The 57671-nt window shown below is 42.1% G+C and carries 49 protein-coding genes and 3 pseudogenes (1 of these 52 running past the window's edge); 30 read left to right on the top strand and 22 right to left on the bottom strand.

Annotated features, from left to right (window positions below; translation table 11 throughout):
* Positions 1 to 172 carry the start of a cytochrome-c peroxidase gene (locus V7K48_RS33325; protein WP_335079589.1) on the bottom strand. The gene continues 2093 nt to the left of window position 1, outside the view, so the window shows 172 of its 2265 coding nt (coding positions 1-172); the start codon lies at positions 170 to 172; its stop codon lies off the left edge, out of view.
* Positions 173 to 454: 282 nt separating this feature from the next.
* On the opposite strand from V7K48_RS33325, the gene V7K48_RS33320 reads away from it, so the two are divergent.
* The 7 genes from V7K48_RS33320 to V7K48_RS33290 all read left to right on the top strand — a co-directional run bounded on the left by V7K48_RS33320 (position 455) and on the right by V7K48_RS33290 (position 10835).
* Positions 455 to 1378, top strand: a complete 924-nt coding sequence (locus tag V7K48_RS33320) for a DMT family transporter (RefSeq protein ID WP_335079397.1) — start codon at positions 455 to 457, stop codon at positions 1376 to 1378.
* Positions 1379 to 1897: 519 nt separating this feature from the next.
* The gene (locus tag V7K48_RS33315) at positions 1898 to 3685 is read left to right on the top strand and encodes an alpha/beta hydrolase (protein WP_335079395.1); all 1788 of its coding nucleotides are present in this window, start codon (positions 1898 to 1900) and stop codon (positions 3683 to 3685) included.
* Positions 3686 to 4537: 852 nt separating this feature from the next.
* Positions 4538 to 6331 (top strand): DUF4214 domain-containing protein, encoded by a 1794-nt coding sequence (locus tag V7K48_RS33310; RefSeq protein WP_335079393.1) that lies wholly within the window; start codon positions 4538 to 4540, stop codon positions 6329 to 6331.
* Positions 6332 to 6695: 364 nt separating this feature from the next.
* Positions 6696 to 7511 carry an alpha/beta fold hydrolase gene (locus tag V7K48_RS33305; RefSeq protein ID WP_335079391.1) on the top strand — a complete coding sequence of 272 codons (816 nt, stop codon included), beginning with the start codon at positions 6696 to 6698 and terminating at the stop codon, positions 7509 to 7511.
* 1016 nt (positions 7512 to 8527) lie between these two features.
* A complete protein-coding gene (gene truB / locus V7K48_RS33300; protein WP_335079389.1) occupies positions 8528 to 9454 on the top strand; it encodes a tRNA pseudouridine(55) synthase TruB in 927 nt (308 codons plus the stop codon).
* A gap of 203 nt (positions 9455 to 9657) precedes the next feature.
* Positions 9658 to 9972 (top strand): hypothetical protein, encoded by a 315-nt coding sequence (locus tag V7K48_RS33295; protein WP_335079387.1) that lies wholly within the window; start codon positions 9658 to 9660, stop codon positions 9970 to 9972.
* Positions 9972 to 10835, top strand: coding sequence for an alpha/beta fold hydrolase (locus tag V7K48_RS33290; RefSeq protein ID WP_335079385.1), 864 nt, complete (start codon positions 9972 to 9974; stop codon positions 10833 to 10835). The genes V7K48_RS33295 and V7K48_RS33290 overlap by 1 nt, the downstream gene beginning before the upstream one ends.
* 182 nt (positions 10836 to 11017) lie before the next feature.
* Here V7K48_RS33290 and V7K48_RS33285 read toward each other — a convergent pair whose 3' ends face one another.
* From V7K48_RS33285 to carA, 5 genes are all read right to left on the bottom strand, one after another.
* Complete coding sequence (locus V7K48_RS33285; RefSeq protein ID WP_335079383.1) at positions 11018 to 11326, bottom strand: DUF1816 domain-containing protein; 309 nt, start codon at positions 11324 to 11326, stop codon at positions 11018 to 11020.
* 87 nt (positions 11327 to 11413) lie between these two features.
* On the bottom strand, positions 11414 to 12487 hold the full coding sequence (gene rlmB, locus V7K48_RS33280; protein ID WP_335079381.1) for a 23S rRNA (guanosine(2251)-2'-O)-methyltransferase RlmB: 1074 nt from the start codon (positions 12485 to 12487) through the stop codon (positions 11414 to 11416).
* Between the two features lie 92 nt (positions 12488 to 12579).
* Positions 12580 to 13059 carry a Mini-ribonuclease 3 gene (locus V7K48_RS33275; RefSeq protein ID WP_335079379.1) on the bottom strand — a complete coding sequence of 160 codons (480 nt, stop codon included), beginning with the start codon at positions 13057 to 13059 and terminating at the stop codon, positions 12580 to 12582.
* A gap of 575 nt (positions 13060 to 13634) precedes the next feature.
* The gene (locus V7K48_RS33270) at positions 13635 to 14000 is read right to left on the bottom strand and encodes an STAS domain-containing protein (protein WP_190727785.1); all 366 of its coding nucleotides are present in this window, start codon (positions 13998 to 14000) and stop codon (positions 13635 to 13637) included.
* Between the two features lie 130 nt (positions 14001 to 14130).
* Entirely contained in the window at positions 14131 to 15297 is a 1167-nt protein-coding gene (carA, locus tag V7K48_RS33265; RefSeq protein ID WP_335079377.1) for a glutamine-hydrolyzing carbamoyl-phosphate synthase small subunit, read from the bottom strand.
* Positions 15298 to 15508: 211 nt separating this feature from the next.
* Between carA and V7K48_RS33260 the strand changes: the two genes are divergently transcribed.
* Positions 15509 to 16558, top strand: a complete 1050-nt coding sequence (locus V7K48_RS33260; RefSeq protein WP_335079375.1) for a retropepsin-like aspartic protease family protein — start codon at positions 15509 to 15511, stop codon at positions 16556 to 16558.
* On the opposite strand, the gene trpD is transcribed toward V7K48_RS33260, so the two are convergent.
* Entirely contained in the window at positions 16488 to 17567 is a 1080-nt protein-coding gene (gene trpD / locus V7K48_RS33255) for an anthranilate phosphoribosyltransferase (RefSeq protein WP_335079373.1), read from the bottom strand. The genes V7K48_RS33260 and trpD overlap by 71 nt on opposite strands.
* Positions 17568 to 17794: 227 nt before the next feature.
* Between trpD and V7K48_RS33250 the strand changes: the two genes are divergently transcribed.
* From V7K48_RS33250 to V7K48_RS33225, 6 genes and pseudogenes are all read left to right on the top strand, one after another.
* Entirely contained in the window at positions 17795 to 18115 is a 321-nt protein-coding gene (locus tag V7K48_RS33250; protein ID WP_335079371.1) for an ArsR/SmtB family transcription factor, read from the top strand.
* Positions 18115 to 18687 (top strand): SRPBCC family protein, encoded by a 573-nt coding sequence (locus V7K48_RS33245; RefSeq protein WP_335079369.1) that lies wholly within the window; start codon positions 18115 to 18117, stop codon positions 18685 to 18687. The genes V7K48_RS33250 and V7K48_RS33245 overlap by 1 nt, the downstream gene beginning before the upstream one ends.
* A gap of 121 nt (positions 18688 to 18808) precedes the next feature.
* A complete protein-coding gene (locus V7K48_RS33240; protein WP_335079367.1) occupies positions 18809 to 19147 on the top strand; it encodes a cupin domain-containing protein in 339 nt (112 codons plus the stop codon).
* Between the two features lie 227 nt (positions 19148 to 19374).
* Positions 19375 to 19983, top strand: a pseudogene (gene clpP, locus V7K48_RS33235) (ATP-dependent Clp endopeptidase proteolytic subunit ClpP).
* Positions 19984 to 20032: 49 nt separating this feature from the next.
* Positions 20033 to 20515, top strand: coding sequence for a hypothetical protein (locus tag V7K48_RS33230; protein ID WP_335079365.1), 483 nt, complete (start codon positions 20033 to 20035; stop codon positions 20513 to 20515).
* Positions 20455 to 21099 (top strand): hypothetical protein, encoded by a 645-nt coding sequence (locus V7K48_RS33225; RefSeq protein WP_335079363.1) that lies wholly within the window; start codon positions 20455 to 20457, stop codon positions 21097 to 21099. The genes V7K48_RS33230 and V7K48_RS33225 overlap by 61 nt, the downstream gene beginning before the upstream one ends.
* Here the strand turns inward: V7K48_RS33225 and V7K48_RS33220 are convergent.
* Both V7K48_RS33220 and V7K48_RS33215 read right to left on the bottom strand, forming a co-directional pair.
* Entirely contained in the window at positions 21060 to 21905 is an 846-nt protein-coding gene (locus V7K48_RS33220; protein WP_335079361.1) for a DNA adenine methylase, read from the bottom strand. The two genes, V7K48_RS33225 and V7K48_RS33220, sit on opposite strands and share 40 nt — an antisense overlap.
* Before the next feature lie 359 nt (positions 21906 to 22264).
* Positions 22265 to 22780 (bottom strand): hypothetical protein, encoded by a 516-nt coding sequence (locus tag V7K48_RS33215; RefSeq protein WP_335079359.1) that lies wholly within the window; start codon positions 22778 to 22780, stop codon positions 22265 to 22267.
* 238 nt (positions 22781 to 23018) lie between these two features.
* On the opposite strand from V7K48_RS33215, the gene V7K48_RS33210 reads away from it, so the two are divergent.
* Positions 23019 to 23198, top strand: a complete 180-nt coding sequence (locus tag V7K48_RS33210) for a high light inducible protein (RefSeq protein WP_335079357.1) — start codon at positions 23019 to 23021, stop codon at positions 23196 to 23198.
* A gap of 102 nt (positions 23199 to 23300) precedes the next feature.
* On the opposite strand, the gene V7K48_RS33205 is transcribed toward V7K48_RS33210, so the two are convergent.
* From V7K48_RS33205 to V7K48_RS33190, 4 genes are all read right to left on the bottom strand, one after another.
* The gene (locus tag V7K48_RS33205) at positions 23301 to 24413 is read right to left on the bottom strand and encodes a hypothetical protein (protein WP_335079355.1); all 1113 of its coding nucleotides are present in this window, start codon (positions 24411 to 24413) and stop codon (positions 23301 to 23303) included.
* A gap of 140 nt (positions 24414 to 24553) precedes the next feature.
* A complete protein-coding gene (locus V7K48_RS33200) occupies positions 24554 to 27529 on the bottom strand; it encodes a molecular chaperone (protein ID WP_335079353.1) in 2976 nt (991 codons plus the stop codon).
* A complete protein-coding gene (locus V7K48_RS35350; protein WP_442949513.1) occupies positions 27498 to 27707 on the bottom strand; it encodes a DUF2887 domain-containing protein in 210 nt (69 codons plus the stop codon). Before V7K48_RS35350 ends, V7K48_RS33200 begins: the two co-directional genes overlap by 32 nt.
* Positions 27708 to 27754: 47 nt before the next feature.
* On the bottom strand, positions 27755 to 30295 hold the full coding sequence (locus V7K48_RS33190; protein ID WP_335079351.1) for a proteasome protein: 2541 nt from the start codon (positions 30293 to 30295) through the stop codon (positions 27755 to 27757).
* 411 nt (positions 30296 to 30706) lie between these two features.
* Between V7K48_RS33190 and V7K48_RS33185 the strand changes: the two genes are divergently transcribed.
* Positions 30707 to 30886 (top strand): hypothetical protein, encoded by a 180-nt coding sequence (locus V7K48_RS33185; protein WP_335079349.1) that lies wholly within the window; start codon positions 30707 to 30709, stop codon positions 30884 to 30886.
* On the opposite strand, the gene V7K48_RS33180 is transcribed toward V7K48_RS33185, so the two are convergent.
* Positions 30848 to 31834 (bottom strand): aldo/keto reductase, encoded by a 987-nt coding sequence (locus tag V7K48_RS33180; protein ID WP_335079347.1) that lies wholly within the window; start codon positions 31832 to 31834, stop codon positions 30848 to 30850. The genes V7K48_RS33185 and V7K48_RS33180 overlap by 39 nt on opposite strands.
* Positions 31835 to 32029: 195 nt before the next feature.
* Between V7K48_RS33180 and V7K48_RS33175 the strand changes: the two genes are divergently transcribed.
* Entirely contained in the window at positions 32030 to 32770 is a 741-nt protein-coding gene (locus V7K48_RS33175) for an SDR family oxidoreductase (protein WP_335079345.1), read from the top strand.
* 121 nt (positions 32771 to 32891) lie between these two features.
* On the opposite strand, the gene V7K48_RS33170 is transcribed toward V7K48_RS33175, so the two are convergent.
* From V7K48_RS33170 to V7K48_RS33155, 4 genes are all read right to left on the bottom strand, one after another.
* Complete coding sequence (locus V7K48_RS33170) at positions 32892 to 33935, bottom strand: cyanophycinase (RefSeq protein ID WP_335079343.1); 1044 nt, start codon at positions 33933 to 33935, stop codon at positions 32892 to 32894.
* Between the two features lie 510 nt (positions 33936 to 34445).
* Positions 34446 to 36341, bottom strand: a complete 1896-nt coding sequence (locus V7K48_RS33165) for a pentapeptide repeat-containing protein (RefSeq protein WP_335079341.1) — start codon at positions 36339 to 36341, stop codon at positions 34446 to 34448.
* Positions 36342 to 36737: 396 nt separating this feature from the next.
* Entirely contained in the window at positions 36738 to 36965 is a 228-nt protein-coding gene (locus V7K48_RS33160) for a hypothetical protein (RefSeq protein ID WP_335079339.1), read from the bottom strand.
* Positions 36966 to 37016: 51 nt separating this feature from the next.
* Positions 37017 to 37163 carry a hypothetical protein gene (locus V7K48_RS33155; RefSeq protein WP_335079337.1) on the bottom strand — a complete coding sequence of 49 codons (147 nt, stop codon included), beginning with the start codon at positions 37161 to 37163 and terminating at the stop codon, positions 37017 to 37019.
* A gap of 139 nt (positions 37164 to 37302) precedes the next feature.
* Here V7K48_RS33155 and V7K48_RS33150 point away from each other — a divergent pair, with 139 nt between their 5' ends.
* Entirely contained in the window at positions 37303 to 37488 is a 186-nt protein-coding gene (locus V7K48_RS33150) for a hypothetical protein (RefSeq protein WP_335079335.1), read from the top strand.
* 177 nt (positions 37489 to 37665) lie between these two features.
* Here V7K48_RS33150 and V7K48_RS33145 read toward each other — a convergent pair whose 3' ends face one another.
* Positions 37666 to 37797: a hypothetical protein gene (locus V7K48_RS33145; RefSeq protein ID WP_335079333.1), complete on the bottom strand. Its 132-nt coding sequence runs from the start codon at positions 37795 to 37797 to the stop codon at positions 37666 to 37668.
* A 37-nt stretch (positions 37798 to 37834) separates the two neighbouring features.
* Here V7K48_RS33145 and V7K48_RS33140 point away from each other — a divergent pair, with 37 nt between their 5' ends.
* The 5 genes from V7K48_RS33140 to V7K48_RS33120 all read left to right on the top strand — a co-directional run bounded on the left by V7K48_RS33140 (position 37835) and on the right by V7K48_RS33120 (position 44286).
* A complete protein-coding gene (locus tag V7K48_RS33140; protein WP_335079331.1) occupies positions 37835 to 39712 on the top strand; it encodes an NAD(P)H-quinone oxidoreductase subunit F in 1878 nt (625 codons plus the stop codon).
* Between the two features lie 51 nt (positions 39713 to 39763).
* A complete protein-coding gene (locus V7K48_RS33135) occupies positions 39764 to 40477 on the top strand; it encodes a carbonic anhydrase (RefSeq protein ID WP_335079329.1) in 714 nt (237 codons plus the stop codon).
* Positions 40478 to 40636: 159 nt separating this feature from the next.
* Positions 40637 to 42133: an NADH-quinone oxidoreductase subunit M gene (locus tag V7K48_RS33130; RefSeq protein WP_335079327.1), complete on the top strand. Its 1497-nt coding sequence runs from the start codon at positions 40637 to 40639 to the stop codon at positions 42131 to 42133.
* Between the two features lie 283 nt (positions 42134 to 42416).
* Positions 42417 to 43724, top strand: coding sequence for a CO2 hydration protein (locus V7K48_RS33125; protein ID WP_335079325.1), 1308 nt, complete (start codon positions 42417 to 42419; stop codon positions 43722 to 43724).
* Positions 43725 to 43893: 169 nt separating this feature from the next.
* Entirely contained in the window at positions 43894 to 44286 is a 393-nt protein-coding gene (locus V7K48_RS33120) for an endonuclease domain-containing protein (RefSeq protein ID WP_335079323.1), read from the top strand.
* A gap of 180 nt (positions 44287 to 44466) precedes the next feature.
* On the opposite strand, the gene V7K48_RS33115 is transcribed toward V7K48_RS33120, so the two are convergent.
* On the bottom strand, positions 44467 to 50100 hold the full coding sequence (locus tag V7K48_RS33115; protein WP_335079321.1) for a PAS domain S-box protein: 5634 nt from the start codon (positions 50098 to 50100) through the stop codon (positions 44467 to 44469).
* A gap of 629 nt (positions 50101 to 50729) precedes the next feature.
* On the opposite strand from V7K48_RS33115, the gene V7K48_RS33110 reads away from it, so the two are divergent.
* From V7K48_RS33110 to V7K48_RS33100, 3 genes and pseudogenes are all read left to right on the top strand, one after another.
* Positions 50730 to 52577: a vWA domain-containing protein gene (locus tag V7K48_RS33110; RefSeq protein ID WP_335079319.1), complete on the top strand. Its 1848-nt coding sequence runs from the start codon at positions 50730 to 50732 to the stop codon at positions 52575 to 52577.
* A 366-nt stretch (positions 52578 to 52943) separates the two neighbouring features.
* A complete protein-coding gene (locus V7K48_RS33105) occupies positions 52944 to 54011 on the top strand; it encodes a tyrosine-type recombinase/integrase (protein ID WP_335079317.1) in 1068 nt (355 codons plus the stop codon).
* A gap of 62 nt (positions 54012 to 54073) precedes the next feature.
* Positions 54074 to 54306 (top strand): annotated as a pseudogene (locus V7K48_RS33100) (energy-coupling factor ABC transporter permease); the annotation flags it as partial.
* 219 nt (positions 54307 to 54525) lie between these two features.
* On the opposite strand, the gene V7K48_RS33095 reads toward V7K48_RS33100, so the two are convergent.
* Together V7K48_RS33095 and V7K48_RS35345 are read right to left on the bottom strand one after the other, a co-directional pair.
* A complete protein-coding gene (locus tag V7K48_RS33095; protein ID WP_335079315.1) occupies positions 54526 to 54903 on the bottom strand; it encodes a DUF1304 domain-containing protein in 378 nt (125 codons plus the stop codon).
* A 28-nt stretch (positions 54904 to 54931) separates the two neighbouring features.
* Positions 54932 to 55108 (bottom strand): annotated as a pseudogene (locus V7K48_RS35345) (GH25 family lysozyme); the annotation flags it as partial.
* A 7-nt stretch (positions 55109 to 55115) separates the two neighbouring features.
* Here V7K48_RS35345 and V7K48_RS33090 point away from each other — a divergent pair.
* Genes V7K48_RS33090 through V7K48_RS33075 form a run of 4 tightly spaced genes read left to right on the top strand, consistent with a single transcriptional unit; the run spans position 55116 to position 57446 of the window.
* Positions 55116 to 55448 carry a hypothetical protein gene (locus V7K48_RS33090; RefSeq protein WP_335079313.1) on the top strand — a complete coding sequence of 111 codons (333 nt, stop codon included), beginning with the start codon at positions 55116 to 55118 and terminating at the stop codon, positions 55446 to 55448.
* Positions 55393 to 56283 carry a WD40 repeat domain-containing protein gene (locus V7K48_RS33085; protein WP_335079311.1) on the top strand — a complete coding sequence of 297 codons (891 nt, stop codon included), beginning with the start codon at positions 55393 to 55395 and terminating at the stop codon, positions 56281 to 56283. Before V7K48_RS33090 ends, V7K48_RS33085 begins: the two co-directional genes overlap by 56 nt.
* On the top strand, positions 56271 to 56771 hold the full coding sequence (locus V7K48_RS33080; RefSeq protein WP_335079309.1) for a WD40 repeat domain-containing protein: 501 nt from the start codon (positions 56271 to 56273) through the stop codon (positions 56769 to 56771). Before V7K48_RS33085 ends, V7K48_RS33080 begins: the two co-directional genes overlap by 13 nt.
* A 3-nt stretch (positions 56772 to 56774) precedes the next feature.
* Positions 56775 to 57446: a WD40 repeat domain-containing protein gene (locus V7K48_RS33075; protein WP_335079307.1), complete on the top strand. Its 672-nt coding sequence runs from the start codon at positions 56775 to 56777 to the stop codon at positions 57444 to 57446.
* The last annotated feature ends 225 nt before the right edge of the window (positions 57447 to 57671 follow it).

Raw genomic sequence — 57671 nt, 5'->3', positions numbered from 1 at the left:
TTAAAAATCTTGATCTCAGGTAGTTAAGCTTACTATCTCTGAATCTCCACTCTTGGCGCTTTATTTTTGTCACTAAAGATTTGAACAAAAATTGACCTCTTGAAATCAGTAGTAAGTAAAATAATAAGCCAGTAGTAAAGACTACTAAACTTATTATGGGCATAATCCCCATAGTTTTTTGCAATAGAATAACACCGAAATAAATTATACATTTCCGAGCAACTTTTAAATTTAATATTCATGTAAAGTAATTACACAATTTACGAGTTTTATGTGAACAAAAAACGCCATAGAATTACAAATAAATTCAGTAAGGTAGGTAAGCTATTCTACATTTAAGTTGTATTAACTAGGCTGTTAATATACTTTTTCCACAAGAGTTTGATAAAATTTGGATATGCAAATTAGATATGTTTTAGCTTATTATCAGCCCTACGTTGAGTAGGAGATTTGAATGTCACTACATCAAAGTTCTGGTCGGTGGCGCTTAGGGCTAGCGTTATCGCTATTGACTGTCTTATTGTGGGGAATTTTACCTATTGCTCTGACAGTAACTCTGCAAGCACTTGATGTCTATACCGTAATTTGGTTTCGCTTTTTGGTATCTTTTTTCCTTATTACTATGTATTTAGGAATAAGTAGTAAATTACCTAAGCTAGAACAACTATGCTCTGCTTCTTGGAAATTATTAGCGATCGCTACACTCTTCTTAGGGATTAATTATTTTCTATTTATGCAAGGTTTAGCACTAACATCGCCTGCTAACGCTCAAGTTCTTATTCAATTATCTACCCTTTTATTAGGTTTAGGAGGGTTAGTAATTTTTAAAGAACGTTATCATCTGTATCAATGGATTGGTATAAGTGTACTGACTTGCGGTTACCTTTTATTTTTTCACGAACAATTAACGAATTTAATTACAGTACATAGTACATATATACTAGGTAGTGTTTGGATTGTGCTAGCAGCAGCAGCATGGGCTATTTCTGCTTTGGCACAAAAGCAGTTATTACAATCTTTATCTTCCCCTAGCATCATGCTGATTATTTATGGGGGCTGTGCTTTATTATTCACTCCTTTCACCAGAGTAAAATCACTTTTTATACTTGATACTTTCCATTTAGGAATGTTGCTTTTTTGTGCTTTGAATACTTTAATTGCTTACGGTGCTTTTGGCGAATCATTAGAACATTGGGAAGTATCACGAGTGAGTGCAGTATTAGCTTTAGCTCCCATTGTAACATTAATATTAATCGTAATTGTATCAGTTATTGCACCTTATTGGATACCACCAGAACACTTGACTTTCATAGCAATATTAGGAGCAGGTTTAGTAGTCATAGGCTCAGTAGCGATCGCCTTGGCAAAAGCTGATTAATATAAATAAGTTTCAGAAGTTTTACTGGGTTTTTCATTTAGTGAATTCGTGCCATCTTCAAAGCTACAACATAAATACTGAGGCAGAGGATTTTTTATTTGTTATGATTTACTAGTGAAGGCAAACTACTGGAGTCAGCCTCTTGCAAGATGGATAGTTTACCCATCTATATAACTCCGTAGTATTTAATTGTTGACCTTATAGCCAAAAAAATCCTTGAAGAAAAATTCAAAAATCAGAATTCAGGAGTCAGAATCAATTACTGGGGGATTGGGAATCACTACTTTTTGTTGACTACAAAATCCTAAGTTTTGTGGGTATTTAAACCCATTTATATACCTTGAATTAAACAAGTTATATCCGCAAGTTATACATAATTTATCCTAAATTATAACTCCTGACTCCTAAATTCTGTTTTGATAAAATTGAGGCTAATAACTTTAAGTAAACCAAGCAGGGCGCCCGAATAACTACCAAAGCCAACACCTGATAAAACCAGACTACCGAAACAGTTGAGCGATGAATAGTTTGTTTGGTAATTGGGCCAGCACCCTGAAAAGAAATTTCCTGTTGCTGGTTCTTTCAACACTGCTGCCAACATTTGGAATTAGTAATTCTGTCTTGGCAGCAGAGCGGATTTATGCATCTTATTCAGCTTTAGAGCTTTCCATTTCAGTCACGACTTTAGAAAACTACGCCAAAACAGGTGTAATTGACGAAGATTTAGCAACGTATCAGCAATATCTGCCTCTTCAACAGCTTCAAAAATTACGGCAAATTTTACTCAATCGTGTGAAAGTTAGTCCGGTAGTACTTTCGCAATTTCTCTACACACCGCAAGGAGAACTTTTGCTGCATCGGTTGGCGCAAGTGATTAAAACTCAATCTCGTCAGGCAGAACCAGAATTTCATGCTTTGCGTTCGGCGGTAATTTTAGCCTCTGCTGAATCAGGAGGCTTGACACTTTTGAATGTGTTGCGTAAATATCCCACCCACAGCATTAACCTTGATGTAGTGCAGACTTTGGAAATAGCAACAGAATTGGAGAAACTTGTTAATAAAACCCATCAGGCAATCACAGCAGTTTCCCAAAAATCTCACATAGAAGCTACTACCATCAAACAACCAAATTTATCACAATTGCCCGATTTACAGTTTCCGGGAAAGTTGAAGTTGCAAAAATACACCTTAAAATTTTTTGACTCAACGCGCAATCGGCTTTTATTAACTGATGTTTATATTCCCAATGTCCAGAATGCTGCACCTGTAATTGTGATTTCTCATGGCCTGGGTTTAGACAGCAGCAACTTTCAATATTTAGCCACTCACCTAGCTTCCTACGGATTTGCTGTCGTCGTTCCCAATCATCCTGGTAGTGATACCAAACAATTGCGTTCACTGTTGAATGGACGCGCCAGTAAAGTAGCAGAACCAAACGAATTTAAAGATCGTCCTTTGGATGTAACATATATACTGAATCAATTGGAAAAAGGTAACCAATCTGATTCACGATTTAAAGGTCGGTTAAATCTGCAAGAAGTTGGAGTATTTGGTCAATCTTTGGGAGGCTACACAGCCTTAGCTCTGGCAGGTGCTAAAATCAACTTTCAGCAGCTAAAACAAGATTGTCAACCAGCAGCACTGCAAAATACCTGGAATATGTCTTTACTGCTCCAGTGTCGGGCTTTGGAATTGAGCAACAGCAAGTCTGACAAGGATTATAACCTACAGGATCTGAGAGTGAAAGCTGTGATCGCAGTTAATCCCATTACTAGTTCTATTTTCGGCAAAGCTGGCTTAAGTCAAATTAAAACTCCAGTGATGATTGTCAGCAGTAGTGATGATACAGTTGCACCAGCTTTATCCGAGCAAATTCTACCTTTCTCCTGGTTTGCAAATTCACAAAAGTATCTTGTCATGCTTGTAGGTGGCACCCACTTTTCCACCATTGGCAACGGTAACCCTGCAAATCAGCAAGTAGCATTACCTGCGGATATGATTGGTGATGCTTCCCAAGCGCGTCGTTACATGAATGTTTTGAGTTTGCCTTTCTTCCAAACTTACGTTGCAGGAAAACCAAAATACGCCTCTTATCTCAACGCCGCCTACACCCAAAGCATTTCTAGTAAGTCTCTTGGATTGAGTCTCGTCCAGTCGCTGAGTAAAACCGAATTAGCACAAGCACTTGGTAGCGATCATTATCAAGCTCAATACTTTCAAAAAAAAGCCCCTAACTCCATACTCAACTTTGGATTTTGGATGTTGGATGTTGGCGTTGCAATGTTGCATGTGACGATTTTTATTTAATTAGGACTTACGCAAAAAACCTCTCAAACTCTTATTCCTCCGTGTCCTCTGCGGACTCTGTGGTTCGATTTTCCGTTACCTGTGCGTAAGTCCTGTTAATAATTACATCTAAAAATTCAAGTCTGTCCCTCTCTGGCTTGGAGAGGGGCAGGTTTTGCGTAGTCAAACCAGAGAGAGGTCTTTTTATTACCCTAATTAGGGGGCTGCCAGAGGCAGAGAATGCAGAATATCTACTTGATTGGTTTCATTTCATAATGCAGATAAGTAAGTAGGCGTGAATAATTAAAGTTTTATAGTAAGGGCTGAAGCCCTTACTACGAGCTAATTTAATTGGTTTTAGATTATGTAATATAATTTGATTTATTCTTGCTTATGCACTTAATTATATAAAATCAACCATGAAACTACTTAATTATATAAGAGCGCTCTCAAAACAGTTCAGTATAAGCACTGAATGATTTTATGTCTTAGTTTGAGAAACTATCGACTAGAACACCAATTCAGTAATCCTCGAAGAACCTCTTCTCTCACCCTACCCCTCTCCTACGAAGAGAGAGGAGTTTAACTCCTCCTTCCCTACAAGGGAAGGAGGCTGAGGGGTTAGGTTTTTGATTACTGAATCGATGCTCTAGTGATTAGACCTCTTGCAAAAGTCTAAAAACCTGGAATGTCATTCTGTTCGCGCAGCGTTCCTGCAGGGTACGGAACGCAGTCAAGAGAAGAATCTTACCAGATGTTTTGCTTTGCTTAATATGACAATTTAAGCATTTATGCAAGAGGTCTATTCAAAAAGCGAATCAGCTAAAACTGAAAACAGTTTTGACGTTAATTAATTAAGAGTGAAATACAACTATGACTACAGCAGACATTAATTCAATTACTCAGCTTTATGTAACCTACTTCAATCGTGCCCCTGATCTCTCTGGTCTGAATTATTGGCTAGGCCAAGCCAATCAAGGCATATCTCTTGAAACCATCGCCACTAATTTTGGTGAAACACAAGAGGCCAAAAATAAATATTCTTATTTGGCTTTTCCTAATATCTCCGATCCGACTGTATTCGTCAACTCAATCTACTTAAATGCTTTCGGTCGGAACGCAGAGCAGGCAGGATTGGACTTTTGGGTTAATCAGTTGAAGACTCAAGGATCGGGTGCAGCTTCGACCTTTATCCTCACATTAACCCAAAATGCTTTGAATGGTGACAAGACAGCTTTGCAAAATAAGGTATCGATTGCCACACACTTTACCAATGGACTGCTGAATAATAATATTATCTCACCACCTCCCCAGGCATTTACAGATTCAACAACTATCCTCAATACGATTACCTCTGACCCTGCATCAGTTACAGCAGGTAATACGGCGGTTGATACAAAGATCACTGGTTACATATCAGCAGCGACAGTCGGTACATACACTGCTCTGACAACCTCTCCTGCGGACAACCTTGTAGGTACAACGGTTAATGACACTTTTGTAGGAGGTGTTGATGCTACTACTCCTGCAAATACTATACTCCAAGTTACTGACAAGATAGATGGTGGTGCAGGCAACGATACCTTGATATACACTGGTTATGTTGCTGGTGGTGCATTTCCATCTCTCTCAAACGTTGAAAATATACAACTACTCAATGCTTCTACTCCTGTCACCGGTTCTATTGCTATTGACTTGACCGCCATTGCTGGCAAAGGTGTTCAACAAGTCACCTTGGTTACCCCTACAGGTACACCTACAAGTGTAGGCGTCACTGGACTTAGTGGTATTACCTTTGGTGTTCAAGGTGCTACTGCTGCGGCTAATACTACCCCTACTCTCACTGTTGGAACGCTCACACCTAATTTTGGTACTACTGCGACCAGTGCAACCGTGTCCATCAAGGATGCCGTATTCACTACTCTTGACATAAGTGCAAGCACCGCAGTCAATACGCTTAACATTGCCGCTGACGGTTTAGGAAAAAATAGTATTGGTACATTAACAGCAGCAGCTGCTGTGACAACCCTGAATATTAGCGGTGCTGGCACATTAACGATAGGCAACGGCACAAGCACCGGCGCGCCTGCCACTGTAACAACGATTAATGCCAGCGCAAACACAGGCGGTGTTAACATCCTTAGTCAGGCTGCTGCTGGTACTAAAACAACAATAACTGGTGGTGCTGGTAATGACACATTAACTGGTGGTGCTGATGCTGACACATTAACTGGTGGTGCTGGTACTGACATACTAACTGGTGGTCTTGGTAAAGACATACTAACTGGTGGTGCTGGTAAAGACACCTTCTCTTATGGCACATTCACTGATTCTAGTGTAGGAAATATTATAACCCCTACTGACTTTGATACTATTAGTGATTTCACTGAAGTAGATGATATCCTCAAAATAACTGGATTTACTGCTGCCAATCTCATTGCTCAAGCGGCTGTGCAGGCAGCCGTAAATGCTGCTGCTCCTGCAAACTTAGGCAATGCGCTTACCGCTGCTGCTACGCAAGTTACAGCTTCAAAGTTTGGTGTTTTCCAATACTCAGGTATTACTTATGTCTTTGGTAATGATGTTACTGCCGCTGTAGGTACTAATGATTTACTCATTGGACTCACCGGCAACCACACGCTGACTGCCACAAACTTCACCGCCTAGTTGTCTCTCTTGTTTTCATAAAGAAAGGACTGACCTGTTAGAGGATGTCTGAGAAGTATCAAATATTTGTTGATCCCCCCTAACCCCCCTTAAAAAAGGGGGAATAAGAGTCTCAAAGTCCCCCTTAAAAAAGGGGATTTAGGGAGATCTCCAAGGGTTAGGTGTATACAAAAAAACTTTTCAGACATCCTCTTATGGTTAGTCCTTTTTTTTGGCTTTCCAGTACTAATAACCTAAGTTGCAAGTTAAAAGAAAACTTGAGTCCACATACTTAAAGCATTTATCTGCCTGCTTAAACTAGAGAGTAGTTCACCTGAATTATGCATCCGATTAAAGTTTTGAACAAATAAGCAGGCAGTTAAAGATGAGTCAACAAAAGCCAATCAAAATTAAAAGAGGTTTTGTCGAGCAAGAATGGGGCCAGGTACATTACCGGACAGTAGGAAATGGTCCGACACTGGTGCTACTCCACAAAACTTACTTTTCGTCGCGTAGCTTTATCAGGTTAATGCCGCTACTAGCTGCTGATTTTCGGGTAATTGCATTAGATATTCCAGGACAAGGAGAATCTGATAATCCACCCATGCAGTGGAATATTCCACAGTATGCAGGAGCTGTATTTAACGTATTGGACACATTAGGTATTGACAAGTTTTACTTAGTGGGAAATAGTACTGGGGCAGCAATTGCTTGCGAAGCAGCAGTAATCTCTGCGTCGCAGCTCAAAAAGTTGGTACTGTTTGGAATGCCGCGTTGGAAAGATAAAGCATCACGTGCTGCTTTACGACAATCGAAGTTGTTTTATGGACCCCCAGATGTCAAAGAAGATGGCAGCCATTATACCACTAACTGGCAGCGGATTAAACAACTGTGGTCAGGCTATCCTCCTGAATGTTTTGAAATATATTTTCAGGAGGTAATGTCTCGCAAAGATCGTACTTACGAGGGAATAGAAGCAGTCTTAAGCTACGACGAAGCCAGCCGCCTACCACTGATATCAGTTCCTACTTTATTGATGTGGGCTAAGGACGATACTATGTTTACACCTTTTATTGAGGATACGGCCCAGTTAGTTTCATACGCTACCACAAAGGTTCTCAATAGCAACGCCCTGATGTACCTGCGTGACCCAGAACTTTACACTGCAACCTTGCTTGAATACTTGCAGTCTCAAGATTGAAATCAGCGGCAATTAGAGAAAATGTCTATGTATCATTTTCGTACTAAGCATTAAACGGAAAAATAAGAATCCGAGATTTTTCTTTCTTCGGATGAAACCACCCTGCTTTTTAAGGGAGACTAAGGGGGATCTTTAAGGACTGTGCAGCTTAACTGAACTGTATTGGAACCGCTATAGCAATCCTATTTGATTTGCTCTCCACCGAGAGGCTCAGATCCCCGATTTCTTCAATAAGTCAGGGATAAAGTTCTAATTTGAGGGCTGAGGCCTTCACTAAAAACTAATCTCAATATTTTTTACATTACTTAACCTACTTTGATTTATTCTTGCTTGCTTACTTAGAACGGCGTTAATAATTAAATAAAACTTCTATAAGTTTTTAACGTTTCTTTTGCTGTTATTTCCCAAGAAAATAACTTTGCTTTTTTTTACCTTTGTTAATTAATTCTTGGCTGAACTGAGAATTACTAATTATTTTTAAGATTGCTTCAGCTAGTTGGATAAAATTATTCAAGCTATATCCTATTTTTCATTAAAAATTTACTTATACCAATTCTTTGTGAAGCTACACAAAATTAACCTTGGTAAGACAAGTTGCTTTGAGCAAATTGTTCTATGCAACCTCACAGATAATCGGTATTACAACTTGCCGATAGTCAATCCACCAATTATTCTGGTAGTTAAAGCAAAATAGGTAGTATCTCCTATCAAACATTCGGTAAAATGCTCGTTTTCTTAAGTCAGGTATACAAACACAAAAAACCAAGACCAAGCGTAATTCCCAGCCTAACGATATAATCACTCTTATTAAGTTTTTTATGATATTTCTCTATTCTAAGAGTTTTATGTATTTTGACTTAATCGTAATCTTTGCGGAAAATCTTCGGCATTATCTACGTTCTTTGTGTATTATTTGATAAGGTACTGAGAGCATATCTTGAGCCTGGTTAATGCGTATAAATTAATGCTTTGTCAAGAATTAAATGCCGAATATTGATGTTCTGAGCATTAAATTGATGAGTATTTCAGAGAATCTAAAAGCTGTAACTATTGATTTTGTGTTATCTCAAGGTTTTCTCAACTTAAACAAACCATTTGACTGGACTTCCCACGACTGCGTAGCGCGGGTGCGAAAATTGTTGCGCCTTAAACGTGTGGGACACGCAGGAACTTTAGATCCAGCAGCTACTGGGGTGTTACCAATCGCCCTTGGTAAAGCCACAAGATTATTGCAATATCTGCCAGAAAACAAGGCTTACAAGGCTACTATTCGCCTGGGTGTGCGTACTACAACCGATGATTTACAAGGTGAAATCATCACTTCTCAACCTTGTGCTGGATTGAGTTTAGCAGAAGTGAAAACTGCACTGGTACAATTTGAAGGCAAGATTGAGCAAATACCACCTAGTTACAGTGCAATCCAAGTGGATGGTAAACGTCTCTACGACTTAGCACGCCAAGGGAAAACGGTGGAAGTTCCAGTGCGAACAGTGGAAGTTTTTCAGATAGAAATTTTGGACTGGAGAGAAGGAGATTTTCCTGAATTGGATGTGGCGATCGCCTGTGGTGGTGGTACATATATTAGAGCGATCGCTCGTGACTTAGGTGCAATCTTAAAAACTGGTGGCACCCTTGCAGCTTTGATCCGTACCCAAAGTAGTGGTTTCAATTTAACAGATAGTCTCACTTTGACAGACTTAGAAACTAAATTGCAAGCCGAGATATTTCAACCTTCTGTACCTGATGCAGCCTTACAACATTTGTCGTCTGTAACTTTACCAGCAACGTCTGCTCAAAAATGGTGTCAAGGTCAGCGAATTCCTCTAACTTTCGATGTTTCTAAAATAGTACGAGTTTATGATCAAGAGACTCGCTTTTTAGGTATTGGGCAATTACAAGACGAAGTGTTGATTCCCCAAATGGTTTATGAACCGATTTCTTAAAACTATAGTAAATTGAAGGTTTGAATTTAAATATATATTTTGGCTACAATGTGTAAAATTCTCACCATTAATAAATTAGATGGTCTAAACCATTTAAAATCCCTAAAAAGCCTATTCCATAATACTTTTGAATGAGTGAATGAGTGACTTCCGCCTTGCGGTACTAGCCGTGTGACACAATTAGAATAATATAAGCAACTGCTATGACACAAAGGCTAGATTGGATTGAGGCAATTCTAGAACAAACAGCACAAAGGGCTGAAGCGAATACGGCAGCTATAGATGGTAATAGAGTAGCCATAGAAGCGAATAGAGTTGCGAACGCTCAACTACGCTCAACCGTAAATTCCTTGGTGCAGGTAGTTGAAATCCATCAGCTTAATCACGAGGCAACTCAACCTAACTTTGAAGGAATTGTAACCGAACTCAGAAAAATCAGATCGGAAATTAGAGAGTTGAGAACTGAAAGTCAACGCATTTTAGAACATTTATTCGGTAGACAGGAGAACGGTGAGTAATGAGCGATCGCCATAATCATGCTACTGCTGCACGTCTCAATGTCTACATCCAAGGTCAAGGATTTCCCATTTTGGGCTTACATGGTCATCCTGGTACTGGTCGTAGCCTTTCTGTCTTTACCAATCATTTATCAAAACGTTATCAAACTTTTGCTCCTGATTTACGTGGATACGGCAAAAGCCGCTGCAATAGCAATTTTGATATGAATGACCATTTAACTGATTTAGAAGCGCTGCTAGACCGTTTTAAAATTGAAAAGTGCCTAGTATTAGGATGGTCACTTGGGGGCATTCTGGCAATGGAACTAGCATTACGTTTGCCAGAGCGCGTTACAGGGCTGATTTTGGTGGCGACAGCTGCAAAACCTCGTGGCAGTCATCCTCCGATCACTTGGCAGGATAATTTATATACTGGCGTTGCCGCTCTACTAAACTATATAAAACCGAGTTGGCAATGGAATATTGAAACTTTTGGCAAGCGATCGCTTTTCCGCTACCTAATCCAACAACATACATCTACCACTTACAACTACATCGCCACCGCAGCAGTACCAGCTTATTTGCAAACCTCTCCTGCTGCTACTCGCGCCCTCTATAGTGCAATTGAATCGGGATACAACCGACTTCTAGATTTGCAACAAATACAATGTCCTAGTTTAGTCCTTGCTGGTGACCAAGACCGCCACATCACATCTGATTCCAGCTTAGAAACTGCTCAACACCTTCAAAATTCTCAGTGGCAGTGCTATCCCAATACCGCCCATCTTTTCCCGTGGGAAGTTCCCCAGCAGGTGCTGAATGATATTGACCATTGGCTCAAAGTTCATCCGCAGGTAATTGGTATTGATACTGCCCACGTCTAAAGTAAAGGGGATTCTTGAACAGTCAATATAGACTTTCAAACGTGTGTACCAACCGCCCCGTCAATAGTCAAAAGTCCAAGGGTTTTTGACTATTAAACAAATAATTCGTAATTAGAACTCAAAATTACAAATTATAAATTACGAATTACGAATTACGAATTACGAATTACATTGACTCTGGCCTAACTTAAAATTTGACCGCCAAAGGCAGGCTGTACTTTGCGGTCAAATTTTTCCCCCAAGTCGTCAGCGATTGTTAAAGTATTAGGTTTGCAGCACTTGACATTTACAGCAATTCCCTGCGCTCCTTCTACTTCCAAATCTTCTATATATCCAATGCTTGACAATCTGGCATCAGAAGAATTCAGAAATGGGCCGAAGTAGTACGTGCAGCGGGGATTCTGCGTCACAATCTCTACCCACCAAGCCCAGCCGAGGTAGTCGAATGTGTTAATCAACACTTCCTTGAGGTTATGCCAAATGGTTTTCATGATTTTCGCCGATTTATAAACGTGCTACAGGGTATTAAACAATATACTACTTGATTATCTTTTACATTTCTTTATACTCTTTTACTATTATTTTTTCAAAGAAAATTTTTGTAATCTATCTAAGTGCAGGGTATTTAGCGATCGCTGGCGATAAATTTCATAAAGTGCCATACCCGCTGCTACCGAAGCATTGAGGCTGGGAGTCTTACCCTGTAGAGGAATCGATACTAAAAAATCACAGGAGCGTTGAGTTAACATACTCAGACCTTCACCTTCTGAGCCGATTACCAAAACGATTGGCCCAGTGAAATTGACTGTATGCACGGGTTCACTCCCACTTGCAGCAGCGCCGTAAATCCAAAAGCCAGCTTCTTTCAATTCTTCTAAGGCGCGGCTGAGGTTGACAACTCTAGCTACAGCAAAATTTTCTAAAGCGCCTGCTGCCACTTTCATGACAGTGGAAGTGATCCCAGATGCCCTTCTTTGGGGAATTACCAATCCTTGAGCACCTATTGCTTCGGCAGTGCGAATAATGGCTCCCAAGTTGTGGGGATCAGTAATTCCGTCAGCCACTACAATTACGGCATCGGTTACAGATTTAGACTGTTCAATTAGATCCGGCAATTCCATGTAGGTGTAGGGAGCAATTTGTGCTGCCACACCTTGGTGATTGGCTCCGTTGGTGAGATAGTCTAAGCGCTTGGGTTCAACCTCATCAATAACTGTGCCATTTTCCTTCGCTTGCAGGAGAAAATGGTGAAAGCTGGGATCGTACCGCAGACGGGTAGTAATCCAGAGACGGTTGAGATTGCGCTGATTTTGCAATGCACTCAATACTGGATGACGACCGTAGATGAGATCGCTATCTTCTTCTATCGGTGTAGATACAGATGGCTGGGAGAAGTTGCTATTTCGTTGTCGGGAGTTGCCAATGGGGTTGCTATCTATTTTCTTAGGATTGCGAGTCGGATTAGCAACAGAGATGGGGTTGCTATCTATTTTCCTGGGATTGCGAGTCGGACTAGCAACAGAGATAGGATTGCTATCTATTTTTTTGGGATTGTGAGTGGGGTTAGTAACAACACGCTTACCCGGAGTTTTTACGGGTTGTCCACGATTTTGTTCGCTAGAAGTTTTGACTTTTCTTGGTTTATGCTGCATTTGAGTTATGGATATAGCGTATGGTTGATCATCCCGATTACCTCAATTTCTTGAACCTAATCTAGTGTTGTGGCCATAGTGAAATTGAGTTCTCACTCTTTTTCTATATGAAGTATTTGCAATAGTTCGGTTAGACGCTGGTAATCGGTAAGATACAAGTAGCCAATTAAGGTTTCTAGACTAGTTGCCTGTTGATAAATTTCGGGATTAAGTCGCTTAGGGCGTCCTGTAGCGGCGTTTCTGCCCCGTCGGACAATTTCTAATTCGGTGTCCCTGAGATAAGGAATCAGCGATCGCAAATGTAGCGCTTGTGTTTCCGCTCTTACCTGCCCCACTACCAGACGATGGTAAATTCCTGACCGCTGTAATGGCAACAGATAGAATATTCTAACATATAACTCATAAATTGTATCCCCCAAATATGCTAAAGCATTAGGAGAAATTTGTTGCACTTGTGAAAGGGAAATCTCTTGGAATGGCGCTGTGGTTGCCAAGAGTGCTTGAGTCCAAGATAAACTCTGTTTGGAAGTTTCATCTTGTCCATCTGATAGCTCTTCCTCCTGTGACTTCACAAATAAATCATTCCTTGACGGGCTAGATTTGGCAGGCATTCTTTGCAAAGACTGATTTTTATGAAGTATGCCATGATAGTATACTTAGCATAATTAATACTATCAATACTTCTAATTTCATCTTTTTGATTGAGAGTTGGCATTTTAGATCACCCTGATGTCAACGCCTATAAACCAAATTTCGCCTACTTATTGTAGTATGTGTCTAAAATAGAGTAAAATTTTAACATCAAATTCACCCTCTTACTTGATCAGATTGCCATGCTTACTTAGTAAGCGACAATTTTTAACTATACAGTATCAAGTCAAGTTTACATATAGATAAATCTGCTGGCTTTGTATTTCCTACAACTTTTTCAGACTTGATTGTTTATCCGAATATTCTAACCAGCAATGACATACCCAATAATTGGGTGTCTATACCTTCTTTATTGCTCAACTTTAAACATAATAGCTTAACTGGCTTTGTCCCTCTCCCACAAGGAGAGAGGTTTTCTGCCAGAAGTTTTAAAAATTAAGCTATCCGATGTTGAATCTGGATAGCTGAATTGATCTCTCAGGTCGAGCAATCAAGACTACTTGACGTTTTCTAGAGCTTCTTCAACTGATTTTTGCAGGGAGAGAAACTTCTCTAGGCGAACAAGCTTGACCGTTTGAGTGACGCGGGCATTCGTGACAATTTGCAAAGTGCCCTCAGCAGTTTGAGCCTGTTTGGCTAGCTGCACCAGAGCACCCAAGCCAGAGCTATCAATAAAGTCGATTTGTGAGAGATCCAAAATAATGTGCTTAGGGCCCTCGTCAATCTTGCTGCCAAGTACCTTGCGAAATGTCGGCTCAGAAAAGGCATCTAACAAACCTGTGAGGCGGAATAGCTGACAGTTATCCCGGACTTCACGAGTGCCCCTCAGGCTAACGGTTAGATTCAGTGGTTCAGCAATAATTCCCTCCTCATGAGTTAAAGTGAACGCTCAAGTATAGATGGTTTTTGAGTAAGTTGTCTACAATCTGCTGAAGTAGGGGATAGATTGATTTGATTGCCAGTTGTTTTACCCCATGCCCTATTCCCTATTTTTACCTCACCTCGGCTGCCACACCTTGACGTGCTGTTCGCATGGCTTGAACAAATTGCTCAAACAAGTAATCAGCATCGTGGGGGCCAGGACTGGCTTCTGGGTGATATTGTACGGAGAATACAGGTAGAGATTTGTGACGTACCCCGGCAACGGTGCGATCGTTTAAGTTCAGGTGGCTGATTTCCACAACTGCCGTAGGCAAAGAATCCGGATCAATAGCAAAACTATGGTTTTGGCTGGTAATTTCTACCCGTTGTGGTGAGCCAGCAGGCTGATTTAAACCACGGTGACCAAATTTGAGTTTATAAGTTTCTGCCCCTAGTGCATGACCTAAAATTTGGTGTCCCATACAAATACCAAAAATGGGTTTTTGACTTAACAAGAGCGCTTTGGCAGTTGCAATCCCTTTGGTGACGGCAGCAGGGTCGCCAGGCCCATTAGAAAGAAACACACCATCTGGATTGTAGTTGAGAATTTCCTCTGGTGAGGTATCAGCAGGCACAACAATCACCCGACAACCGTAACTTGTTAGGCGACGCAAAATATTGCGTTTTACGCCAAAATCAAGGGCAACAACGGTAAAGGGTTCTCCAAGATTTTCTGCACTCTCAGAGTTGAATTCCCAAGCTGGAATTGTGGGATCAGACCATTCATAAGCCGTTGGGGTGGTGACTTCACCAACCAGATTCAATCCCGCCATGTTAGGAGCCGCCTGTACTTGCTCTAGCAATTCCGCCTCATCAAGAATGGTTGTGGAAATGCCACCGTTCATGGCTCCGAACATCCGAATTTTGCGGGTGAGGGCGCGGGTATCGATGCCGTAGATCCCTGGTACTTGGTTATGTTTAAGGTAGTCAGGCAAGGATTGTGTCGATCGCCAGTTACTTGGTCGGTGACAAATATTGCGTGCGATCGCACCTCGCACTTGGGGTCGATCTGATTCTTCATCTTCAGGATTGACGCCAGTATTCCCCAATTCAGGATAGGTAAAAATGACTATCTGACCACAGTAACTAGGGTCGGTCAGGACTTCTTGGTAGCCCGTCATGCCAGTGTTGAACACCACTTCTCCGATCGCGGTTCCCGTAGCACCGAAAGACCAACCGCGGTAAGTGGTTCCATCTGCCAGGACAAGTAAAGCTGGTATTGCGTCAGTCAGGGGCATAAGCGATAGATTGGGGATTGGGTATGGGGCATGGGGCATTGGGAAAACTCTTCCCTATTTACTATTTTCTCTGCCTCATGCCCGAATACTGCGATTGTTAATTATCCCATAAGTTGAGCAATTGGGAGTTTTTAAAATAGTTAATTAAAATTAAAAGAGAATTAAAGTAGCGGGAGTGGCTTTGGCAAAGCTTGGGCAGTTAAAATTAATTATGCTTCAGTCCTTTTTATCCCGTGCAACCCTAATTTTTGTATCAAGCGCTCTAGCGGTTTTGTGTGTTGCCTGTAGTGAAGACAAACGGAACACTGTGACTGGTGGCAATGAGCAACCCGTGCCAATTGGTGATCTGCCATCAATACAGCCTGTCGTCAAACCAACAACACCAGCAGCTCCTCCAGAAGCACAGCCACTAGAGCCGTCTGAAAGTGAACCAAGTCTTTTTGAGATGGGGCGAGACAAAGCCGTTGGCGCTTGGAGTATCAGCCAATCTGCTCAATCCCCAGATGATTGGAAATTGGTGGCAAGTCAGTACCAGGATGCGATCGCGCTGATGCGAAGAGTGCGGCGACAAAGCCCAGAATTTGCGATCGCTCAAACCAAGATTACTGAATATCGGCGGCAAATCAAATATGCCCAACAGCAAGCGACTCCTCGCCCTGTGCGCGTTGCCGAACCGAAGAGGATAGTAGTTGTCGTTCCCCACACAGCAGCCACACCAAAGTATACCTTACCTCTATCACCTCCGCAAGAAACAAAATCGTTATCACCAGAGCCAGGTTTGCCCTCATCAGCAGTGGTGATTCCAGATCAAGCAGTATTTACAGCCCCGATTAAAAGGCGGATTGGTGGAACGCCAATTGTCGAAGTCACCTTCAACGGTCAGCAACAATTTGAGATGATTGTGGATACGGGAGCCAGTGGCACTGTGATCACCCAAGAGATGGCCAATGCTTTGGGAATCGTGACAGTGGGGAGAGCTAAGGCAAATACCGCTAGTTCTAGAGCTGTAGAATTTCCTGTGGGCTATGTTAATTCGATGGCAGTTGGCGGGGTAATAGTGAATAAAGTAGCAGTAGCGATCGCAGGCGCAGAATTAGAAACTGGACTTCTAGGACATGACTTTTTTGGCAACTACGATGTTACCATCAAACGTAATGTGATAGAATTTCGCCCGCAATTGCGATCGCAAATCAATTCCCCAGAAACTCAACTAACTGCTCCAACTTCGTCCAAGCTGCGCCACTTTGTAGGATATCCTTAGCGATTTTAATACCTTGGGCGTGATCGAGGAAGGCGATCGCACCCGCTACTTGTAGCGCCAACGACGCATTCAACGCTACTGCATCTTGTTGCGCCTGAGTTCCCTTACCTTGGAGTACCGCCTTGAGAATTACCGCATTCTCTTGGACATCCCCACCCCGAAGCATACCTATGGTAGCAGGCGTTAGATCCAAATCTAGGGGATTAATGGTAGTTACCTGCACTTCTCCATCTGATAACACCGCTAAGTCAGTTTCATCTCCTAATCCAGCCTCATCGAGTTTTTCTCGCCCGTGCAGCACAATCGCTTTTTCCTTGCCCAAATTCTGTAAAGCTTCAGCAACAGTTGCCAAAAGTTTGGGAGTAAATAACCCTACCACTTGCCCAGTTGGACGCAAGGGATTTACTAACGGCCCAAGCAAATTAAAAACTGTTCGCACTTTCAAAGTCCGCCGTAATAAGGCAACCGCCTTGAGGGCTGGATGCCAACCAGGGGCAAACAAGAAAGTGATCCCCACCTCTTGTAGTGCTACTTGCACTTTTTCACTAGAGGCACTCAAGTTTACACCCAAAGCTTCCAAGACATCGGCACTCCCCGTGAGACTTGAAGCTGAACGATTGCCGTGTTTAGCGACTGGTACGCCATAGGCAGCAGCAACAAAAGCAACCGCTGTGGAAATATTAAAGGTTGATGAACCATCTCCACCAGTGCCACAGGTATCTATTACAGTAGCGGGGCGTTTAGCCTGTGGTAAGTGCTGAGTGTTGAGTGGGGAACATTGAGATTGTAATACTTCAGCCATGCCGGTCAACTCGTCGGCAGAAATGCCTCTAAAGTTCAACGCTGTTAAAATAGCCCCTGATAACTCTGGGGGAACCGCTTCACTCAGCCAACCTTGCATCAATTCAGCAGCTTGAGTACGGGACAATGATTGGCCATCTATTAATTGTTGCAGCAGAACATACCAGCTAACAGAGGATTCTTGTGCAGGTATTGGGGGAGTTATCATCGCTAAGGTTTTTGTGGGTATGGGAGCTATCCTACCGAAAAATGAGAAAGTAGCAGCCAAACTTGGGAAACTAAAATCCAACTGATTAGCTTTGCGCCGGATCAGAATAGAAATCAGCTGAAGTACACCAACGATACTTTTTGTTATTCTTCGGAGTTGACATTTAAGCAATTACTTATGTATTATTTAAATAGTTAAGCGTTTGCTTAAATATATGGTTAATTGGAATGAGTAGACCTGCTGCCAGTGCCGATGTTTTTGTGGCGATCGCAGATCCCACACGCAGGGCGCTACTGGATCTGTTACGTAGTGGTGAGCAACCAGTAAAAAAACTAGCCCAGCCATTTGCCATGAGCTTGCCAGCTATTTCTCAGCACTTACAGATTCTTTGTGAAGCAGGCTTAGTACAAATGCGGAAAGCAGGGCGACAGCGCTTCTATCGGCTAAACCCGGAGCCATTGAAACAGATATCTGAATGGATTGCTCATTACGAGCAGTTTTGGCAAGAAAAACTCGATGCCCTTGGCAATTATTTGGAGGAAAATTGATGCTTCAAAACTTGAATATGGAAGTGTTCTATCCCTATCCTCCCCAACGGGTTTGGCAGGTACTCACCAACCGTCAGGCATTGGCAGTATGGTTAATGGAAAACGACTTTGAGCCGCGTTTGGGACACAAATTCCGATTTGTGCATTCGACACTGCCAGGGCTGGAGGGAAACATAGACTGTGAGGTAATTGAACTCGATGAGCCAAAACGGCTTGCGTTCACTTGGCAAGACAGTATGATGTGCCAGCCTTCAATTGTTACCTGGACAATCCAACCCGTAGTTGGGGGTACGAAACTTCTACTCGAACATAAAGGTTTAATTCAAAAAGCCATCAAGCTAAATGAACCGATACAACTTTCCCAACCGTGGCAAGGCAAATTTCTACATGAGTCCAAGGCAGCGACACAGACACTAGCACCAAATAATCGCAGCACTGTATTCTCGTCAATACCCCTCGGTAGATATGAGGTGTTAGATAGTATCGTTCTTAGTTCTTTTCTGAATGGTGGCTGGGACTACAGGTTGAATGAAAAACTACCACAAATTTTAATAAAATATTGCACAATTTAAAGTGTGAATTCACATATTGTCCGCCAATCTCTGCGTTTACAATCAAAAATTGGCAACCTTACAAACTGTGTAAAAAAGTATTAACCAAGCAAAATTAAACTGAATTTTTGTGAAATTAAATATGAATAAACAGACTTTTGTAGAGACTGAAACGGAAACATGGTTTGAGTTTGTGCCTGTTCCAGGAACAAAATTATTGCCACTAGCTGAACCAGTACCAAAAGGTTCAATTCATAGACTAAAAATGATTGCTGGTACAGTGATTCCAGTTCATTACCATCCTTGTGATGAATATGTTTATGTCCTGAATGGAACTATTGAAACTGCTGGACGTGAATGCAAAACAGGAACATTTTGGTTTACGCCTGCTCATACCCAGAATGGCCCTCATAAAGCGATTACCTCCGTTGAGCTTATTACAATTCGTCTTGGTGAAATAGGAATATTTGAGGAGTTATAAAACAATATGCCTGGGTTAAGGCTTGATCCTCCCTAACCCTCTTTAAAAAGGAGGGAATTAAGCCCCCCTTTTTAAGGGGGGTTGGGGGGATCTTCCAGGGCAAAATATCACTAACATCAAGCGTATTGAGTTATAAAATTCCTAATTACTTCAAAAACTCATCCTAAATAATTTCTTAAAAACATAGTGAATTAATTAAAATTTTATCTTTTTTGGAGATATCAAATATGAATTATCCAACTAAACTCAGCATCCCAATGATTATTCAATAATCAGAAAGAGGGGAGCAAGCATTAGATATTTATTCACGCCTACTTGCAGAGCGAATTATCTTTTTGCGAAACGAACTTACAGATGAGACAGCTAACCTCATCGTTGCACAAATGCTATTTCTTGATGCTGAAGATCCAGAGCGAGATATCACATTATATATTAACAGTCCTGGAGGTTCGGTGACAGCAGGAATAGCTATTTACGATGCTATGAATCAAATTCGTTCTGAAGTATGTACTGTATGCATCGGTATTGCCGCCTCAATGGGAGCATTCTTGCTTGCTGCTGGAAATAAGGGCAAAAGATATGCTCTACCAAATGCTCGAATTATGATTCATCAACCATTAGGAGGCACTCAGGGAAAAGCATCTGATATTGAAATTGCAGCCAAAGAAATTTTGTATTTCCGCCAATTAATTAACAAAATCCTCGCTGCCAATACTGGTAAATCGCCAGAGCAGATTGAACTGGATTCTGAACGTGACTTTTTCATGAGTGCCGAAGAAGCAAAAGCCTACGGTTTAATTGATAGTATCATCTTTCAAACATCAATATCTATTTAATCTGTAAATAACTCTAATATCGATAAACAGTAATGGAATGGAAACCAAAATGAAAATACTCATCATTGGTGGCACAAATTTTATTGGCCCTCCTGTAGTCCGTCAACTGATTACAATGGGTCATGAAGTGAGCATATTTCATCGAGGAAAAACTACAACTAACTTACCAGCAGATGTGCATGAAATTTTGGGCGTAGTTTACCGCCGCAGGCATCGCTCCCATCTTTTTGAGATGAAAAGCAAGTTTAGGCAGCTTTCGCCTCAAGTCGTGGTAGATATGATTGCCTATAACGAACAAGATGCACTAACTCTAACGAACACATTTGAGGGTATTGCCCAGCGTGTTGTTGTGATTAGCAGTATGGATGTGTATCGTGCATACGATGTGCTTTGGGCAAGGAATCTGATGTTGTGTCTGTACCACTTACCGAAGATTCGTCCCTGCGCCAACAACTCTGTCCATACTGGGAAATGCCCTCTAGACCGATCGCTGTACCAATTGATTATGAAAAGATTCTGGTGGAGCGCGTAGTGGTGGCATCCAACTTACCCGGAACAATTATACGCCTGCCAATGGTACATGGTTCCAGAGATATCCTGCATCGCTTGTATTCCTATCTTCAGCGAATGGATGATAACCGTCCTGCGATTGTTTTGGAAGACAGTACCGCTCGATGGCGTGGCTCTTACGGCTATGTTGAGAATGTAGCATATGCGATGCCTGCGGCGGGCGGGTACGCCATCGCACTAGCAGTGACAAACGAACGCGCAACTGGTCGCATTTATCATGTCGCTGATGTAGAAGCACTTACCGAAGCTCAACGCATCACCAGAGTCGGGAAAATAGCAGGATGGCAGGGCAAAGTTGTTATCGTACCTAAAAGCCAGTTACCATCAGAATGGAAGTTGCCTGTCAATACAGAGCAAGATTGGTTTGTAGACTCAACTCGTATCCGTCAAGAGTTGGGATATAAGGAAATTGTGCCCCTAGATGAAGCATTGCGACGAACCATTGATTGGCAGAGGACTAATTCACCTCAAGAACCGCAGCAGTTTGCAGCACCGTGGTTACTGGACTATGGAATAGAAGATACGATTTTGTCTAAATTTCGTTGAACTTCGTAGTTAGTAATGAATAGCTCTTTTCCCTTAGCAGCACCAATTTGTTTATAGTTATTCATCCCATACTGCAATTCCCATGCTGAGATATTAGCCAATTTAAAATTTTCTCTAATTTGCTGTGAGTCGTCGTAGGTGATTAGCCAACGATGATGGCATTGTTGTAAAAGTTGAGCAAATCTCTGATGCTCAAAAGAAGTATGCAAGTCACCATCTTTACCATATAGTTTTGATTTTGTAGCACTAAAATATGGTGGATCTAAAAATAAAAATACATCTTCTCCTTTTGCTTTTAATAGGTGGCTATAATCTAAATTAGTAATATGGACATTTTCGCACAGAATATCTTCTAACTTTTCTAGTCGTTCTATTGAAGAATTGGTAAAGCGCTTATGAAAAGCTTCTTGCGAAAATCCACCTGATTCTACAGTTCCTGAAAAAGTAATTCTGTTGAGTACGAAAAAACGAACTGCTCTGTCTAAATCAGATAAATTCTTGACATCTATCTTAGCCAATTCTGCAAAGAGTAATTTGCCATCTGTATATTTGACTTTAATATGCCGAATTTCTTTAACTAATTGAGCTATATCAGATTGAGCTAACTTCCAGAATAAAAAGAGTTCGCGGTTTAAATCGTTAATCCAAATTTTGAGATTAGGAAACTTTTGTCTTAAATAAATGAATACAGAACCACCACCCACAAAAGGTTCTCGAAATTCAGAAAAGCTGTCTGGCAAGTATTCAACTATTTGATTTATTGCTTTCGACTTACCACCAGGATATCGGAGAGGACTTTTGAGCATAATTCGTATAAATGTCACACTTGGGGTAATAACAAACGTCCAAAGCCTTCCTGCTCAAAATGTTGGTCAGGTTTCCTTAGAGGTATGACTATGTGCTTTGAGCAAATTAGCATCAATTTTCATTGATAGTTTTTAATACTAAAAGTTGCTTTTAATCCATCCACTAAATATTCTAGCTTATGAGAAATCAGCGCTTCTCATAAGCTAGCACTCTGAGAACCTTTAAGAGAAATATTCTTAAATTATTCAAACTCTTCTCTGATTTTATGTAAATATTTATCTGATCCTTCTCGTGAGTAAATTATTACTCCAGTTTTATTAAAAATATAATCATAAGAATCTAGAGCCTTTTCAAAAGTTTATGTAAATCTTTCTTCAAATAGATTTTTGTTCCAATGGAGTGCGCTTTGGCGATATGCTAATATTTCACTGATTTGGAATTTAACAAAATCATTAGCAAATTTCTGATTACTCAACCTATTCTTATTAATTTGATCCTTCTTAGTACTTTTTTTTGCTGTTTCGTAATAAGCAAGTACTATATAGATATTAAGCAAATTCATCCAAGAAATTGTCGAGTATTGAATTTTATCTATATCACCATCTTTGCCCTCATCTTTAATCACTGGGATAATAGTTATAACTTTCGATGAATTATATGTATTAAAAATTCTGGCAAATGGATAACTTCTGGTTCTCTTAGGTGATACCCATTTTGAATAAGCTATTTCAGTTGTAGGTGACTTGATTAATCCATAACCTCTTTGTTTATTGATATCAAATGCATCTAAACTAATCCTACTTAAATTCGCACCTAAGTAAGTTTTATAAGTCACTCCCTTGATAAATCCTGTAAAATGCAGAATTCCTGCCATGTCTTCAAACTTTTCTTAATATTTGTCTTTACCAGAGTTTAGCTCAACTTTGGCTATTAAAGCATAGAAATGACCAAGCAAGAGTTAAGCAAACCTGCTAAAATAAAAATACGTATCCGTAATATATATTCACTAAATGAATTCAGTATTGAGTTTATGTTGCAATTACGTAAAAATCTGTTACATTGCTTTACATGCAGTCATAACTGTTACAACCTAAAAGCTCGGAGTATTATTTATGGCAGACGTTAAAAAGACTACGCTTTCGGTTCCAGAAGATCCTAATGCTTTGCGCTGGGGTTTCACTCCTCAGAGCGAAAACTGGAATGGTCGTTTTGCAATGATTGGTTTTTTATCTGTCGTTCTACTTGAAGTGTTTTCTGGCCAAGGGATTTTACACTTCTGGGGCATCCTCTAGATTTAAACGTTTTTACTTTCATTAGATTATGAGGCAAGGCAGCGATTCCCAAAATCGTCTGCCTTGCCTCATAATCTCAAGAATTAGAAAACTCGCCAGCGACTAGCGTGATGAGCGAAATATTACACGACCTGGAGATTCTTCTTGATTAATTCGCGCGTATACCCGAAGACAAGTTAAGACTTCCCCAGGAATACCACCACAATCTAGTTGTAAGTCATCCTTGGATAAAGCACAGATATCTGCATAAAGTCCTGATAATTGGCGAATTCGTACTTCATTACCTGCATTATTTGCCTGATCAGTGACTTTTTTCAGGATGCGTCGTGATTCGTGTTGTAGCTTTCCCCACCAAGAATAGCGTTCAGCTGGTGGTACGAATACTAGGGAATGTATAGCCTCATCCATGTCAATCCAGGCACGCAGATTTAATAACGGATCAGCATTTTCCTCAGCTTTTTGGGTGCGTTGGAAGCGATCGCTTAAAGCATCAATATATTGATGGTGCTGTTCTGGTTTGGAGTGCAAGGAAATGGCATCGAAACTAAAAACGCTCTTTAAAGCATGATGTAAATCTGGGTCTATTTCGATAAAATTCATATATAAAAATAGGAATGCCGCTGGTAAATCGGATGCATTACTTTGGGGAATTTGAGAATTTGAAAGTGCTTGTTGATATAAGCGTAATCCCTGAGTTTGAACAGTACCACTAAGTCCAGGGTAGATAATTTCATCGCGGATAAAGGGAAGTTTATACAGATTAGAATCATCTGCGATCGCACCAACTTCTTGAGCCAAATCCAAGGTGCGCGATCGCCAAGATGCAGCTAAATCCTCTGGGACTCGCAGCAGTTTGCGTTGAATCTCATTCCACAAATCTGAGTCTGTTTGACTTTGCAGTTGTGAATTACCCAGATAATAACTAAGTTCTGAATCAGAATCGAAAGCTTCCCGGAGGTGACTGAGTTTTAACTCTTTTGGGGGCAGTATGATCACATCTTCCCAACCATTATCTGGTTGTGGAGGTTGATCTGGTGATAGTTGCAACAAGGAATGAAGTTCTTGCAGCACCTCATCGCATATCTCTACTCCTGGATCTAGTGGAAATTCTATGCAAGCCTGATTTAAAGTAGCCTCTAGTCCATACAAACTAAACCGCAGTAATTGGGCTAACTCTGAGTTTTCTATCTCTAATAATTGACGCAAGTGCTGCATGAATATCACCTCCAAATATTACCTGTATGTGATTTATAGCAAATTAAATCTGGTAAAAATCTGTATTCCTATGCATTTAAAAATCTTGATTTTTTAACGCAAAGGTTAGCGCAGAGGAACGCAGAGGTTTAATGCAAGAGTTAATGGATGCCGCAAAAGGGATCGCGTTCTTTATCAACTTCGTTAGGCTGCAACTCTAATTCAGCAAGATAAACGCATCCCTCTTGTTTTAGACATTCCTGATTTTTTGATGTCCAGTAAGGCACTTCACCAGCGTGCATCCGCAGAATACCTTGATCATCTAGAGTTACACGATATTGGCAAGGATAATCGGTAGTCACATCTGGTTTACTGAGTGCGCCAATTCTTATCCATTTTTTACTGTTGGTTTGGGCGTCTGTTTGATAAACATAGAAAGTGTGCTGGCTGGTTTGTGGGAAGGGAGGTAAGGGATTACTAATTAACCCGATTCCTGGTTGGGTTACTCCATCTCGGAGATAGTGAAATTTTTGAAATGTTCTACTACAATCATTTCCTACTTCAAATACAAGATGATAGGCATCTGGTTGATCAACAGTTGCCGACTCAATAACATTGACGGCAATATCACCATCATTTAAGTCTTTATTGAAGCGTTCCACAGCAATATTCCAGTTCAATTTACCATTAGCAAATAGTGCTGAAGTTTCTGAAACTACTGATTCTAAATCAATACCAGAAATATCAATTAAATAATGGGGATTTCCCTGACAAAGCAACACGTTAAATTCAAGGGTTTGGTCAATCTCAAACTGGACTTTGATTTTTTTCAGAAATTCTGCTTCTTCCATCCCCAGTTTTTTCATGAGGTTTTTGCCGTCAAAGCTACCCCAAAGTCGTAAATCTCCATCCTCGTAGTCTTGACGATAAATAATATTAGTTAATTGTATTCCTTGCCACGCAGTACGAACTTTGGCGATAGTTTCCCAAGGTGCGAGTTGATAGAGTTCTTGTCCAGCCTTGAATATAGTCAACAAATCGTTACTTTGGGTTTTGCGTTTGAAGTTGCAGGGCAAATAATAAAACAGGTTTTTGACATCAATTTCTAGCTGATTGGCTCCCTTACGCAGCAAGCTTTTAGACTCTTCTGGATCGAATCTCAATCTTCGCAGTTTCTCGGCATAGCAAGCACCAGCGGAGGTGGCTAGCTTAGTAAATTCCAATACAAAGGTAATTCGTTCTGGATTCCAGACGAAGTATGGAGACTTACTAAATTCTTGATAGATTTGGCGCTGTACTATGTCGAGATTACAAGTTTTCCCAGACAGAATTAACCAATCAACTTTTTGGGAATTCCCAGAATCTTTGGTGAGATCATCGGGACGCAAGCGACTTTCCATTAATCCCTTGGCAATACCAATCGCTTCTTTAATTCCGGAAGCGGCGGCTCGTTCAAATTGCTGGTTGTCTAAGGTAACGCAAATGTTATTTGGATCATTGACTTGCAATTTAACGGCGCTTTGGGTAAGCAGTTCAGAAATTTGCTGCTCAGAAAGTGTGAAGGTTAATAGAGAATTCTCTCCTAGTGGCTTTTGTCCAAGCTTAAGTTTAGCTGCTTCTGCATGATCCCAGAGAATATAAAAGGATTGCAGGCGTTGAGGTGCTTGTTGCCAACGGGTAGGCAATACTTTATCGGCAGTATCTAGAGCATCTTTGTAAGCAACATCGCCTTCGGGATTCTCTCTGTCCAGACATTTTAAAAGACTGCCACTTTTGAATTTTCCTTGTTCTAAAAAGCGCTCGTTTAACTCAGAGTTAATTAAATCTTCTAACTTCTCGCTTTCAATATCACCTGTTGTTACTGCTGTCAATAAAAAGTCTGCGATCGCAACTTTTAATAATCTAAAAATTCGCAGTGTAATTAACTCACCGCCTAGCTGTAAATGACCGGATGACCCTAAGAGTTTCGGGGTAAGTTTATAGTAACGTCCTCCTAAACCCCGGTCTTCATAATCAGTAAAAGTAGGGGTTTTGTCTTCTAAAGTCAGTTCAATTAAAGCTAAGTCTGTTGTTCCCCCGCCAATATCCAAGACGAGAACATTTTGTGACCATTTATTGACTGCTTGGTGACAACGGGTTTTGAATGACTCAATCCCAATGTTGAGATTACCGCCAAATTCTCGCCACAAAAAGAATATTGCCACAGAAACGGCTTCATCATAAGCAGTTTGCACATCATCGATTCCCAATTGCTCAACTAATTCTTTAACTTCCTTACGAACAACTGGTGGTGCTACTGTTGGGTAAGTGACAACTGCTGTCAAAAAATTCCCTTCTGAAAATCTGCGTTGTGTACGTTGGCGGTAATCTTCAGTTAACTCGATTAAATGCGCCCAAGCGGATTGGATCAGTTGGTTAGCGGTAATTATTTCTTCTTCACCATCCAAAATCACTGAAAATAACCGCTCCTGACCAAAATAGCGTTTGGGCGAATGGTGAAACCTGCTGATAATTTCTTTTAAAGAACTGCTTGTACCTTGAGCGATCGCTTTTTTTCTGTTATCTCTAGCTTCCCTACCCATCCGCAGTTTTAAGTCCCCTAACTGCGAAATTTCTGACTCGCTAGGAATTTCCGTGTCGCGGCGATCAATATCCAGCACAACTGAGATCAGATTTTGCGACTCTAGGGTAGGGACGCGGAACACGTCATGATAGATTTGGTAAAGTTTTTTGCTGACAGCCCGGCGGAACCTCTCGCTGTTTCCTAAAGAAAGTTCAATTTGGCGAATTGCTTCCAAAAACCGCTCTTTATTATCACTTTCAAAAACTTCACTCAATTTTGTTGGTTCTATCTCCAGATTTTTGCTAATTTCGGCGATAAACTTTTCCCAATCATCATCGCTAACATCTGGTAAAGCCACTGAGGCGGGAGAACTTAGCCATTGTGATAAGCGATCGCGCAACCGCATTTCTTGTTCTTTTGGTAGAATTTCTGCGATCGGCACTTCAATTGGATCAAAAAGTGTGACTGTCGAATTCGATGTACCAAAATCTAAGGCAAACCATCCTGGAAATCTTTTTTGTTGTTTCTCGCTTGGTTGTTGATCAGTATAGTTGTTCAATTGGAAAGGGTTCATTATAGTATAATTTTCTGTTATTTGTTTTATCGCTGGCTAAAAACTGTGGAATCATACCATCAACTGATTCAAAGCAATAGCTAGCAGCTTCGGCTGGTGGCTGTTCTACTAACTCGAAAAGTAACCCTGGGACACGCTTGAAAATTAGATAAAAAATAGCATCACGTCTGCCAAACACATCCTCATAGCTGTACCCGATCGCAATCAGTCATTTTCTGAGTTAGCTTATCTCAAATCATCTGAATAAGAAATAGCGGCGAGTTCTGAAAGAATCTGCAACCAAGTAGGAATTGCTATCTCAGATGGCAATTCCCCAGCTGCCAAATATCTCAGCAAAGTTTCTTTTTTTGAAAGGTTTTGCAGACTAGGAATAATTTGATCCAAAATGCCTTCTATTTCGGAATTAATTTGCTGATTAACTTCGCTAACATACTGCACAAGATGAAGGCTGGCGCTAGCGGTGATTTCATCTCGCAGCCGCAATACTAAAAGTTGATGATTGCTCGATCTGGGTAAACCTTGGCTTTTCTCTGGTGCCCAGTCAAAGATTTGACCAACATTGTGTTTTTCGTCTTGACGTGCTAGGGGAAAGATGATTTCGGGTGCAACGGTTTTATCTTTGCTACTGATTTCCGAGATAATTGCTTCTTTCCATTCATTAGGATCGCATCCTAGTAATAATTTGTAAAAGAGATCAGCATCTTCCAAACCAAATTTTTCTTCGATTTCTTGTTCCATTTCTGGATGGAAAATTACCTGCAATTGGTCGCGTTCTGGGGCTACATAATTTGACAATTGGATCAACAAATCTACCACTGCTTGATGAATGCGATCGCGGGCAAAATCTTCTACTTCTTTAACGGTTTTTTCAAATACTGGATAAAAATCATCACTCTTAGTTGGAAGGGAGCTATTTACACGGTTTCCCCGATCAAATAATTTCCCGGCTGCACCTTTAGATTCTGCCAGAGCGATCGCTCCATTGTTGGCTTTGTTGAAGAGTAAAGTCCACTGGTTCCAATTCAGGATTCTAAAGGTGAGTTCGTCTTTCACTACATCGCTGACAACAACGCCGCGCCGGTCTTTGAGTGGTTCTTTTCCTAAATCTTTTTGAAAATTCCTGTAGATTTTATCCAAGCTTTCGATCACAAAGCGCAACTCGATAAAAGCCGGACTATCTCCTGTGGGGATGCCTTGCTCGTGAATTTCATCTATGATATCCTTCAAATGATCTTGTTGCTGACTCACCACATCAGCAGCTCTTTGAGTATCTTCATACAGTTGCTTCAGACCATGAGTCGCTACGTGGGTTTGAATTAATTCCCGCAGCTTGCTAAGTCCCCCATCTTGACTAAAGTAACCCAGCTGTCTGCCCAAATAGCTGCGAGTGTCAGATTCTAGTAACCGTTCACTTAAGTGTTCCCATTTTTCTTGTAGCCGTTTAGACCGATCTAAGAAATCAGGATAATCTAAATTAGCCAAAAACTCTGGTGAGCCTGCTTTCACTGTAGTAGAACGTTTTGCTAATTCAGCCAATCCCAACAATGGCGACAGTAAAACGATGCGGTCTTTTTGGGTTGTAAAGGCTTCTGCACCGTCAATGGTAGTTTGCAAAACTTTGAGTTTTTGGAAAACCGTTTCTTCCTGCAAATGGCTATCTTCAATCAGTTGATCAAGTTCTCTTTCGCCACCCTCGCTGTCTAAGGGTAATTGATCGAAGCGACCCACACCTACAAGAATTAAATCTTTCAGGTCTTGTCCTGGTCGCTGTTGCTGCATCATTGTAAAGATTTTATTGGCGCGATCGCTACCGGGAGATTTACCATTTAGCAGTACTAAAATCGTCTGTACTTCTGCCAATTCCCGCAGTGACAAAAAGGTATCTCTAGCCCCCGAATTAGCAGCCCCCAATCCTGGAAAGTCGATGAGAATAAATTTAGCTGCGTCTGCAAAATCCCAAATTTCCCGTGATATTTTCACATCGATATCTACGCGGCGGATGAGTGGGAAACTGTTTTGCAATAACTTAGTTGGTAGCCTCTGGGGTGGACTCGGTAATCGGATATGCGCTGGTGGTAGATCCTCAAATTTCAGAGTTTGGATTGCCATTGGCTGTTCGACTAGCTGTAGCCCCTCGCGGGCGGTAGTAGCATCAATCTGGTAGCGCCCACCACACATAACTTCCCCATAGGCCTGATAAGCCCGCAGGAATAATACTAACTCTCTAAGCAAATAACGTAATTCTAAATTGTTACTGTTATTCCATGCTTCCTCACACCAGCCAATAATATCTTTGCCAGAGTTGAGCTTTGATACTGGTATGGGAGGAAGCCCTGCTGCTGTTGTCCGCTTATTGGCTTCCCCTAGCATGAAGCGTAGACACTCATGTACTCCTTCATGAGAAAGATACTCTACAGTAAAATTACTTAATTGAGTAGTTGTAAAGTCGTCTTGTGGGATGATATGTATGGCAGTAACATTACCTGTAGTAGGGTTTTCACTGACTGGCAAAGCATCTGCATATCCAATTAAACTGCCTAAAAGTAAGGTTTTCCCACTACTAAATTCCCCCATCACACCAATTTTCACAGGCGAAGTTGCAAGGTTTACAGTTTTCTGGGCAGCTGACCGTAGACGAAGGAGACAGTCATCAAGACTAGCTGGAACCCAATCTTCTTTTTTAGAAGCGTACTGGGGCACAGAATCTATCTTTCGGAGGATGAATTCGCCGTACTCCTTAAAACGGCCCAGTTTATCTGGTTCCATAAAGTAGTTTCCGCCTAACATTAATTTCTGTGAGCTTTATAACATATAAAATGCGTAAGCGTAGCTTGTTATAGACATCGCCTGCCATTGTTGCAACGTGTTGATATCACATTTAGCATTTCTATCATTTAATTTGCGATTTTGGTATAAGGCGTTTTAAACGAGCAAGACAATTTTGAAAAATCGGGTTTTGCTGGGAAAATCAAAAAAGAATACATTTGTCATAATCCAGTATTCAAAATGAATCAAGTGGAGTTATATACCACCAGATAATTGAAAACTGCCTAGAATAAATGTGGATATTGAACTCTTTTATACATCTGATTTGAAGAGGATGTCCGAAAAGTATTAGGTGAATTCAATGAGACTGTTGGCGAATTAAACGAGGGTATAACCAAACATCCCACAAAAATGGCAGAGGCAATAGTTGCCGTAATCATTCTGGACTTGAAGACTCATACAAAGCTGACAATAAGTGATGACTATCATCACCAATTGTCAGTGCCAGAGATTGCCGTTCTGTTTTCGACTTTGGTAGGCGGTTCAGAGATTTTATGGATTCTCGCGCAGGAAAGTGCCAATCTGATCTAGTTCCTGCTGATTGAGGCGAAATTCTCCAGCACCAATGATTCCTTCCACCTGCTTGGGATTGCGGCCGCCAACGATCGCCCCTGTCAGCGCCGGATTATTTAAAGTCCAAGCGATCGCCACTTCACCAGGGGAGCGATCGTGTTGTTGACCAATGTGCTGCAATACCTCGACTAGTTTCAGGTTACGAGATAGACGTGGCTCCTGAAATTCACTATTCTTTTTGCGCCAATCATCATCTGGGAAATTAGCAACTCGCTCAAGTGTCATCTTTCCTGTAAGCAAGCCAGATTGCATCGGTGAATACACAATCACACCTATATTATTCTCCTTACAAAAAGGCAGAATCTCTTTTTCGACATCGCGCTTAACCAGTGAATAAGGCGGTTGCAATGAGGTAACTGGTGCAATCTCCTGGGCACGTTTCAACTGTTCTACATTGAAGTTTGAAACCCCGATATAGCGAACCTTGCCCTCATCCTTGAGCTTGGCGAGAGTCGTCCAGCCTTCTTCAACTTCTGAGTCAGGGTTGGGCCAGTGGATCTGGTAGAGGTCGATAGTTTCAATATCGAGTCGGCGCAAACTGGCTTCAACCTCCCCCCGCAGAGAATCTGCCTTCAGGCTGTTACCGATTTTGCCCTTTTCATCCCAGATCAGTGAGCATTTAGTGAAAATGTAGGGGCGATTAGATCGACCTTTGAGCGCCTTAGCAACAACCTCCTCCGAATGCCCCAGACCATAGACAGCTGCGGTGTCAATCCAATTAACGCCGAGGTCGAGAGCGCGATTGATCGCAGCGATCGATTCCTGGTCATCCTGCTCTCCCCAACCAAAAGCCCACCCACCTCCACCAATTGCCCAGGCTCCAAAGCCGATTGGGGTAATGTGAAGCTCCGAATTGCCAAGCTGTTTGGTTTGCATATCTACTTTATCCAAAAATTTTTGAGTCAATTGCTAGTGTAGGCTGCAAATATTTTCTCAACCGCTATCTGAAGTGTGAATGACTACTGGTGGAAACACAACAGCCAATCCCTACTTGTGTAGGATTACTAAATCCTGAATGTTGTGTTGATACATACTTCTTATACACTAAACTTACTTCAAGATAGTAACAGTTGTCAGTGTTTATCAAAATAGAGAAGTAATATGTCAGAAGATTTAAAAGGTAAAGTTGCGCTGATCACAGGTGCAAACAAAGGTATCGGGTATGAGATCGCACGCCAATTAGGTTCTAGAGGTGCTACTGTTTTTGTTGGTTCAAGAGATATAAAACGTGGTGAAGAAGCGGCGAATAAACTTCGTTTAAATCAGATTGATGCCCGAACAATTCAGCTTGATGTCATCGACCAGAAAACAATCGACTCTACGGCTGAACAAATCGAGAGCGAATTCGGAAAACTTGACATCCTTGTGAACAATGCTGGGATACTAAGTGATGGCGATCGCCTTCCACCTAGTCAAGTTAATATTGAAACACTGCGACACACTTACGAGACAAATGTATTTGGAGTGTTTGCAGTTACAAAAACGCTGTTGCCACTCTTAAAGAAGTCAAAAGCAGGGCGAATAGTGAATCTATCAAGTGGCTTAGGTTCTCTGACTCTACACTCTGAACCAAATAGTGAGTTTGCTGATTCTAAGTATCTTGCTTATAACTCATCAAAGACAGCAGTGAATGCGCTCACAGTTCTGTTGGCTGCTGAACTTAAAGATACCGCGATTAAAGTCAATGCTGCTAATCCTGGTTACACAGCAACTGACATTAATCAATACCAAGGGCACCGCACTATTGAGCAGGGAGCGATCGCACCAGTGAGACTTGCTACTCTCCCTGATGATGGTTCTACCGGAGGATTTTTTGATGAAAATGGCGTGGTTCCCTGGTAGAAAGTAGGGGGCATTGGGCAGAAGAGGCAGAAGAGGCAGAAGGGAGGGGGAGTTAAAACTTTGACGTTGAGTCTCAGAGGCTGAACCTTCAAGTTTTAACCCTCCATGCCCTATGCTCCATTCAATAAGGATTTGAATCAATCCGTCCCCTTTTGACGCTTCTGAGATAGTATCCAGAGGTTGGTCGGTTTCTCAAGTTAAAGGTGTCACCACTGCGAACTTTCCAAATTTTGTAATTGGAAAAGGTCAAAGGCGATCGCGGTTCGCATACTTCCGGCATATGATTGCCAAGTACAAAGTATGCCGCACCCCTACCGATAACTTTCACCAAACCGTTTTTATCCACAAGAACCGATGTACTTTCACTAACCGCTATGCCTAAAACACTGTTAGATACACCGTCCTTAATTTGACGGGCAATGAAAGTCATAATTCGACCCATTCTTTCCCGCCTGTCGAAGTGCGTATCTACGATGGTTCCCTTCAAATCACTCCAATTGAAAAAGTTGTAAGAAAAAGTGATGTCCCGATAAGGATCTTCGAGTGCATCCCTAGTTTCAATGCCTTTTTCGGAAGAAGCGCAAGCATCATACACACAATCACTTTGGATCATCGCACCCGCACTGGTGCCACCAACACCACCTCCCTTCAGGTAAACTGACTTAACGGCAGTTTCAAGCTTGGTATCTTTCCAGTTACGGATGTATTGACATTGGTCGCCGCCAGCAAAGAAAATCACATCAGCATTTTTGACTTTTTGATAAATCTCAGCTTTGTTTGCCTCTTGCCGATTGCTAATCACAAGAGTTTCCACAAACTTTACGCCCCTCATGGCATAAATTAGCCGATTGTAATCGTGATTACCATTAGTGCGGATAACTACAACATTAACTTTAGTGGCGGAGTTAGTACCTCCCCTAACTTGGTTAATCATCCACTGGATAGCATCATCGACATCGGGGCCACCCCCACCTAAGCTAAGGACTGGGCCCGCTAAGGAAGGACGGACATCATAGGAGGGGGAGGGGCGGACATCAACAGTGTCACCCAAGAAGTAGCGTTTCCAGCTTTCGATAAAACGGTTTATTAGGAAGGTTCCCATATTCAACAACTTGATTCTTGTACTTTTCAAGCGCCTTGCTATGCTTGGGAATGCCTTTGTCATACTAAGCTTCTGGAGCAAACTGCAATTATTGCTAGGCTGTTACGCATTTTAATTGCTTATTTATTCGCGATCGCCCTTGATCATTGGTCATTAGTCACTTGTATTTACAATTGGACTTTGGACAAAAGACTAATGACAGTTTTAACGAAAAAATCCGCAATTTAGACGCGCACTAGCTTAACTCTGGCACTAGAGTGGGTAGAATTTCCAGCGTACAGGGCTTGTACTGTTTTTTAACGCGATAATAACCCAGAGTAATTATTAATTCTCTGCTCTACTCTGTGAAAATCTCCACATTGCTTGTGTGTTTTATAGTGCTTCTCTTTTGGATACAATAGACCTCTTGCATAAATCAAAAATAAGAACCCCACCCCGCCAAAGCTACGCTTTGTCTCCCCTCCCTGCAAGCGGGGAGGGGTTAAGGGTGGGTGTTAGGGACTTTTGCAAGAGGTCTAATACACCACGATACACACTCTGGGCACAGGATTGCTGTGTATTGGTGTCAATAAATTATCCTAGACCGAATAATTTAGAAATCGCAGGCAATAATTTATTACCTGCTTCCACCAGCGAAGCAACAGCAGGTAAGCCTGTAAGTATCCCTTTCAACATGGTGATTGCAGTTTTTGCCGTCTTCTGCTTGGTTGATTCTTGAGGATTTTTACCCGCTTCTGCTAAAGCTTTCACCTGTTCTAGCGCTTCGGCTTTGTCTTCTTCTGGCAAATATGAGGACTGGATGATTGCATCTTGCAACTGCGACAATAATTCTTTGATTCCTGGTTTCTCGGCATCTGGCGCATCAGGTAACTCATTGAGGGCAATACTCACATTACCGCTAATGGTTCCCAGATTAGCAATAGAACTATTGCCAGCGATACCACTCACATTACTGCTATCTTGAATATTGATGCCGCTGATATCAGACATGATGGTATTTCCTTGTGTATAAGATTTAGGATGCTTAAGTGCAGTTGTAATCATATTTTTTAAATCACTAATATAACTATCTTTTGCTACCAGCAATAATTGCTGACTCTGCGATAAAGCTTTGAGTTGATTATAGTCATCAAAATATTCTGCACTCAGTTGAGATTTATCGCTACTGGGTGCGGTTTTGGCTCTGAGCAAAATTTTATCATCGCCGCGTTTCTCCATTGCCACGATTTCTAATTCGGCTTCAGGATGGTTTTCGGCAAGGTTTTTGAAGGCAATGGCAACAGCGCGGGGGTCAACGCCTTGATTATGGTAAAGGTCGAGGGTGTCAAAAATTGGCTTGATAAAGTCGGCAAAATCGCCGTCTGCAAATACCTCTTGTTTATTATCAGGTTTGCGGAGGGGGTCGGGGTCTTGTTTTGTGGGGACGCGCATGAAGATATACTCACACCTCACCCCATGCAATTTAGTTGTATTTGTAATCCCCCAATCTTCAATGTACGCGCCGATGAGTGTTGCACCTGTTAAATCGGTTGCGTCTAGTTGCGTTTGCTTCAGTTTTGCTCTTGACAAATCGGCATCTTGCAAGTTTGCTTCACTGAGATCAGCGCGAATAAAGCTGGCATCTGCTAAATTTGCTGATTGTAAGTTGATACCCCGCAGGTTTTCACGGTAAAAATTCTTATCCTGTCCCTGTCCAGTAACCAGCAGTTGACGTACTTGTGAGTTTTGCAGATAAGTTGAGCCAGGACGAACACGGTCAAGCATTTTGGCTTGATGCCAACGGCTACAGAAAAGGATTGTGTTGCGTAAATCTGTACTTTTGAGTGTGGCTTGGGTGAAATCAGCACCTGTTAAGTCAGCGCCACGAAAACTTGTACCTCCTGTTGCAGTAAAGGCGATCGCAATGTTGCGAATCAAAGAGTGTTTTTGATCTCCTTTCATGGCTCGCCAGCTGATGTAGATACTAAATAACGTTCCGGCAACGGCGAGGGCGACGGCGAAGGCGACGGCGAAGGCGAAGGCGACGGCGAAGGCGAGGGCAACGGCGACGCTGACGGCTCCGGCGACGGCTCCGGCGAAGGCGAGGGCGAAGGCTCCGGCGAAAGCTCCTAAACCAGCTATTATTATTCCTTGGCGAATTGTGATGAAGAAAAAGGCAATCAATGTGATTAAAGTAACCCAGCCCGTAATCTGATTATCACTGGATGAGTCAAATATCACCGACACCAAGTAACCATTGATAGCCCAGAAAAATCCTGACAGTCCCGACAATAAGAATGAGACAATAACTAAACCAATTGCCCAACGTCGTTGCAGTCCAGCTTTGGCATGGCTGAAGTTTGCCCCTGTCAGGTTAGCACCGCTAAAGTTTGCCCCTCGGATGTCGGCATAACTAAAGTTTGCACCTGCAAGGTTTTGTCCTTTGAAGTTGCGTCCTCGGAGATTTTGACCGGAGAAGTCTAAAGCCATGTTCCACTTTACAGAGGTGAGCAAATTTTACTACACGCTCACCCCTGTAAATTCAGGAATGGTTAGATATATTTGTTAGTTGAGCTTCAAAGATGCAACTTCGAGGATAAAAGGTACAACTTCGAGGCTCAGAAGGTCATCGTTGAGCCTCAGAAGATCAAGGTTGAGGATAAAAGGTGCAATTTCGAGGATAAAAGGTGCAATTTCGAGGCTCAGAAGGTCAACGCTGAGGTTAAAAGTTGAAACTTTGAGGCTCAGAAGGTCAACTTCGAGCCTCAGAAGGTCATCATTGAGTTTTAAAGGCTCATTTTTGCACTTTTATATTAAAAGCGACTTAAATGATTTACCGCTGTTAGATGAAAAGTTCAAGATTATTGTGGTTTGTCAAAGTCAAAACTAGGGGACTAGCTGAAAGCCCATACCCACATGGGTGAAGTGAGCATCTGCGGTGAGGATTGTTCTAATGCCAAATTCTTGCATGACAACCATTGAGGTCAGGTCAGTGAAAGAAATAAGAGGCTTATCGATAAACTTAGAACGGAGTGCTTCAGTTAGGGAAAAGCGTTCACTTCTATCATGAAGCGTGAGCCAGCCCCATGTATCAATAAAAAGCTTAGTCGCCATACAGTTCTTCGTCTAAATTGGCAACCAGGGAGCCGTGAGAAACTGCACCAATTAAGCCTGTAAGGGGATCGCTGCTTTGGGTGGGTTGGATGCTGGTGATAGAGTACCTGCAAGTTTTTGAACATACTGCAACACGTCTTTTAGGTGCTGCTCTGGCAGTTGTTCTATTGCGTCAAAGATGGCTTTTTTGGTTGTCATGGCAATGGCTCAATGTCGCTTTCAGCTTGTTAATATTTTATGTGCTAAAGTGCGGCTGGCTCATGCTGAGAAAAACTGTAGCCAAGTTTATTATGTAGAGATAGGCACAGCACAATAACTTGCATTACAGGAAATACTGATGGAACGTTCAAAAATAATTGCTATTCTTACAGGTGCAATTTCTGTCATTTTAGCGATCGCCTACCTGATCCTAGTCCAACTCCTGGACTACCGGGACATGAAACCCGCCCCCATTAGTCAAGTTGATTCACCGCCGGCGATCGCTATCTCTCACTGGCAGGTTGACAAAATCACCCAAATATAAATTACATTTAGTCGATTTGTAGAGACGCAATCAATTGCGTCTCTTGTCATTTATATCAATTGAGAAAACTAATGATCACTATAGATTCATTCCTTACTCAATGCATAGATAAAACTTAATAGCTATTATTCATTACTTGAATAGTTCCTTATATAAGAAATTATTAGAGCTATTATCTTAAATTTCTTTAGTAGAATAATTTCTTTTTGCTTCATATAAAGGTAAGCTGTTTTTAACAAAATTAAGCAAAGATAAATTTGCCTTATCTGCAATCGCTGGGTTTACAGGGATCAACGCAAGTTGATTCAAAACCTGAAATTTTTGATTAAAATCTAGAGGTAAGTTGATGGCTCAGTTTCTACTTGAGACTGTTTGGCTAGTTCCTAGCTATGCCTTAATAGGTGGCTTGTTAGCAGTGCCTTGGTCACCGGGGATCATTCGTCACACAGGACCAAGACCAGCGGGTTATGTAAACTTGGTGATGACATTTTTGGCGTTTGTACATAGTGCGATCGCTTTACAAGCAACTTGGAATCAGCCAGCCCAAGAAGTATTTATTCCTTGGTTATCTACGGCTGGTTTAGATTTGACAATTGCTTTGGAAATATCCTCGGTGAGTGTTGGTGCTTTAGTTGTAATTACTGGCTTGAATTTGCTGGCGCAGATTTATGCGATCGGCTACATGGAAATGGATTGGGGTTGGGGACGCTTCTATTCTTTGTTGGGATTATTTGAAGCGGGATTATGTGCCCTTGCTCTGTGTAATAATTTGTTCTTCAGTTATATAATTCTGGAAGTCCTAACTTTAGGAACCTACCTGCTAGTCGGCTTATGGTTTAGCCAGCCGTTGGTAGTCTCAGGTGCAAGAGATGCTTTCTTAACCAAGCGGGTGGGAGACTTATTCTTGCTGATGGGCGTATTGGCTTTACGGCCTCTCGCTGGAACTTGGAATTATACAGAACTAGCCCAGTGGGCGACTACTGCGAACGTCAACCCGACAGCCATTGCCCTGGTGGGTTTAGCTTTAATTGCTGGGCCGATGGGTAAATGTGCCCAATTTCCCCTGCATCTCTGGTTGGATGAAGCGATGGAAGGCCCTGTTCCCAGTACAATTTTGCGGAATTCGGTAGTAGTCGCTAGTGGTGCATGGGTGCTGATTAAACTCCAACCTGTGTTAAGCTTGTCGCCGATAGTTTCCTCGGTGATGGTGGGAATTGGTGTGGTGACAGCCGTGTGTGCTTCTTTAATTGCGATCGCTCAAATTGACCTAAAACGCTGTCAATCCTATTCTGTCAGTGCATACATGGGCTTAGTGTTCATTGCTGTGGGAGTGCAGCAAGACGAAGCAGCACTGTCGTTAGTCCTTAGCAACGCCATATCCGCATCATTGTTGGTGATGAGTACTGGCGGAATTATCTGGAATAGCATCACCCAAGACGTAACCCAACTTGGTGGACTGTGGACACGCCGCCCAATTTCCGCAATCGCCTTTATCGTTGGAAGTTTGGGGTTAATTGGTTTTCCACCATTGGGTGGCTTTTGGGCGCTGATAGAATTAGCAGATGGATTGTGGGAAACCCAACCTTGGTTAGTTGGAGTATTAATAGCTGTAAATGCTTTGACAGCTGTGAGTTTGACGAGAGAATTCGTTTTAATTTTTGGCGGTAAAGCTAGACAAATGGCCCAGCGATCGCCTGAAGCTCACTGGCCGATGATTCTGCCGATGGTAATCTTACTTGGCTTTAACATACATCTTCCTTTAGTGTTGCAAAACTTATCACTTTTACCAGATTGGGCAAACCTAAATAAAGATGTCGCACTACTTTTAATGTGGTCGAGTATTTTTGGCTGCACTATCACTGGTGCGATTTATTTAAGCAATATTCCCAAACCGATTCGTTTGCCTTGGAAAGGTTTACAAGACTTAATCGCATACGATTTTTACACCCCCAAACTCTATCGGATGACCATTATTTTCAGCGTTGCCAAAATTTCCCAGCTTGCCGATATGATTGACCGCTTTGTAGTTGATGGCATCGTTAATTTAGTTGGTCTATTTTCCCTATTAGGTGGTGAAAGTCTCAAGTACAGCACTTCTGGACAAACCCAGTTTTATGCATTCACTGTTCTTCTAGGAGTGAGTCTTTTAGGAATGTGGATAACTTGGCCATTTTGGGGAGTACAGTTTTTAAATTTGATTTTTCAAATCTCGACACTTAAGTAGCAGTAGCTATCCGACTAAAAGTTAACAGTTTAATATTGTGAGGATAATTCCATGAGCATACGACATCCGCAGATAAATCTTTCCAGAAGAAGTTTATTCAAGTTTGGTGCAGGTGCGATCGGTACAGGTGTATTGACAGCTGGACTTGGCTCAAACTTACTTGCGCCCGAAAAAGCCTCAGCAGAAGAAGATATTACGCCTGATAAAGCACTGCAAGAGTTATTAGATGGAAATGAAAGATTTGTCAACAGAAAACGTCGCAGTCCCCACCAAACCTATTCACGTTTAGTCGAAGTTGCCAAAGGTCAAAAGCCGTTTGCTTCTATTTTAAGTTGTGCAGATTCACGAGTGCCTTCAGAGATTATATTTGACCAAGGACTTGGAGATTTATTTGTCTGCCGTGTAGCTGGTAATATTGCTACGCGAGAAGAAATTGGTAGCCTAGAATTTGGCAGCTTAGTATTAGGTTCAAAAATAATCATGGTAGTGGGACATGAAAGATGTGGTGCGGTAGATGCTACAATCAAAGGCGCTCAAGTACCAGGGCAAATTGGAAGTTTGCTTGAGGCAATTAGACCAAGTGTAGAAAGCACAAAAGAGCAATCAGGAGATAAGGTAGAAAACGCCTGTAAAGCAAACATTCTGTCACACATTAAAAAGTTGAAATCATCCTCAGTTTTATCTAAGTTAATAGATGAAGAAAAACTGACAATAGTTGGTGGTTACTATGATTTAGACACTGGCAAAATCAGTAGAGTTGATTAGCTTTTTTGTCCTTTAAATCTCGTTTCCAGTCTCCGACTGGGAATGTGAATTCAGAGGCTCTGCCTCACGAATTTGCAGCAGAGCCGCAATGAAGTGCGTTTCTAGTCGGAGACTGGGAACGAGGAAACAATTACCAATTTCCTAAAATCCCAAATTACCATGTTAAGTGTTTTGATTTGGCTTCCAATTTTCGCTGCTGCTCTCATAGCAATATTACCTGTAAGTATCCCTAATCATCGCATTCGTTTGATAGCATTAGTTTTTTCAGTGATAGTTTTCCTCTGGAACCTTTTCATCCTGCTAAAATTTGATATCAGTAATCCTGGGATGCAATTTCAAGAATATCTTCCTTGGAATGAAACTCTCGGTTTGAGTTATCAATTAGGGGCTGATGGGCTTTCTATATTGATGTTGGTATTAAATAGCCTACTGACTTGGATTGCTATTTACAGCAGTAGTAAACAAACTGAACGCCCCCGCCTGTTCTACTCCATGATTTTATTAGTTAGTGGAGGAGTTGCAGGTGCTTTTTTAGCAGAGAATCTGCTGCTATTCTTCTTATTTTACGAACTAGAATTAATCCCCTTCTACTTACTAATTTCCATTTGGGGAGGGGCAAAACGGGGTTATGCTGGGATTAAATTCCTGATTTATACTGCCGTTTCGGGAGCATTAATTCTGGCAACATTCTTGGGTATGGTGTGGCTGAGTGGTTCTACCAATTTTGCTTTTGATGCAGTCTCAACAGAAAATCTGTCAACAGCCAAGCAAATCCTCTTACTAGCTGGGATAGTATTAGGTTTTGGCATTAAAATTCCCTTAGTTCCCTTCCATACTTGGCTACCCGATGCTTATGTTGAGGCTTCAGCACCAATTGCCATTCTTCTCGGTGGTGTGTTGGCAAAGCTGGGAACCTATGGACTACTGCGATTTGGGTTGGGTATGTTTCCCCATGCTTGGAGTATTATTGCACCGACTCTGGCAATTTGGGGAGCAGTCAGCGCTATCTATGGGGCAGTAATTGCGATCGCTCAAAAAGATATCAAGCGCATGGTAGCATACAGTTCCATCGGGCACATGGGCTATGTATTGCTAGCTGGTGCTGCCAGTACTCCCCTAGCACTCGTTGGTGCAGTCGCCCAAATGTTTAGCCACGGCATCATCCTGGCGATTCTCTTCCATTTGGTGGGAGTCGTGGAAGCCAAAGTAGGTACCCGCGAGTTAGATAAACTCAATGGTTTGATGAGTCCTATACGCGGCTTACCTCTAATTAGTGCCTTACTAGTTTTAAGCGGCATGGCTAGTGCAGGTATTCCCGGTTTAACAGGATTCATTGCCGAATTTATCGTCTTTCAAGGCAGCTTTTCTGCCTTTCCCATCTCGACAATTTTGTGTGTAGTAGCTAGTGGCTTAACCGCAGTTTATTTCGTCATCCTCCTCAATCGCACTTGTTTTGGCAGACTCGATAATTTAGCCTACTATCCCAAAGTCCTATGGTCTGAGAAAATACCAGCTTTAATTTTGGCAGCTTTTATCATCTTTTTGGGAGTACAACCGACTTGGTTAGTGCGTTGGAGTGAATCTACAACTACAGCAATGGTGGCTGCAATTCCCTCTTTGGAAAAAACTGTCATCTCTGAAGTAGCAGTGAAATAGGTTACAGGTTATTTAGCAATCCTAAACCATTCGTGAAATTCTTTCTCCTCTCCTTCTTCGCGTCCTTCTCTACGAGACGCTACGCGAATGCGCCCTTCGCAGTTCGTTAAAAAGAGTATTTTTCACAACTCAGATAGGATTGCTATATAGCAGTCATAAATCATTTGTGAAAATTTCTTATCTCTCTGTGTTCTCTGCGTCTCTGTGGTTCGATTAAAAAACTATTTTTCACAACTCATTTAGGATTAATCGCGTCTTTACCTACTCCCCATTCCCTATTACCATGACAGTAACTAAAACAACGACTAAGTTACCTCCTTCCAAGCATGAATTTGCCGAAGTAATTCATCGCTTAGAAGCAGGCGGTGCAATGTTACCCGATACTCCAGAAAACTTAATGCAAATCATCGGTTTATACAAAGCTTATGCTGTGCCGATGGACTTTTACTGGCGTGACCTACTTTATATTGCTGAACGCGAATTTTTAAACCCGCTTCCCTTATTTAAATACTTCTTACCCAAAGAGTATTTAGAACTGCATAATCATTACGCTGGCGATGATGCCGATTTGCGAATTTGGCGCGGGGAAGCTACTGCACATCCAGAACTTTTAGCATTTATTGAGAAGGGTGAAACTTTCAAAATGCCAAAGTTGCTGCACCACTTATTCCACGATCGCATTAACATGGAATTTGCTGAAGCTTGTATGCGGGCGATGTTATGGCATAGAGGGATGGGTGGACAATTTGACCCTTACCTAGATTCACAAGAATACAAAGCCAACGCTGACAGGGCAATTAAAGCTTATTTCCAAGGCAACCCGGTAATGCTGGGACTTTACAAGCTGTTCCCAGATATGTTTTTAGAACAGTGTCGCCAGATGTCATACTACGCTAATCTGGGCTTATTCTGGGAAGTTATGGCCCCGGTATTCTTTGAAATGTCCGACCGCTATGACGAAGGCACGATTACCAGCGTTCCAGAGGCGATGAGTTTCTTAGTTAATGGTATATTTGCGATCGCAGGTCGTCCCATTTACCATCACGTTTATATTCGTGGTGAATGCTACGAAATTATCCCCAAATCGAAGGGTTTCATGTGGCTATATGAAGCCGCATTACCCTATGTAGAAGCAGTTTTTTACCGCACTGCACCCTTCCGAGGGACAAAATCTTATAATGCTCAGGCGCGTCAAGTACCGGAAGACCAAAAAGATTTTCACTATGGCATTCTTTACGCTGATGTATTTCCAGTGGGTACTGCTGGCATTCCCCCAACATTGTTAATGCAAGATATGTTGCATTTTTTGCCACCATATCTTGTTGATTACTACAGCCAATATTGCCGAGGTGAAGAAGATATGTTGATTCAGTTGGGAGTTAGTTTTCAACGGTCAATGTACTGTGTCACTTCGGCGGTAATTCAAGCCTTGCGAACTGCACTTTTATATCCATTAGATGACCCCAATCCTAAACATTTGCAAGCTAATCGAGATTTCTTTGAGATGCAGCTAAATCGTTTTACTCGACCCGACTACAATATTCGTGATGCTGCACGTTTGGGGAGTATTCAAAAGCAAGATTATAGATAAGAGATCCCCCCAACCCCCCTTTTTAAGGGGGGCTTTTTTTAAATAGTGGATTTACGGTTTCTCTTTATAATATTTGTGAACTAGATTAAAATCATGCCCTTAATAAATTAAACACTCAAATCCCCCCTTAAAAAGGGGAGCTAGGGGGGATCTTCACACGTATCCACAAATGTCTAGACAAAAAAGCTTACTCCACTCAGATTTTCATTTACCCTACAACCCGAAACTTGTGGAAAGGGCAAAGGAACTACGAAAAAACATGGCCCCAGCAGAGAAAAAACTGTGGAACAACTACCTAAAAAACTTGAAATTTAGATTTTTAAGGCAAAGACCAATTCATAACTTTATTGTTGATTTTTACTGTGCAAACTTGAAATTAGTGATTGAGGTTGATGGTGATAGCCATTTCACAGATGAAGGTAAAGATTATGATGCAGAAAGAACAGCGATCCTTGAAGGTTATAGACTAAAGGTAATCAGATTCACTAATGATGATGTTTTAAACAATTTTGAAGGGGTGTGTCAACAGATAGAGGAGGTTATTACTTTTACTAACAGTTAGTTGAGATTCCCTCCAACCCCCTTTAAAAAGCAATACGCTTGGTGTTAGTGATATTTTGCCCCGGAAGATCCCCCCAACCCCCTTTTTTAAAGGGGATTTAATTCAAAAATGCTTGCTCTTATCCCCCCTTTTTAAGGGGGGTTAGGGGGGATCTTATTGCTACCCAATCTCCAATTATTCTTAACTAGATAATACTCCTGTAATACTCGTCAATTCCATAATTTTATCAAACTGAAAATCATGAGCAAAATTCTTGATAAAATTTCGTAGCGCAGCATTTTCTGAGGGGATTTGCTCAATCAATTCTAAAATCAGGTCATCACTGCATTGGGCTGCGGCAGTGTACACCTGTTTCACCCATTCAGGCGACATTTCAGATAATAGAGTCACTAAATCCGTAAGCGTCAACATTGATTCTATTTCCTGTTGGTTTGCGTTTGCTATTTGATAGCTTTCTTCTTGATAAATATATTGAACTCCTAAATATTCGCTCAATTTTTCAAGTAATTGTTCTTCGCGGAAAGGCTTGTTAATATAATCATCACAACCTGCTTTGATCATTGCCTCTCGTTGTTCCTCAAAGGCATTAGCGGTTAAGGCGATGATAATGGTCTTGCAATTTTGGATTGAGGTTTCTTCTCTAGCTTTAATAATTCTTGTGGCTTCATAGCCGTCCATAATCGGCATCCGCATATCCATTAAAATTAGGTGTGGTTGCCATGTCTGCCAAAGTGCGATCGCTTCAGTGCCATTTGTTGCTTCCTGTACTGCAAAGCCGATAGATGTCAGAATTTTCACTAGCACTAAACGGCTATCTGTGGAGTCATCAACTACCAAGATCCGGTATTCGCTTTGAGCGGGCGCTAAACTAATAACTTGGCGTCTAATTTGCTTGATCTGGATTTCGCTGGCTACGGCTATACCGATTTGAACATTAAAAGCAAATTTACTTCCCTCGCCAATAGTGGTGGTGACACTAATATCTCCCCCCATTAGTTGCACGTATTTACGGCTAATTGCTAAACCTAGTCCTGTTCCCTGTTGTGATTTCCTTCCGGTTTCAGTTTGCCCAAAAGCTTCAAATAGCAAGTCAATTTCTTGTGGAGCAATACCGCGACCAGTGTCTTGTACCTCGAAGATTAGGGATTGGGCATTATTTATTCTCCTCTGCTCCCCCTGCTCCCCCTGCTCCCCTACTCCCCAGTTCCCAGTCCCCATCTCCACCCGCAGCATCACCCTCCCATTATCAGTAAATTTGATTGCATTTCCCAAGAGGTTAAGCAACACTTGACGCAGTTTACTTTCGTCAGCCTGGACGTACTGGGGAAGGTAAGATGTATATTCAAAAACCAATTCTAATCCTTTGGAGATGGCGCGGAAGCGCAACATTTCTTCGAGGTTTTCCAAGAGGCGAATTAAGTCAAAACTGTTGAGATTTAATGTGATTCTGCCAGCTTCGATTTTAGACATTTCCAAAATGTCGTTGATTAAGTTAAGAAGATGTTCGCCAGCACGATTGATGATTACTAGGTTTTGCTGATGTTCAGTGGATAAAGCATGATCATGGCTCATGACTTGGGTAAAACCAAGGATGGCGTTAAGTGGGGTACGTAGTTCGTGGCTCATGTTGGCGAGGAATTCGCTTTTGGCGCGGTTGGCAGCATCAGCTATGATCACAGCTTCTTGCAATGCTTGTGACTGCCTTTGGGTTTGTGCCAACAATTGTGCCTGCTGTAAAGCAACACCCAACTGATTGCCAATTTGAACTACGATGTTAATTTCTCCTGGTTTCCATTGGCGGGGATCGGAATTTTGATAACTCGCCAGTAATCCCCAAAGCTGACTACCATATAAAATGGGGACAATAATGTAGGCTTTAGCCTGAAAGCGCTCTAAGAGGTTGATATAAGAAGGATCAAACCCAGCGTTGTAAATGTCTGGGACACAGCGGAAACTTGCACCTTGGGTTGTTTGCAGATAAGGATCTTCCACCTGGTTATCCGCGCTATCCAAAATTTTCGCTAGGCAATGGTCGTCTTGTAAGACACCTTCTGTGAGATCAGGGTCATTGTTGTGTTCTTCTATCAGAGAAATCCAACCATTACCCACCGACTCGGAGACAAATTCGCCACTCCAGTGGGGATTGAAACGATAGACAACAACCCGATCGCAGTTGAGTACTTGCCGTAATTCTTGGGTTGTAGCCGCAAATATAGTCTCTAAATCTAGTGTTTGGCGCATCCTTTGAATCACTTGGGCGATCGCTCTTTCCCGTTCTGCACTCTCACGCAAGGCTTCTTCTGCCAATTTTCTCTCAGTAATATCTGTAATTGTACCGATGTAACCTTTAATTTCTCCATGATCGCCAAATTCGGGCAATGCTTGAGCAATTACCCAGACAACTCCGCCATCAGGATGTAAGAAGCGATACTCTGACTGGGACGGGACTTTCCCTGCGGCTGCTTCATACCATAAACTCAGCACGCGATCGCGGTCTTCTGGATGTAAAGCATTTGTCCAACCTTTCCCTAGAGACTCTTGTAGGGAAAGTCCGGTAATCTGAGTGCAGCGCTGATTAAAATAAAAGCAATTGCCATCTATATCTGCGTAAAATATACAAACTGGTGAGGCTTCTGCTAAAAGTTGGTATCGCTGCCTACCTGACTGCAAAGCCAGTTCTGCCAGTTTAGCATCGTTGATGTCTGCCCAATAACCAACACATTCTATAGGGTTACCAACTTCGTCACAGATTAACCTCATCTTTTCGTAAAACCAGTGATAAGTTCCGTCAGCGTGTAACCAGCGGTATTCGTAGGAGCTGTACTCCCGCTCAACAAGCTCCTGAAATTTTTCCGAGATCAGTTCAACATCTTCTGGGTGGACGTGATCGAGCCAGAAACTGGGATTTTCAATAAATTCCCACGCTTCGTACCCAACCATTGCCTTAACGTTCTTACTAATAAAGGTAGTGCTAAAATCTCCTAAGGTTTTTTTGCTGCTATAAATGACCACAGGGCTAGAAGTGAGCAGATATTGTAGGCGTTCGTTGGCTAAACGCAGTTCTTGTTCGACATGTTTGCGATAGCTAATTTCTACTAAAACTGTTCCTATACCAGAGGGGCGATCGTCCTCACCAGGAATTGGAAAATAAGAAGCTAAGAAGTGGCGGATAATATCTGGTTGTTTAATTGATCCGCCGCTTAATTCTTGATTGAGAATGGGTTGACCAGTCAACAGAACCTGTTGATAGATTGGTTCCATTAGGGGGGCAATGTGGGGTAAGACTTCATGGATGGTCTTGCCAATATGATCTTGCTGAGGTAGTCCATTAATCTCTGCCAGCAGTTGGTTGATTTGCACAAACCGCAGCTGGTTATCTACGATGTTCATCCCGACAGGAGCACTGCTGAAAAAGGCATTGAGGCGAGCTTCTCTAAGTGCTAGTTCTTGTTCTAGGGTTTTGCGCTCAATTAACCTACCTAACTGATCAGCAACAGCATTTACTAGTAAGAGCAAACGTCTATCTACCAATACTGAGCTACGTTTAAAAAACACTAAAACAGCTAATACTTGGTTTCCAGCGAGTATGGGAACACCAAAACCAGCTTTTAATCCTACTTTGGCAGCTTGTTGCGATCGCAAAAAAACTGGTTGTGTAACTTGAGAAACATCTTCTATCCATTCTGGTTCCTGGCTTTGCCAAACTCTTCCTGGTAGTCCTACTCCCAGAGCAAATTTCATAGTTTGGCTTTGGCGGCAGAATTCTTCTAAATTATCCTGCTCACCGTACCAGCCCAGACTGTGTTCTAAAGTACCATCTTTATTAGGTATCCATGCTTCACCAAAATCCCAGCCAATGGTGTGACAAATTAAGCGCAAGACCATTGCTAAAGCGCTATTAACATCACTGGCGCTAGTGATAGCTTGGGTTGTCAACAACAGCAAACGGCTTTCATTTTCTGCCTGCTTGCGTTCAGTGATGTCTTTTGCTGTACCCAGTACGTACCATTGCCCATCAATCTCGATCATTTCCGCACTAAACAGTGTCGTCCTGATTTCTCCTGTTGAAGTGCTGACATCAACTTCATAGTTGCGGATGGCTTTTGTTTTTTGCAGGGTGTGGGCGAGGAAATTATATTCTTCTGGATTCGCCCAAATATTCAATTCTTGCTCAGTGCGATCAATAACCTGAGAACGAGAATAACCAAAAAATCGACAAAAGCTGTCGTTAACTTCGACATAGCGGTTGTTAGGAACAGTAATTAAGGCAATTGGATCAGGAGATGACCGAAAAGCTGATGCTAACTTTTCTTCAGAAGCCCGTCGCGCTGCTTCTGCGCGTTGGCGTTCTTTTGCCTCCAATACCAAGGATACTAAATTGCCCAGAGAGCGAGCGAAATTTTGGTCTTCTAGCGTCCAATGATGAGTAACTCCTACTGCCTCCATACATAAAACTCCTACGGTCTTGCCCTCCAGCCGAATGGGTGTATCAAGTATAGAGGTAATGCTTAATTTTGAGTAAGATGCAGAAAATTCTCTAGTTCTGGGATCGGTATGGGCATCATCTGCGGCGATTGGTTGGTCTTGCTGCAAAGCTGCAAAATAAGCTGGATAGTCTGCCACTGCCAAGGAAAATCCTTCACTATGTTGATTGCGACTGGCTTCAAATCGGTCAAAACACCGGATTTTTGTGCCTGTGTCGTCATACAGCCAGACACTGGTTCGTTCCACCCCAATATTTTTGACAGCTGTTTCTGTGATTTTACTCAAAGCTGCTTTCAACTTACCCTGATAAAGCGTCTGATTTTGTGCCAGTTGGATTAGCACTAAGTTATGATTGCGGAGCTTAATCGCGCTTTCTTGGAGTAATTTTTCTACTCCTCGACGCTCTGTAATATTACTAGCAGTGCCTGTCATGCCTATAACTAGACCCCCTTCGTTGCGTAAGGCGATCGCATTAAACATTAGATAAAGTAAAGTACCATCATTAGCTACACAGGTAGTTTCATGCTGGAAAATAGGCTTTCCCTGAAAAACCCGCTTAAACGCTACTTTATCTTTAGCAACTTGTGTAGGCGAGATGAAATCAGTCAAGGCACGCCCGATCATTTCCTGGGGATCGTAGCCATAAATCTGTTTGACTGCCGGATTGACAAAGGTAATTAGTCCATCAATGTCCACCGACCAGATCATATCCTGGGATGTCTCCACTAGGTGGCGATACTGACTTTCACTCTTTTCCAGGGCGGCTTCGACTAAAAGGCGTTCGCTTTGGTTAACTTCTCTACAAAAGGCTTTGTCAAGGCTAACAGGAATTTCTTTAAAAATTTCTTCTATTTGTTTGTTCCGAATATTTAACTCAACAACAACCTGTTGATGCTCTTTAATCTCCTCTTGCAGTTGGGCATTTTGTTCTCTTAACTGTTTTTTTAGCCTTTGGAGAGTGAGTTGATTTTGGACACGTAATAAAACTTCTTTAGTTTGGAATGGTTGAGTTATATAGTCAATATCGCCTAAATCAAAAACGTTTACTTCTTCAGATAATTCATCTAAAACACCGAAAAAAATTATGGGAATATCTTGAGTTTTCTGGTTAGCTTTCAAACGTTGACAAACTTCATAACCATCCATCTGTGACATGAGAACGTCTAGCAAAATCAAATCAGGAGGAGAAGCTAACGCCGTATTGATTGCCAATTGTCCAGAAAGGGTATTTTGCACCTGATAACCTTGATGTTGAAGGATGCTTGATAAAAAAAGTAAATTCTCTAGCTTATCATCAACTAATAAAATTTTTATTTTTTGAGCATCCATATCAGTTACTAAATTAATTGTCAATCAGGAATAAATTTTTGAATCAAACCGAACATGAAATCAGAAAGTAAAACTCTGTTACAAGATTGTAAATAAAATCATCGTCGCTTACCACCATACTTCAGCGCCAGGTGTAGGGTATTGGTGTTAAAGAAAAAGGCAAAAGGTGAAGCAATGCGATCTTCTCCCTACAGCCCTTCTCTACGAGACGCTCCGCGAACGGGCATCCTACGGCAGGTGCTAGCCTCTCCCATAAAGGCTATTACATTACCCGGATCTTTTTTAAGATAGGTGTAAGGCAGATGCAGAGGGGATAACAGAAATAAATAACGGCGGTATGATTGACAAAATAGATGGAAAATGTAGTGGGAGGCATGGCGCGATCGCCTTTCAGTACTGGGAGTGGTAAAGGATAAAGTCAGTAGATCACAAACTTTACCCCAAAGAGCGATGTCTTAAACATGCTCCCTCAAACAGAGGCTGGTGAGATGCCAAGACTATAAAATATTACATTAAATACTATCTTACTACTGAATAAACTGATTTCTGGGTAAACTAAAAAGAGCACTTCCTATCCTGGCATCATAGGGCTTGTAGCTGATAACAGACAATTTTCGTGGATATAAAAAATGATTAAGACAAGTTACGAATTTGACCAGTCTATCCTCCCCGCAGGATCTTCATTAAAGACTAATATTCTGCTACGTTTTCGGGCTGAGGTAGCTGAATCTCCCCGACGTCAGCTTAACCTTTCTCTTGTAATTGACCGTTCAGGCTCTATGGCAGGTGCTCCGTTGCATCACGCACTCAAAGCTGCTGAGTCTGTGGTAGATCAACTTGAGCCAGATGACATTCTCTCAGTAGTTGTTTACGACGATGAAGTGGACAGCGTTGTGCCACCCCAGGCTGTAACTAACAAGGCTGCACTGAAAAATTCTATCCACAAGGTTAGAGCAGGCGGTATTACCAACTTATCGGGGGGATGGCTCAAAGGCTGTGAACATGTGAAGACGCGACTTGATCCGCAAAAAATCAACCGTGTTCTCCTGCTTACCGATGGTCACGCCAATATGGGCATTCAAGACCCCAAGGTGCTCACAGCGACATCGGGGCAAAAAGCTGAGGAAGGCATCACCACAACTACGTTAGGTTTTGCTCAGGGTTTCAATGAAGACCTGCTAATTGGTATGGCAAGAGCTGCCACAGGCAACTTCTACTTCATTCAGAGCATCGACGAAGCTACTGAAGTGTTTAGTATTGAGCTAGACAGTCTCAGAGCAGTAGTCGGACAGAACCTCAAGGTGACACTTGAGTTGGCTAATGGTGTTAGTCTTGTTGATACCTTAAGTCTTGCTAAAGTTAGCCAGAATGACACTTCTCAAGCTGTCCTCACCTTAGGAGAGCTTTACGAGGGCGAAGACAAACTTCTCGGTTTGAGTCTAGTGATATCAAGCGCTGAAGTTGGTGAGTTACCTGTGATGAAACTGCATTACAGCGCTGATGTTGTGCAAGATGACCTGATTCAAAGTGTGTCAGGGACAGCAGATATCATTGCCAAAGTTGGTACTGTCGAGGAAGCAGCTTTTGCCTCTACAAGCCATATCATTCTTGAACTGAGTCGTCTCACCATCGCTAAGGCTAAAGAGACTGCCCTCGATCTAGCTGAACATGGCAAGCATCAGGAAGCTGAAGAAATCCTCCGGGCGCTGATGAAAGATTTGCGGGATAAAGGGTTGAACGAGAATTTTGAAATTGCTGAGGAGATTGATCAACTTGAGTATTTCGCGGGTCGGATCGCCCAAAAAGCTCTAGGCAATGCCGGACGTAAAGAGATGCGGGATCAGTCTTACCAGACGATGACGCGTAATCGTAGTGATCTGGTAGGCCGCGGTATCACTGCTGGCGATGAAGTGTACGCGATGCCGATTGTCAATGAAGTTGGTTCAGGTGTTGAACTGTGCTGTGTTCGTGAAGGGGGTAAACTGCGGGTTAAAGTCATGTCCGAAGGCTACGATTCAACCAAGAACATCCAGTTTCCTCGGGCCATTCGGGCCGAAGGAGCACGCTATGTCGTTGAAGGATTGGAACTCTCAAGCGAAGGCACTTTCTACCGTGTACGTGGTCAGATCACCCGTTTTGCTCAACCCGGTGAAGCAGATATCTTCGTTGCCCCTAGACAATCAAATATAGCGAATACAGGCAAAGCCTCCAAAGCCCTTGCCAGTGCCGCTGATCTTCCTACAACTGACGCTGTAGGGGATAGCATTTTAGTTCAGTGTGTCAAAGATGGCAGCAAGCTGCGTGCTAGAGTGGTTTCCGACGGATATGAACCGGATTGGAATATGCGTTTTCCGCGATCGGTTCGTGAGGAAGGAATGCTTTACCTCGTTGATGAAATCAAAACAGCACCGGATGGCAAGTCCTATATTGCATGTGGTGAAATTAAGCGATTTGTGCAACCCACTACTACCAATTAGACATCTTCAGAAATTAATAATGACGGTTTAAAACCTACTGGGATACCCTACACTATGCAGCGCTTGTTAGGGAAAGCTCACCCAGTTTTGAATCCGATGTCAGGTTTGTGAAATATGCAGCATTTATCAGGGGTAACTTGGTCTTACCTTCCCCTGATATCATGCCCGGTTAAACACTTGTGATTGCAAGCATTCCTTGGGCCTCTTGTTGGTGCAGCCCAAGGTAGAGAAGAGAGAAGAGAAGCGTGTAAAGAATAGCAAGGGGGAGTAGAATAAGACTAAAAATGTCTGGGAAGAAACGTTATCAGACATTTATTTCAGGAGGATAAAGTGGGTTTGTACCGCGTATTATTTTGAGGCTGTGTAATGACGTTATCACGTACGGACGTAAATCTAGATACAGAAGAATTAGGGGTTGCGCTCGCTCAGTTATCACCGGAACAACTAGCGGTGATCAAAGCAACGGTCGAAGCGGTGGTACAGGCAACTGGCACGCCCAAAATCACTGGGGCGGAAACTACCAGCGAATTGTTTTCTAGTTGGCTCACAAGTAGGGAGTCAGAGCAAACTGTACGGGCATACCGAAATGACGTAATGCACTTTGTTCAGTGGCGACTAGGCATTGACTATCCAGACTTAGACAATTTAAACCTGCACGCCACCACCAAAGAAGATGTGGACAATTACAAAGCTCACCTACTTAAGAAAGAGAAAACTGGGGAAATTGCCCGTGCTTCCGTCCGTCGTCGCCTTGCTTCCCTTAAAAGCTTTCTGCGCTACGCTTGCGATGTAGGCTACTTGCGGGCCAACCCTGCAATGTTGTTGAAAGTACCTCCGGAGCGCAAAAAGATTAAGGAGCGTACGCTGACTGAGACTGAAATTGAAATGCTATTCGACGCAGCTGCACAAGTTGTAGAACAAGCCCCCACTCCTCACAAAAAGATACAGGCGCTACGCAACCAACTAATTCTGGAGCTTTTTTATTACGGTGCTATTCGGGTAGGTGAGAGTGGTTTAACCTGGGCTACCATGCATTCAAATCAGTCTGGGCTACCTTATATCAAAGTGGTAGGCAAAGGAGACAAGGAGCGCGATGTTCCAATACCAACAGAACTTTACCAATACCTTCTGGCTAATCGACAACATGCCAAAAACAAAACCGAGCCACTTTTCACAAGCCAAAAAACGGGTGAACCCATCGGCGATCGCCACATCCGCCGTATCATTAAATCAATTGCCGAAGTAGCAGGGTTAAGTCGTATTCCCTCTCCACACTGGTTGCGGCACAGTCACGCCACTCATGCTGCTAAAAACACGCCTATTCACATCATCACCAAAACTCTGGGACACTCGTCAGGAAAAATCACGATAGATAATTATCTACACGTGGGTGAAGATGAAGCTAGCTCTCTTAACCTCAAGCGATATCGCTGAGGCTTTGAGACAGACATTGCACCTTGTACCAACAAATATCCAATTAGCAGGTACAGAGCATTTTTCTACTGAGATTGCGTAGTCTGACTCGCATTGCCCAAGCTAATCCGGAATTGAAACTACTACTGGGCTTGGCAGGTGCTTTTGCTTTTGTGCTGTCAGCGTCAAAAATCCCTTCTGTCACAGGTAGATGTTCTGATCCTCTGGGAACGGGGTTGGTGCGGTGCTGTTTGGCCCCCTCACCATGTCGGTTATGGGTAGCTTAGTATTGTTATTTCAAGCTTTGTCACTTGCACTTTATTCAGTTCAAGGCGTGCGTGAGTATTGGATTGTTGATCACTTGACTCAAAAAGTCGAAGTTTATCGGTGAGAAAAAACCCAATTAATTTTAGTTGCTACTTTAGTTAGGCGATGATGAAATCACATCGCCACTTTTACCCGGATTTTGTTGTTCTATCGGTTTATTTTTTCCTAAATAATCGCAAATTTGAGAATATTTCTGGAAACCTAACCGCTACAAATTAGGAAACCACAGTAAGAATAAAGCCAATATTGCGGGTAGTGATTGGATTAAAAATGCTGTTGGGCGTTTCAGGCTAACGCTACCAAAAATACCAGTGATCGCCACACAAATTAAAAAGAAAATCACAATCCATGAAGGCTCAACTTGTAGAAACTGTGAGATAAATAATCCCCAGATTAAGCCAGCAGCTATAAATCCTTTATATAAACCTTGGTTGTGAGCAAGAATTGCAGAAATTTGCTCTGGAGTGAAATTTCCAACTATTCTTTTTTGAACAAACTCTGTATTCCATAAAAACATCTGCACGACTAGAAAAAGGATATGTATGAATGCAATAATACCTATGAGTATCTTGACAAATGTTTCCACAATTACTGTCCTCCCAAATATTCATTATAAAGATGTATTTGCTTTTAACGCCTGCTCCCTGCATCTGCCGCCAGTTTCTCGGAAAGGTATCAGCTTTCCATGTGCTTCCCTCAGTTGCTTTGGCAAAGGCAAAAGTGAAACCTGCACTTCTTACTTGATGCCAGTTCACTGTTTGATCGTAATCAGAAACATCAATTCCTGACACGAAGCCATTGGGATTATTATTCACAACGATCGCAATCTCAACTTATAGCGAAATTGCAGAAAAGCTAGGTTATGATTACGACTATATTAAACAGGTTGGTTCACAGTTGTGGCGATCGCTTTCCCAAGTCATTGGTGAAGAAGTCTCTAAAAAAAATATCCAAGCTATTCTGCATCGCTATCAGCAATCTCAAAGCAGTACGCAAGATTGGGGAGAAGCCATCGATGTTTCTCGATTTTATGGTCGCCAAGCAGAACTGCAAACTTTAGCAACATGGATTGAGAATGGGCAATCTGCTGAATCTATTCTCTCATTTGCAAACCGACTTGAATGGCTTTGACTTTTCTCATCTGGCTATTCGCCAAGCTTACTTAGCCAACACTATATTGCATAATACTAATTTTACTAATGTCAATATTGGCGAAACTGTCTTTGCTGAAACTTTTGGCGGTGTACTCAGTGCTGCTTTTAGCCCAGATGGACAGTATTTAGCTACCAGTGATACCAAAGGCGAGATTCAAATTTGGGATACTGGCACACGCAAACAACTAGTGCGTTGTCGAGGACACCAACATTGGACATGGGCTGTAACTTTTAGCCCAGACGGACGATATCTGGCCAGCGCTGCTGATGATTATCTAGTGAAGTTATGGGATGTGGAAACTGGGCAATGTCTGCACACGTACAAAGGACATACCTACTCAGTTAATGCTGTTGCTTTTAGTCCTGAAGGTAATATTCTCGCAAGTTGCGGTCAAGATTTAACTATTCGTTTGTGGCAGGTTGCATCAGAAAAGCTTAACCCAGAAGTTCAGACTTTAGTTGGTCATGAAGGTCGAGTGTGGGCGATCGCTTTTCACCCTAATGGTCAAATTCTTGCCAGTTGTAGTGAAGATTATATAATTCGCTTGTGGGATGTTGCTACCGGAAATTGCCTTTGTGTTTGGCAAGCACATGATCGCTGGTTACGCTCAGTGGCATTTAGTCCAGATGGTCGGTTACTCGCTAGCAGTAGTTATGATAATACCATCAAACTTTGGAATGTTAAAACCCAAGAATGTCTTCAAACCTTATGTGGACATCGACAGACAGTAACAGCGATCGCATTTAGTCCTAACGGTCAGCAGTTGGCTAGCAGCAGTTTTGACCGCACAGTGAAATTATGGCATGTGTAGCTAGCGGAAATTGCCTAAAAACCTTTCTCGGTCATAGCAGCCGTGTTTGGACGGTTGCTTATCATCCCAATGAGCAACAATTGGTCAGTGGTGGTGATGACCACGCCACCAAACTATGGAATATTCAGATAGGACGCTGCACAAAAACATTCAAAGGACATACCAATAGTGTATTATCCCTGGCTGTGAGTCCAGATAGCGACTATCTGGCAAGTGGACACGAAGACCAAACAATTAAGCTATGGGACATCAAAAACGGTACTCTAGTGCAAACATTACAGGAACATACCAACCGCGTGTGGTCAGTGGCGTTTCAACCTGTTAACCAGTATCCTTTACTTGCCAGTGGCAGTGCAGACTACAGTATCAAATTATGGGACTGGAAGTTAGGAACCTGTCTACAAACCTTGCACGGTCATACTAGTTGGGTTTGGACAGTCATTTTTAGTCCAGATGGCAGACAATTAGCTAGTAGCAGCTATGACTAAACTGTGAAACTTTGGGATATTAGCACAGGTAAATGTTTAAAAACCCTCAAAGGACACACCAGTTCAGTTGTATCAGTTGGATGGAGTCCAGACGGTCAACTGCTTGCCAGTAGTGAGTTTGATGGGATGATTAAGCTATGGGACGTTGACACTGGAGAATGCTGGCAAACTTTAACAGGACACACTAACAGCGTGTGGTCAGTTACTTTTAGTCCTAACGGACAGTGGTTATTAAGTACAAGTTTTGACCAAACCCTGAAACTGTGGGTAGTTTCCACAGGAGAATGTTTGCAAACATTTACAGGACACGAAGGCCCCGTTATGGTGGTGCAGTTTAGTCCAGATGCTCAGTTTATTGTTAGTGGTAGTTTAGATTGCAATCTGAAACTTTGGCATATCTCTACAGGAGAATGCTATCAAACTTTGGTGGGTCACTCAGAGCTTGTTTATAGTTTAGTGGTAGCCTCTGTGCCAATTGGAGATGCAGCTTCTGCCAGACTGACTGCTTTCAGTGGTAGCTTAGACGAAACCATCAAAGTTTGGGATTTGCAAACTGGTAAATATGATCAAACTTGGAGATCACCTCGCCCCTACGAAGGTATGAAGCTGAAAGAAATTCAAGGGTTAACAGAAGCTCAATTGGCAACTTTGCACGCCTTAGGTGCTTCTTCCTAGTCATATCATGTCCGGTTAAAGACTTATCATTTAGACCGCAGGGGAGCAGGGAGCAGGGGGCAGGGGGAAAGAGGCTTTTTTGATTTTTGCACAGATGCGGTAATCATAAGTGATCAACCGGACTTGATATTAACCCTCTTCTGTCACTTTCCGGGTATTCTGAATAAAAGAATGAACAGAAAAAACCCTGAAAGGTAAGTAGGGCAATGGATGTAGAGTTACAAA

The sequence above is a fragment of the Nostoc sp. genome (assembly GCF_036919615.1).
Taxonomy (GTDB): Bacteria; Cyanobacteriota; Cyanobacteriia; order Cyanobacteriales; family Nostocaceae; genus Nostoc.
The sequence above is the reverse complement of the archived record's forward strand: the minus strand, read 5'-3'. Positions and strand labels throughout refer to the sequence as shown.

Coding starts and splice junctions, on each gene's coding strand:
- V7K48_RS33320 (WP_335079397.1), top strand. CDS start 455: ATGTCACTACATCAAAGTTCTGGTCGGTGGCGCTTAGGGCTAGCGTTA.
- V7K48_RS33315 (WP_335079395.1), top strand. CDS start 1,898: ATGAATAGTTTGTTTGGTAATTGGGCCAGCACCCTGAAAAGAAATTTC.
- V7K48_RS33310 (WP_335079393.1), top strand. CDS start 4,538: ATGACTACAGCAGACATTAATTCAATTACTCAGCTTTATGTAACCTAC.
- V7K48_RS33305 (WP_335079391.1), top strand. CDS start 6,696: ATGAGTCAACAAAAGCCAATCAAAATTAAAAGAGGTTTTGTCGAGCAA.
- truB (WP_335079389.1), top strand. CDS start 8,528: ATGAGTATTTCAGAGAATCTAAAAGCTGTAACTATTGATTTTGTGTTA.
- V7K48_RS33295 (WP_335079387.1), top strand. CDS start 9,658: ATGACACAAAGGCTAGATTGGATTGAGGCAATTCTAGAACAAACAGCA.
- V7K48_RS33290 (WP_335079385.1), top strand. CDS start 9,972: ATGAGCGATCGCCATAATCATGCTACTGCTGCACGTCTCAATGTCTAC.
- V7K48_RS33285 (WP_335079383.1), bottom strand. CDS start 11,326: ATGAAAACCATTTGGCATAACCTCAAGGAAGTGTTGATTAACACATTC.
- rlmB (WP_335079381.1), bottom strand. CDS start 12,487: ATGCAGCATAAACCAAGAAAAGTCAAAACTTCTAGCGAACAAAATCGT.
- carA (WP_335079377.1), bottom strand. CDS start 15,297: ATGCCCCTGACTGACGCAATACCAGCTTTACTTGTCCTGGCAGATGGA.
- V7K48_RS33260 (WP_335079375.1), top strand. CDS start 15,509: ATGCTTCAGTCCTTTTTATCCCGTGCAACCCTAATTTTTGTATCAAGC.
- trpD (WP_335079373.1), bottom strand. CDS start 17,567: ATGATAACTCCCCCAATACCTGCACAAGAATCCTCTGTTAGCTGGTAT.
- V7K48_RS33250 (WP_335079371.1), top strand. CDS start 17,795: ATGAGTAGACCTGCTGCCAGTGCCGATGTTTTTGTGGCGATCGCAGAT.
- V7K48_RS33245 (WP_335079369.1), top strand. CDS start 18,115: ATGCTTCAAAACTTGAATATGGAAGTGTTCTATCCCTATCCTCCCCAA.
- V7K48_RS33240 (WP_335079367.1), top strand. CDS start 18,809: ATGAATAAACAGACTTTTGTAGAGACTGAAACGGAAACATGGTTTGAG.
- V7K48_RS33230 (WP_335079365.1), top strand. CDS start 20,033: ATGAAAATACTCATCATTGGTGGCACAAATTTTATTGGCCCTCCTGTA.
- V7K48_RS33225 (WP_335079363.1), top strand. CDS start 20,455: ATGCCCTCTAGACCGATCGCTGTACCAATTGATTATGAAAAGATTCTG.
- V7K48_RS33220 (WP_335079361.1), bottom strand. CDS start 21,905: ATGCTCAAAAGTCCTCTCCGATATCCTGGTGGTAAGTCGAAAGCAATA.
- V7K48_RS33215 (WP_335079359.1), bottom strand. CDS start 22,780: ATGGCAGGAATTCTGCATTTTACAGGATTTATCAAGGGAGTGACTTAT.
- V7K48_RS33210 (WP_335079357.1), top strand. CDS start 23,019: ATGGCAGACGTTAAAAAGACTACGCTTTCGGTTCCAGAAGATCCTAAT.
- V7K48_RS33205 (WP_335079355.1), bottom strand. CDS start 24,413: ATGCAGCACTTGCGTCAATTATTAGAGATAGAAAACTCAGAGTTAGCC.
- V7K48_RS33200 (WP_335079353.1), bottom strand. CDS start 27,529: ATGAACCCTTTCCAATTGAACAACTATACTGATCAACAACCAAGCGAG.
- V7K48_RS33190 (WP_335079351.1), bottom strand. CDS start 30,295: ATGGAACCAGATAAACTGGGCCGTTTTAAGGAGTACGGCGAATTCATC.
- V7K48_RS33185 (WP_335079349.1), top strand. CDS start 30,707: ATGGCAGAGGCAATAGTTGCCGTAATCATTCTGGACTTGAAGACTCAT.
- V7K48_RS33175 (WP_335079345.1), top strand. CDS start 32,030: ATGTCAGAAGATTTAAAAGGTAAAGTTGCGCTGATCACAGGTGCAAAC.
- V7K48_RS33170 (WP_335079343.1), bottom strand. CDS start 33,935: ATGACAAAGGCATTCCCAAGCATAGCAAGGCGCTTGAAAAGTACAAGA.
- V7K48_RS33165 (WP_335079341.1), bottom strand. CDS start 36,341: ATGGCTTTAGACTTCTCCGGTCAAAATCTCCGAGGACGCAACTTCAAA.
- V7K48_RS33160 (WP_335079339.1), bottom strand. CDS start 36,965: ATGGCGACTAAGCTTTTTATTGATACATGGGGCTGGCTCACGCTTCAT.
- V7K48_RS33155 (WP_335079337.1), bottom strand. CDS start 37,163: ATGACAACCAAAAAAGCCATCTTTGACGCAATAGAACAACTGCCAGAG.
- V7K48_RS33150 (WP_335079335.1), top strand. CDS start 37,303: ATGGAACGTTCAAAAATAATTGCTATTCTTACAGGTGCAATTTCTGTC.
- V7K48_RS33140 (WP_335079331.1), top strand. CDS start 37,835: ATGGCTCAGTTTCTACTTGAGACTGTTTGGCTAGTTCCTAGCTATGCC.
- V7K48_RS33135 (WP_335079329.1), top strand. CDS start 39,764: ATGAGCATACGACATCCGCAGATAAATCTTTCCAGAAGAAGTTTATTC.
- V7K48_RS33130 (WP_335079327.1), top strand. CDS start 40,637: ATGTTAAGTGTTTTGATTTGGCTTCCAATTTTCGCTGCTGCTCTCATA.
- V7K48_RS33125 (WP_335079325.1), top strand. CDS start 42,417: ATGACAGTAACTAAAACAACGACTAAGTTACCTCCTTCCAAGCATGAA.
- V7K48_RS33120 (WP_335079323.1), top strand. CDS start 43,894: ATGTCTAGACAAAAAAGCTTACTCCACTCAGATTTTCATTTACCCTAC.
- V7K48_RS33115 (WP_335079321.1), bottom strand. CDS start 50,100: ATGGATGCTCAAAAAATAAAAATTTTATTAGTTGATGATAAGCTAGAG.
- V7K48_RS33110 (WP_335079319.1), top strand. CDS start 50,730: ATGATTAAGACAAGTTACGAATTTGACCAGTCTATCCTCCCCGCAGGA.
- V7K48_RS33105 (WP_335079317.1), top strand. CDS start 52,944: ATGACGTTATCACGTACGGACGTAAATCTAGATACAGAAGAATTAGGG.
- V7K48_RS33085 (WP_335079311.1), top strand. CDS start 55,393: ATGGGCAATCTGCTGAATCTATTCTCTCATTTGCAAACCGACTTGAAT.
- V7K48_RS33080 (WP_335079309.1), top strand. CDS start 56,271: ATGGCATGTGTAGCTAGCGGAAATTGCCTAAAAACCTTTCTCGGTCAT.